47 protein-coding genes (1 of these 47 running past the window's edge) are annotated in these 57671 nt (G+C 35.9%); 37 read left to right on the top strand and 10 right to left on the bottom strand.

The window, feature by feature from the left end; translation table 11 throughout:
* From NQ185_RS00235 to NQ185_RS00200, 8 genes are all read left to right on the top strand, one after another.
* Nucleotides 1-2928: the 3' portion of an alpha-mannosidase gene (locus NQ185_RS00235; RefSeq protein ID WP_257579511.1), read on the top strand. It extends 195 nt beyond the left edge of the window; only the last 2928 of its 3123 coding nucleotides appear in the window; its start codon lies off the left edge, out of view; the stop codon is at nt 2926-2928.
* A 72-nt stretch (nt 2929-3000) separates the two neighbouring features.
* Complete coding sequence (locus NQ185_RS00230; RefSeq protein WP_257579510.1) at nt 3001-5292, top strand: glycoside hydrolase family 3 N-terminal domain-containing protein; 2292 nt, start codon at nt 3001-3003, stop codon at nt 5290-5292.
* A 504-nt stretch (nt 5293-5796) separates the two neighbouring features.
* Nucleotides 5797-6444 carry a YesL family protein gene (locus NQ185_RS00225; protein WP_257579509.1) on the top strand — a complete coding sequence of 216 codons (648 nt, stop codon included), beginning with the start codon at nt 5797-5799 and terminating at the stop codon, nt 6442-6444.
* A 295-nt stretch (nt 6445-6739) separates the two neighbouring features.
* Entirely contained in the window at nt 6740-7708 is a 969-nt protein-coding gene (locus NQ185_RS00220) for an ABC transporter permease (protein ID WP_257579508.1), read from the top strand.
* A gap of 14 nt (nt 7709-7722) precedes the next feature.
* Nucleotides 7723-8628: a carbohydrate ABC transporter permease gene (locus NQ185_RS00215; protein ID WP_257579507.1), complete on the top strand. Its 906-nt coding sequence runs from the start codon at nt 7723-7725 to the stop codon at nt 8626-8628.
* Nucleotides 8629-8719: 91 nt separating this feature from the next.
* The gene (locus NQ185_RS00210) at nt 8720-10330 is read left to right on the top strand and encodes an extracellular solute-binding protein (protein WP_257579506.1); all 1611 of its coding nucleotides are present in this window, start codon (nt 8720-8722) and stop codon (nt 10328-10330) included.
* 138 nt (nt 10331-10468) lie between these two features.
* Nucleotides 10469-13180, top strand: a complete 2712-nt coding sequence (locus NQ185_RS00205; RefSeq protein ID WP_257579505.1) for an alpha-mannosidase — start codon at nt 10469-10471, stop codon at nt 13178-13180.
* On the top strand, nt 13180-14493 hold the full coding sequence (locus NQ185_RS00200) for a glycoside hydrolase family 125 protein (protein WP_257579504.1): 1314 nt from the start codon (nt 13180-13182) through the stop codon (nt 14491-14493). Before NQ185_RS00205 ends, NQ185_RS00200 begins: the two co-directional genes overlap by 1 nt.
* Before the next feature lie 393 nt (nt 14494-14886).
* Here the strand turns inward: NQ185_RS00200 and NQ185_RS00195 are convergent, their stop codons facing one another.
* Both NQ185_RS00195 and NQ185_RS00190 read right to left on the bottom strand, forming a co-directional pair.
* Complete coding sequence (locus NQ185_RS00195) at nt 14887-16161, bottom strand: acetyl-CoA hydrolase/transferase family protein (protein WP_257579503.1); 1275 nt, start codon at nt 16159-16161, stop codon at nt 14887-14889.
* A 419-nt stretch (nt 16162-16580) separates the two neighbouring features.
* Complete coding sequence (locus tag NQ185_RS00190) at nt 16581-17045, bottom strand: low molecular weight protein-tyrosine-phosphatase (protein WP_257579502.1); 465 nt, start codon at nt 17043-17045, stop codon at nt 16581-16583.
* Nucleotides 17046-17439: 394 nt separating this feature from the next.
* Here NQ185_RS00190 and NQ185_RS00185 point away from each other — a divergent pair, with 394 nt between their 5' ends.
* Together NQ185_RS00185 and NQ185_RS00180 are read left to right on the top strand one after the other, a co-directional pair.
* Nucleotides 17440-18003, top strand: coding sequence for an RNA polymerase sigma factor (locus NQ185_RS00185; RefSeq protein ID WP_257579501.1), 564 nt, complete (start codon nt 17440-17442; stop codon nt 18001-18003).
* Complete coding sequence (locus NQ185_RS00180) at nt 17981-19528, top strand: anti-sigma factor family protein (RefSeq protein WP_257579500.1); 1548 nt, start codon at nt 17981-17983, stop codon at nt 19526-19528. The genes NQ185_RS00185 and NQ185_RS00180 overlap by 23 nt, the downstream gene beginning before the upstream one ends.
* A 72-nt stretch (nt 19529-19600) precedes the next feature.
* On the opposite strand, the gene NQ185_RS00175 is transcribed toward NQ185_RS00180, so the two are convergent.
* Nucleotides 19601-21193: a M2 family metallopeptidase gene (locus NQ185_RS00175; RefSeq protein ID WP_257579499.1), complete on the bottom strand. Its 1593-nt coding sequence runs from the start codon at nt 21191-21193 to the stop codon at nt 19601-19603.
* A 353-nt stretch (nt 21194-21546) separates the two neighbouring features.
* On the opposite strand from NQ185_RS00175, the gene NQ185_RS20295 reads away from it, so the two are divergent.
* The 8 genes from NQ185_RS20295 to NQ185_RS00135 all read left to right on the top strand — a co-directional run bounded on the left by NQ185_RS20295 (nt 21547) and on the right by NQ185_RS00135 (nt 25722).
* Nucleotides 21547-21621: a hypothetical protein gene (locus NQ185_RS20295; protein WP_373370764.1), complete on the top strand. Its 75-nt coding sequence runs from the start codon at nt 21547-21549 to the stop codon at nt 21619-21621.
* Between the two features lie 283 nt (nt 21622-21904).
* A complete protein-coding gene (locus tag NQ185_RS00165; RefSeq protein ID WP_257579498.1) occupies nt 21905-23179 on the top strand; it encodes a transposase in 1275 nt (424 codons plus the stop codon).
* Between the two features lie 154 nt (nt 23180-23333).
* A complete protein-coding gene (locus NQ185_RS00160; protein WP_257579497.1) occupies nt 23334-23633 on the top strand; it encodes a DUF4830 domain-containing protein in 300 nt (99 codons plus the stop codon).
* Between the two features lie 146 nt (nt 23634-23779).
* Nucleotides 23780-24493, top strand: a complete 714-nt coding sequence (locus NQ185_RS00155; RefSeq protein WP_257579496.1) for a hypothetical protein — start codon at nt 23780-23782, stop codon at nt 24491-24493.
* Between the two features lie 79 nt (nt 24494-24572).
* Nucleotides 24573-24806: a hypothetical protein gene (locus NQ185_RS00150; protein ID WP_257579495.1), complete on the top strand. Its 234-nt coding sequence runs from the start codon at nt 24573-24575 to the stop codon at nt 24804-24806.
* 135 nt (nt 24807-24941) lie between these two features.
* Nucleotides 24942-25142 carry a hypothetical protein gene (locus NQ185_RS00145; protein WP_306999689.1) on the top strand — a complete coding sequence of 67 codons (201 nt, stop codon included), beginning with the start codon at nt 24942-24944 and terminating at the stop codon, nt 25140-25142.
* The gene (locus NQ185_RS00140; protein WP_257579494.1) at nt 25132-25398 is read left to right on the top strand and encodes a zeta toxin family protein; all 267 of its coding nucleotides are present in this window, start codon (nt 25132-25134) and stop codon (nt 25396-25398) included. Before NQ185_RS00145 ends, NQ185_RS00140 begins: the two co-directional genes overlap by 11 nt.
* Before the next feature lie 21 nt (nt 25399-25419).
* Nucleotides 25420-25722 (top strand): hypothetical protein, encoded by a 303-nt coding sequence (locus NQ185_RS00135; protein ID WP_257579493.1) that lies wholly within the window; start codon nt 25420-25422, stop codon nt 25720-25722.
* 21 nt (nt 25723-25743) lie between these two features.
* On the opposite strand, the gene NQ185_RS00130 is transcribed toward NQ185_RS00135, so the two are convergent.
* The gene (locus tag NQ185_RS00130) at nt 25744-26100 is read right to left on the bottom strand and encodes a low molecular weight protein-tyrosine-phosphatase (protein WP_306999687.1); all 357 of its coding nucleotides are present in this window, start codon (nt 26098-26100) and stop codon (nt 25744-25746) included.
* A gap of 1382 nt (nt 26101-27482) precedes the next feature.
* On the opposite strand from NQ185_RS00130, the gene NQ185_RS00125 reads away from it, so the two are divergent.
* Together NQ185_RS00125 and NQ185_RS00120 are read left to right on the top strand one after the other, a co-directional pair.
* Nucleotides 27483-28937, top strand: coding sequence for an alpha/beta hydrolase-fold protein (locus NQ185_RS00125; protein ID WP_257579492.1), 1455 nt, complete (start codon nt 27483-27485; stop codon nt 28935-28937).
* Nucleotides 28938-29343: 406 nt separating this feature from the next.
* Nucleotides 29344-29553, top strand: a complete 210-nt coding sequence (locus NQ185_RS00120) for a hypothetical protein (protein WP_257579491.1) — start codon at nt 29344-29346, stop codon at nt 29551-29553.
* 631 nt (nt 29554-30184) lie between these two features.
* Here NQ185_RS00120 and NQ185_RS00115 read toward each other — a convergent pair.
* Nucleotides 30185-30391: a hypothetical protein gene (locus NQ185_RS00115; RefSeq protein ID WP_257579490.1), complete on the bottom strand. Its 207-nt coding sequence runs from the start codon at nt 30389-30391 to the stop codon at nt 30185-30187.
* 936 nt (nt 30392-31327) lie between these two features.
* Between NQ185_RS00115 and treP the strand changes: the two genes are divergently transcribed.
* The 10 genes from treP to NQ185_RS00065 all read left to right on the top strand — a co-directional run bounded on the left by treP (nt 31328) and on the right by NQ185_RS00065 (nt 45950).
* Nucleotides 31328-33292: a PTS system trehalose-specific EIIBC component gene (gene treP / locus NQ185_RS00110; RefSeq protein WP_257579489.1), complete on the top strand. Its 1965-nt coding sequence runs from the start codon at nt 31328-31330 to the stop codon at nt 33290-33292.
* Nucleotides 33285-34952: an alpha,alpha-phosphotrehalase gene (gene treC, locus NQ185_RS00105; protein WP_257579488.1), complete on the top strand. Its 1668-nt coding sequence runs from the start codon at nt 33285-33287 to the stop codon at nt 34950-34952. Before treP ends, treC begins: the two co-directional genes overlap by 8 nt.
* Before the next feature lie 805 nt (nt 34953-35757).
* Entirely contained in the window at nt 35758-37251 is a 1494-nt protein-coding gene (locus NQ185_RS00100; RefSeq protein ID WP_257579487.1) for a class I SAM-dependent DNA methyltransferase, read from the top strand.
* Nucleotides 37241-38470, top strand: coding sequence for a restriction endonuclease subunit S (locus tag NQ185_RS00095; RefSeq protein ID WP_257579486.1), 1230 nt, complete (start codon nt 37241-37243; stop codon nt 38468-38470). The genes NQ185_RS00100 and NQ185_RS00095 overlap by 11 nt, the downstream gene beginning before the upstream one ends.
* Nucleotides 38449-41460 (top strand): type I restriction endonuclease subunit R, encoded by a 3012-nt coding sequence (locus NQ185_RS00090; RefSeq protein WP_257579485.1) that lies wholly within the window; start codon nt 38449-38451, stop codon nt 41458-41460. Before NQ185_RS00095 ends, NQ185_RS00090 begins: the two co-directional genes overlap by 22 nt.
* Before the next feature lie 277 nt (nt 41461-41737).
* Entirely contained in the window at nt 41738-42349 is a 612-nt protein-coding gene (locus tag NQ185_RS00085) for a DUF4145 domain-containing protein (protein ID WP_257579484.1), read from the top strand.
* 365 nt (nt 42350-42714) lie between these two features.
* Nucleotides 42715-42837, top strand: coding sequence for a hypothetical protein (locus NQ185_RS00080; RefSeq protein WP_257579483.1), 123 nt, complete (start codon nt 42715-42717; stop codon nt 42835-42837).
* 216 nt (nt 42838-43053) lie between these two features.
* Nucleotides 43054-43398, top strand: a complete 345-nt coding sequence (locus NQ185_RS00075) for a hypothetical protein (RefSeq protein ID WP_257579482.1) — start codon at nt 43054-43056, stop codon at nt 43396-43398.
* A 654-nt stretch (nt 43399-44052) separates the two neighbouring features.
* Nucleotides 44053-45165, top strand: a complete 1113-nt coding sequence (locus tag NQ185_RS00070) for an AAA family ATPase (RefSeq protein ID WP_257579481.1) — start codon at nt 44053-44055, stop codon at nt 45163-45165.
* The gene (locus tag NQ185_RS00065) at nt 45165-45950 is read left to right on the top strand and encodes a DUF4435 domain-containing protein (protein WP_257579480.1); all 786 of its coding nucleotides are present in this window, start codon (nt 45165-45167) and stop codon (nt 45948-45950) included. The genes NQ185_RS00070 and NQ185_RS00065 overlap by 1 nt, the downstream gene beginning before the upstream one ends.
* A gap of 345 nt (nt 45951-46295) precedes the next feature.
* Here NQ185_RS00065 and NQ185_RS00060 read toward each other — a convergent pair whose 3' ends face one another.
* Nucleotides 46296-46436: a hypothetical protein gene (locus NQ185_RS00060; RefSeq protein WP_257579479.1), complete on the bottom strand. Its 141-nt coding sequence runs from the start codon at nt 46434-46436 to the stop codon at nt 46296-46298.
* Between the two features lie 189 nt (nt 46437-46625).
* Here NQ185_RS00060 and NQ185_RS00055 point away from each other — a divergent pair, with 189 nt between their 5' ends.
* The 6 genes from NQ185_RS00055 to NQ185_RS00030 all read left to right on the top strand — a co-directional run bounded on the left by NQ185_RS00055 (nt 46626) and on the right by NQ185_RS00030 (nt 53141).
* Nucleotides 46626-48731 carry a DUF8426 domain-containing protein gene (locus NQ185_RS00055; protein ID WP_257579478.1) on the top strand — a complete coding sequence of 702 codons (2106 nt, stop codon included), beginning with the start codon at nt 46626-46628 and terminating at the stop codon, nt 48729-48731.
* A complete protein-coding gene (locus NQ185_RS00050) occupies nt 48718-49764 on the top strand; it encodes a 5-methylcytosine restriction system specificity protein McrC (protein WP_257579477.1) in 1047 nt (348 codons plus the stop codon). The genes NQ185_RS00055 and NQ185_RS00050 overlap by 14 nt, the downstream gene beginning before the upstream one ends.
* Nucleotides 49765-50025: 261 nt before the next feature.
* Entirely contained in the window at nt 50026-51297 is a 1272-nt protein-coding gene (locus NQ185_RS00045) for a DEAD/DEAH box helicase (RefSeq protein WP_257579476.1), read from the top strand.
* A gap of 23 nt (nt 51298-51320) precedes the next feature.
* The gene (locus NQ185_RS00040; protein WP_257579475.1) at nt 51321-51926 is read left to right on the top strand and encodes a branched-chain amino acid aminotransferase; all 606 of its coding nucleotides are present in this window, start codon (nt 51321-51323) and stop codon (nt 51924-51926) included.
* Nucleotides 51927-51995: 69 nt separating this feature from the next.
* The gene (locus NQ185_RS00035) at nt 51996-52367 is read left to right on the top strand and encodes a nucleotide excision repair endonuclease (RefSeq protein WP_257579474.1); all 372 of its coding nucleotides are present in this window, start codon (nt 51996-51998) and stop codon (nt 52365-52367) included.
* A 258-nt stretch (nt 52368-52625) separates the two neighbouring features.
* On the top strand, nt 52626-53141 hold the full coding sequence (locus NQ185_RS00030) for a YkvA family protein (protein ID WP_306999684.1): 516 nt from the start codon (nt 52626-52628) through the stop codon (nt 53139-53141).
* Between the two features lie 162 nt (nt 53142-53303).
* Here the strand turns inward: NQ185_RS00030 and NQ185_RS00025 are convergent, their stop codons facing one another.
* Nucleotides 53304-54239: a VanW family protein gene (locus NQ185_RS00025; RefSeq protein ID WP_257579473.1), complete on the bottom strand. Its 936-nt coding sequence runs from the start codon at nt 54237-54239 to the stop codon at nt 53304-53306.
* A 374-nt stretch (nt 54240-54613) separates the two neighbouring features.
* Between NQ185_RS00025 and NQ185_RS00020 the strand changes: the two genes are divergently transcribed.
* Entirely contained in the window at nt 54614-55141 is a 528-nt protein-coding gene (locus NQ185_RS00020; protein WP_257579472.1) for a hypothetical protein, read from the top strand.
* Between the two features lie 484 nt (nt 55142-55625).
* Here NQ185_RS00020 and NQ185_RS00015 read toward each other — a convergent pair whose 3' ends face one another.
* The 3 genes from NQ185_RS00015 to istA all read right to left on the bottom strand — a co-directional run.
* Nucleotides 55626-55937, bottom strand: a complete 312-nt coding sequence (locus NQ185_RS00015) for a hypothetical protein (RefSeq protein ID WP_257579471.1) — start codon at nt 55935-55937, stop codon at nt 55626-55628.
* Entirely contained in the window at nt 55930-56706 is a 777-nt protein-coding gene (gene istB / locus NQ185_RS00010; RefSeq protein WP_257579470.1) for an IS21-like element helper ATPase IstB, read from the bottom strand. Before istB ends, NQ185_RS00015 begins: the two co-directional genes overlap by 8 nt.
* Nucleotides 56699-57671: IS21 family transposase (gene istA, locus NQ185_RS00005; RefSeq protein WP_257579469.1), on the bottom strand; the 973-nt coding region annotated here is incomplete at its 5' end. The genes istA and istB, both read right to left, overlap by 8 nt.

Below are 57671 nucleotides of genomic sequence, written 5' to 3'. Positions count from 1 at the left end.
ACGATTACAATACCGACTGAATGGAATGAAAGTGCAGTCGGTGTAGTCTTTCATGTAGGACAGCCCGAAATTAAAACAAACCATGAGGCTTTATTAACGCTGGACGGGGTGCCATATCATGGAATTGATAGAAACCGCAGTTTAGTTCCACTTCCGGATGATCATGGGAAGAAATCTAGTTATGATATTAAAATTGAATTATATAATCCAATAGCGCAAGTAGTGGATGGGTTAAACTTCCAAAATGAACCCGCAGAACACAGTCCGGCGCCACTTTCACTGCTGCAAAGTAATTTGGTCCGAATGAATAGGGCTGTAGAGGATTTGCTGTTTACAGTGAAAGTATATTTTGAAACAGCAATACTGCTCTCTGAAGGAGATTTAAAGAAAGATCAAATTATTAAAGCCTTAACCGAGCTTAGTAATAGATTTCTCAATGAAGATCCTAGTAAGTTAAAAGATCAGAAATGGGTTTCATTAATCGAATCGAATCTACTACATTCACTAAAAGATCTAGAAAATCATTCACAAGGAAAAATTCATATGGTTGGCCAATCACATATAGATTTAGCTTGGCTATGGCCTGCGAAGGAAGCGGTTCGGAAAACGAGTCGTACATTTTCAACGATGAGTACGTTGTTGGATCAATTTCCTAATTTTAAATATGCGCAAAGTCAGCCGCAGGCCTTTGATTTTGTTAAAACACATTATCCGGATCTATATGAAAGAATCAAAAAACATATCGTTTCAGGTAAATGGGAAATAGTTGGCGGCATGTGGGTAGAGCCAGATTTAAATATTCCATCTGGTGAATCACTTGTAAGACAACTTGTATACGGGATGAAATTTTATGAGGAAGAATTCGGTGTGAAACCTCGTATCGAATGGCTCCCCGATACATTTGGCTACTGTGCATCGTTGCCTCAGCTTCTTCAAAAAGCTGGTCTAGAATATTTCATGACGACAAAAATGAATTGGAATGATACGAACAAATTTCCTTATGATCTATTTAATTGGGTGGGGATTGATGGCACAACGATTCTTGCTTACTTAAATCATGGAGTGAACGAGTATACACACCCGAAAGAAATTAAAGACCATTGGGACAGCTATAAACAAAAGACAGTGCATCCTGAACAGATGCTCCTGTATGGACATGGCGATGGCGGCGGCGGTGTTACTAGAGAAATGGTTAAATACGTAGAACGTTCCGAAAGTTTACCGGGATTACCAAAAACAGAATTTAGTACAGCGCATGAATTCTTTGATGGGATTAAAAAGTCTAATGTTGAACATTTACCTTCTTGGCATGGTGATATGTATCTTGAGCTCCATCGTGGTACGTATACTACACATGCAAAAAATAAACGTTGGAACCGTAAAGCCGAAATCCTATATCGTGATGCTGAAATATGGAGAAGCTTTGCATCATGGGTGAACGAGCAACATCAATTTGATTCTTTGGAGACTGGTTGGAAATTACTGTTATTCAATCAGTTTCACGACATAATCCCTGGGACATCTATCCCGGAAGTGTATGTAAAATCAGAATCTGATTACAATGAAATCTTTAAGATCGGACATTCTGCCAAAAATCAGGCACTGGAATTATTAGAAAAACAAATTGATACAACCGGGGATGGGACGCCTATCGTAATCCTTAACAGTCTGTCATGGACAAGATCAGAAATTGTTACAATTAAGGGTGGTACGGATCTTGTTGATATGGGTGCTTTTGATGAGAACGGAAACCAGCTTAAGAGTGATGTGAAAATAAGCGATCAACAAGTAGAAATGTCTGTGTTTGTTCCAAACATTCCGGAAATGGGTTATTGCACAATTTGGTTAAGAAACAACCAACAAGCAAGTTCGCCAAAAGTAAATGATTTTAATGGTAACTGGGAGACAGAATATTACAAAGTAGAATGGAATGAAAATGGAGAAATCGTACGCTTATTTGATAAGAAAGCGAAACGAGAAGTAATCAAATCTGGTGAAGCCGGGAATCAACTCCAATTTTATCATGACCGTCCAACGTATTGGGATGCTTGGGATATCGATCCAAGATTTGAAGCCCAACCGGCTGAACAAGTGAAATTACAATCAGTTGAAGTCGTTCAAAAAGGGAAAACGAAAGATGTGCTTCGCTTTAAACGGTCTGTTTCACATTCCTTGATCGAGCAAGATGTCGTTTTCTATCATCATTCCCCTAGAATTGATTTTGTAACAAATGTCGATTGGAAAGAGGAACATAAGCTTTTGAAGGTGGCCTTCCCAGTTGATATTGTAACTGATAAAGCAACGTTTGAAATCCCATTTGGCACCGTCGACCGAGCAACGCACAATAATACAAGCTGGGAAACAGCGCAGTTTGAAGTATGCGGCCACCGCTTTGCTGATCTATCCGAAAGCAACTATGGTGTAAGTTTACTTAACGATAGCAAATACGGTTATGATGTGAAAGGCAATGTCCTAAGATTATCGTTATTACGTGCTCCTAAGTGGCCAGACCCGACCGCCGACATCGGTACACATCAATTTACGTATTCTTTATATCCACACCTCGGTAACTCACAGGCGGCGAACGTAACTAGAGAGGGATATGAACTTAACCATGAAGTAAGTGTCCTCAAGACCCGTGCACATAAAGGCACTTTGCCGAATCATCATAGTTTTATTAAAACAGATGCACAAGCAGTTGTAATCGATACGGTAAAACATGCCGAGGATCAATCAGGATTCATTTTTAGGTTATATGAATCTTCTGGAGGAAGAGAGCAAGTGAATCTTCAATTAGAGGAATCTATCGGAACAGTGGAAGAAACGAACCTATTAGAAGAATCCATCGCTAATATGAAGGTGGAAAATAATCAAATTAGTATTGATTGTAAACCATTTGAAGTAAAAACAGTTCGTGTAACCCTGTAATATATAACGATATACCAATTCAACTACTTGGTTGGATTGGTATTTTACCATCATGAAATGGATGTGTGATAAATGAAATATAAAGATAGTTCCTTGACCATTGAGGAGCGGGTAGAAGATCTATTGTCAAGAATGACACTAAAAGAAAAAGTTGGACAACTGAATCAAAAAATGTACGGATGGGATGCCTATAAAAAAACGGATAATGGCATTGAATTTACTGAAGCTTTTAAAGCCCAGGTTGCTTTTGGAGGCGGAATGGGTGCATTATATGGCCTATTTCGTTCAGACCCTTGGTCCGCTGTTACATATGAAAATGGTATTCCTACTCATGAAAACGCGCAAATTGCCAATAAGATTCAACGCTATATTATAGAAAATACGAGACTAGGTATTCCGGTATTATTATCGGAAGAATGTCCACATGGCCACCAGGCACTAGACGGTACGCTTATTCCTACAAATATAGGAGCAGGCAGTACTTGGAACCCAGAGTTGCTTGAAGAAGCATATTCTCATGTGGCAAAAGAAGTGCGATCAAGAGGTGCTCACTTAGGGTTAATCTCTACACTAGATATTTTACGTGATCCAAGATGGGGGAGATCTGAAGAATGTTACAGCGAAGATCCCTTCTTAGCAGCTAGAATGACAGAATCAGCAGTAAAAGGACTGCAAGGTGACGGGACGGAGCTAGATAAACAAAATAAAATTATTGCCGTACTTAAACATTTTGCAGCACAAGGGGATGGCGAAGGTGGACATAATGCCGGTCCCGCCAATATCGGGGAAAGGGAATTGCGTGAAATCCATCTGCCAGCTATGAAAGCGGGAGTTGAAGCAGGGGCTTTAGGATGTATGGCTGCTTATAATGAAATTGATGGAATTCCTTGTCATGCAAATTCTGAACTTTTAACGGACATACTCCGCGAAGAATGGGGATACGAAGGCATCGTTATGGCTGACGGTGTAGCGATTGATCGATTAAGAATGCTTGCCGGTGATTATGAAAGTGCTGCAGCGATGGCGCTTGAGGCTGGAGTTGATTTGAGTCTTTGGGATACGGCTTTTACAACTTTAGAAACAGCAGTTCAACAAGGGAAAACATCAGAGGCACTGATTGACCGTGCTGTTCGAAGAGTACTAAGACTGAAATTTACATTAGGCTTATTTGATCAACCATATACAGATGAAACACTTTCACTTCAAACAGTGGGAAATGCATCATTTCGTAACGTGAATTTACAAGTTGCTAGAGAATCAGCAGTATTGTTGAAAAATGCAGGGCATCTACTCCCGTTAAATAAGAAAACAAACATCGCGGTTATTGGCCCGAATGCAGATCAAATTTATAATCAATTAGGGGATTATACCGCAATACAAAGAGAGGGCAAAGGGGTTACCGTTCTTGAAGGCATTAAGCAAATCTCGGAAGGTGAAATCCTTTATGCAAAAGGTTGTTCAGTAAGAGGAGAATCAAAAGATGGTTTTGCTGAAGCGTTAGCCGCTGCCAAAGAAGCTGATGTAGTTGTAATGGTCCTCGGAGGAAGCAGTATGCGTAATTTCGATATCCAATTTGATTCCAATGGAGCTGCCATTATTTCAGGAAATCCAACAGACATGGACTGTGGGGAAGGTGTCGATTTAGCTGATTTACGACTAGGCGGCATGCAAGAAGAACTAGTAAAAACAATTGCTGCGACTGGAAAGCCAATCATTACTATTTTAATTCAAGGTCGTCAGCACGCTATTACTAATATTGTTGATGATTGTGATGCGATTATATGTGGATGGTATCCTGGTCAAGAAGGTGGACAAGCATTGGGGGAAATGATTTTTGGAGATGTCAACCCAAGTGGGAAGCTATCAGTTTCATTACCACGATCTTCCGCCCAACTTCCAGTCTATTACAATCAAAAAGATCAAGGCAGACAACTAGACTATATTGATGAAACGGCATCACCCTTATACCCATTCGGTTATGGACTTAGTTATACTGATTTCAAATACAGTAATTTGCGTTTGGAAAAAACTGAAATGGCTCTAGAGGAGATTAATAACGGGCAAGCTGTTGAAGTATCAGTTATAGTCAAAAACATTGGGTCACAAGCTGGTGCAGAAGTTGTCCAGTTATATATAAAGGATTTAGAAGCTAGTGTGACAAGAAGGGTTAAAGAATTAAAGGGATTTATAAAGATTTGGCTCGAGCCAGGTGAAGAAAAAAAGGTAAACTTTCACTTAAGTAAAGAAGAACTGGCTATTTGGAATAATAAAATGGACTTTATTGTTGAACCGGGGCAAATTAGGATAATGGCAGGGGGCAATTCCGTCGACACACTTGAAACAGTGTTGACTGTAAGTCAGTAAGATTAAAAAACTGAAATTCTCCATTTGATCGTGTTATATTTCAAATGGAGAATTTTTAATAGAAAGACTCTGTTATAACTGAAAGTCGATTTCACTATTTAGAAAAATAAACGGATAAATTCCGTTTAAATTGAGAAATACCCATATTTCATTAAAAATAAAGGAAGTTTTTCCGTTTATATCATCCAAATCTTTGAATTTTGTCTATTTTTGAGCAGTTAATCGGAATAACTCCGCTTATATCTGCTTCTTATGCTTCCTCTATTACATTAGCAGGAAAATCTCCGCCTATAAATTCTCACGCCCAACACGAGATTCAACAATTAATAAAAACAGTGTTAATAGTAAAAGAACTATTCAGCTAGTTTGAATAAATAACATTAATGCATTTTAAGGTGTATATAACTTGTTTGACAAACAAATAGTGTATTTTTATGATTAGTATAAAGAATTTGTAGTATTATATTCTTTCAATACTTAATGCACCAGAGAGGAAAAAACATAATGCATCATATTCACGGTATTTTTAGATGGTTATACGAGATAGGAAATGGACTGGCAAAAGCCATGTACCTACATTTATTATGGATTCTGTTTACTCTGCTGGGACTTGGGGTTTTAGGTTTGATTCCGGCAACGACTGCACTTTTTTCAATCGCGCATCAAACAATGGATAAAAAAAGGGAAGCCCCAATCTTCCAATCTTTTTTTAATATGTATAAGAAATCATTTATTAAATCCAATGTATTGGGATTGCTCCTTGTTGCAATTGGCGCGTTTTTAAGGTTTGATTTAACCATTTCTAAAGATATAATTCAATTTTACCCACTACACCTTTTTCTATTAATTATTATATTTTTGTATGGGCTTATTGCTTTATACTTTTTCCCTGTTTTTGTTCGTTATGAATTAAAAGGGTGGCAATATTTTAAGCAAGCATTCCTAATTTCGCTAGCCAGGCCATTCGAAACGCTCGCTCTTCTGATTTGTTTATTTCTTCTGTATATATTGTTAAGTTACCTCCCCGTTCTTTTCTTTTATTGTGGATCTTCTTTAATTGTCTTTCCAATTATGTGGTTCGCTTATCGAGCATTTCTTGCTGTGGAAGAAAGTAAGCAAATAAAATTGAAAACTAACCAGGAACATAGTTAAATATATCAAAAAAGAAGAAATTGCCTAAATAGCATAAGGCAATTTCTTCTTTTTTATTGCTAAGATTTTTATTCAATCCATTTAATTTACCTAGTATTATCAAGGTTTACCCGTAATGAATAAAAAACACATTGCATCAAAAATGACACATCGACACATTACACCATCGAACAATATACAAAAAGATATTTACATATAAGAGTTGTCATAGGAAAACGGTGGAAAAAACGACATATTGATAGAGGTTAATGAAAGAGATACGCTGAAAGCAGTTTCAAACGAAGGAGGGACATCGATGAAAGCGAATACTGAAACCGTTCTACTAAAAAGCAAGGGTGTAGATCTAACGAATCAAAGGAAAAAGACGAAAATTAAAAAGATATTACAAAACTGGGAACTATACATCTTTATTCTTCCTGCATTTTTATACTTTTTTATTTTCCACTATATTCCTATGTATGGGATTCAAATAGCGTTTAGAGACTATATTCCCACTTTAGGTTTTACTGGCAGTGAATGGGTTGGTCTTAAACATTTCCTAAGGTTTTTTGATTCATATTATTTTTGGGATCTATTAAAAAACACATTAGGGATAAGCGTTTATGAATTAATAGTTGGGTTTCCGCTGCCTATTATTTTAGCTTTATTATTAAATGAGGCTAAAGATGGGTTGTATAAAAGAACTGTGCAAACAGTTACATATGCACCACACTTCATTTCCGTAGTCGTTTTATCCGGAATGATCATTGCTTTCCTATCTCCAACAACTGGTATTTTAAACCATGCTCTTCAGTTTTTAGGATTTGAACCTATATCTTTTATGACAGATCCGAAATGGTTTAAAACTGTATATGTATTATCTGGCGTATGGCAAAGTACAGGTTGGGGAACGATTATTTATCTTGCCGCACTTTCTGGTGTTGATGCAGAGCAACATGAAGCAGCAATCATGGATGGTGCAACGCGTTTACAACGGCTTCGTCATATCAATATTCCTACGATCGTTCCGACGATGATCATCCTATTGATTATGAGTCTTGGGAATATTATGGCGTTAGGGTTTGAAAAGATATTACTATTGCAAAACCCATTGAACCTTGAATCGTCCAATGTTATTGCAACGTTTGTGTACCAAGCTGGTTTATTAGATGCGCAGTATAGTTTTGCTGCAGCTGTAGGACTATTTAATTCCGTCATAAATGCAATTTTGCTAGTTGTAGTGAATCAAATTGCTAGAAAAACTAGTGAAACGAGTCTATGGTAAGGAGATGAAAAATCATGGGTTCACATATACCTCAAACAAGAACAGACAAACTTTTTAACGTGTTTGTATACGTATGTATTACTTTTGCACTTTTGGTTGTTCTATACCCATTAATTTATATTATTAGTGCTTCAATCAGTAATCCATCATACGTAAACAGCGGTAAAATGTGGCTTTTCCCGAAAGATATTACTTGGGAAGGCTACAGGCTAATTTTTGATAATAAAGAAATATGGCAAGGGTATTTAATGACTTTCTTTTATACAGGATTGGGTACTTTCATCAACCTAGCTGTTACGATACCTGCCGCCTATGCTCTATCTAGAAAAGATTTTTATGGTAGAGGTTTATTTACCGGTATGTTCGTTCTCACAATGTTCTTTAGCGGCGGTTTGATTCCGACTTATCTAGTAGTTAAAAACTTAGGGATGATTAATTCGGTCTGGGCGATGGTATTACCAAATGCTGCAGCTGTATGGAACATTATTATTTCTCGCGTTTTCTTCCAATCTACAATACCAAAAGGATTAGAAGAAGCGGCAATTATCGATGGAGCTTCCAACTTTAAACTATTTACTAAGATTATTTTGCCGCTATCCGCACCAATCATCGCTGTAATGGCATTATTCTATGGTGTAGGTCACTGGAATGGATATTTTAATGCGTTAGTCTATCTTTCTGACCGTAAATTATATCCACTTCAATTAGTGTTAAGAGAAATTCTTGTTTTACAAGATATGTCTTCTAACAATACGAACATCACAGGCGAAATGGCACAGTTAATGCATAGTAAACAACAATTAGCCGCAATTATTAAATACGGGGTAATGATTGTTTCTACTTTACCAGTCATTATAATATATCCGTTTTTACAACGATACTTCGTTAAAGGAGTAATGATTGGTTCCTTAAAAGGCTAAGTATTTACAAATAATTTTAAGGGGGTGGTTACACTTAGAGGATCAATATCTTTTAACTAATCATATTCATTATTTTGAAAGGGGTAAAAAGATGAAAAAGACTACGAAGATCTTGTCAATATCAATTGCTGCGATGCTCTTACTAGGTGCTTGTAGCTCTGGAAAAAGTTCAGATGGTAATAATGGCGGAAAAGATTCCTCAGCAAACAAAGTAACCGTAAATAAAGAAGGTTTCCCAATCGTTGATGAAAAAATCACACTCTCTTTAATGGCACCGGGGACTGGTATGGCGGAATGGAAAGACATGCCAACTCTAAAAGAATATGCTGAAAAAACGAATATCGATTTTAAATACGATACTCCACCATTAAGCGACTTCCAAACGAAGTTAAACCTGGCATTTGCTAGTGGAGATGTTGCTGATATTATTTTCGCTGCAGGCTCTGACAATTTAACTTCTGGTATGGAAGTTAAATACGGCAAACAAGGGGTATTACTTCCTTTAGAAGATTTAATTGATGAATATGCTCCTAATTTCAAAGCGTTAATGGAAGCAAATCCTGAAATCAAAAAATCTATTACAACTACAGATGGTCATATATATGCATTGCCAGTCATTAACCAACATCCAACATCAGCTTGGCCAGCAGGTCCACTATGGTATAACGGTAAATGGCTTGACGCTCTAGGCGTTAAAGAAGTACCTAAAACTACAGATGAGCTATATGATTTATTAGTTCGCTTTAAAAATGAAGATCCAAACGGTAATGGCAAAGCAGATGAAATTCCATTACTTGACGTCAAAATGAACAGCAGCCGTACATGGTTCTTAGCTGCATTTGGAATGAAAAAATGGGGTATTGAAGAAGTTGACGGAAAAGTTAGATATGCACCAACCTCCGAAAATTACAAAGAATACTTAACATATATGAATAAGCTTTTTAAAGAAGAATTGTTAGATCCAGAGACTTTCTCTCAATCTGATGAACAGAAAAAAGCTAAAGGGCAAGAAAATAGACTTGGTTTATTCCCTGATTGGTTCTCCTTCTTTACGACTGGTGAAACCGAAGAAGTAGCAATGAATAACCCAATGTTCCAACCTTTAACAAGCTCTGTTTCACCTGAAATTGTTTTACCTGGAAATCCTGGAATTAGTAGAGGCGCTTTTGCCATTACATCAAATAATAAGTCACCAGAAGCATCTATTAGATGGGTTGATTATCTATACTCAAAAGAAGGTAGAGACTTCTTTGACCAAGGTCCTGAAGGATATCTATGGAAACAAGGCGAAAATGGTGAAAGAGAATACCTTGAAGTTCCAAAAGAATATGCAAGCAGTGAAGATTATCGCGGAACATTAACTCCTGCTTATGGTATTGCTGTACCAATGCTCGTTGATTTAGTTGAAGGTGCGCCAAGATCAGATTTTGATTTGTTCATTGAAAAAGAAACACAAGCAAAAATTGATCCTGTTGCAGAAACAGCATATCCATTAGTATATTTCTCTGATGAAGAACAAGAAAAAATCAATACAATTGAAGTAGATTTAAAATCCTATGTTGAACAAATGGAAGCTAAATTCATTACTGGTGTTGAACCATTATCAAACTGGGATAAATACGTAGACACCATCAATAAAATGAAGATTGATGAACTCGTTAAAATTTACCAAGAAGCTTATGATCGTTTTGCACAAAACTAATATTTAATGATCCAAAAATTGTAAGTATGACACGCATAAAATTTCAGCCACCGGTATTATTACGGTGGTTGTTTTTTACTAAAATAACATATAATTAGCGGGTTTTTTCATTGAGATAAAGAGAAAGGACAGAATACTATGGCAAAAACGACTGCACATATTATTTCTCATTCACATTGGGATCGTGAATGGTATCTTCCATTTGAGAAACATCGTTACTATTTAATAAAACTAATGGATGCATTACTAGAAAAATTGGAACATGATCCTGAATATAAAAGCTTTCATCTAGATGGACAAACAATCATAATAGATGACTATTTAGAAGTGAAACCAGAAAAATATGATCTGTTAAAGAAATATATTGAAGAAAAAAGAATTATTATCGGCCCTTGGTATATTTTGCAAGATGCATTTCTAACTAGCGCTGAAGCAAATGTACGTAATTTGCTCGTTGGCATGAAAGATGCAAAAAAATTCGGACCTTTTTCCAAGCTTGGTTATTTTCCAGATACATTCGGAATTTATGGACAGGCACCACAAATATTAAATCAAGCGGGAATAGAAGAAGCAGCATTTGGGAGAGGCGTAAAACCAACTGGATTTAATAATACGGTCAGCGACTCGGAAAATTTTGAATCTCCATATTCGGAATTAGAATGGCAATCACCCGATGGATCAAGTGTTTTAGGTGTTTTATTTGCGAATTGGTATTCAAACGGAAATGAGATTCCGGCTCTTCAAGATGAAGCGAAAAGATATTGGGAACAGAAGCTTGCAGATGCGAAAAAATATGCTTCCACCTCTCATTTGCTGTTTATGAATGGCTGTGATCATCAACCTTTGCAAAAAGACCTTCCTGAAGCACTAGAATTAGCAAATGAACTGTATCCTGATATTGAATTCAAGCATTCCAATTTTGAGGAATATATGGAGAAAGTAAGAAATAACCTTCCTCAAAAATTACAAATCGTTAAAGGCGAGTTGCGCAATCAACGTACAGATGGATGGTCTACACTTGTTAATACTGCATCAGCTCGAATTTATTTAAAACAAATGAATCATTCCGCGCAAATAAAGCTCGAACGTCTAGCAGAACCACTTGCTGCATTTGCTTTTATGAATGGAGAAGAGTACCCCGAGGACTATTTGAATTTCGCATGGAAGCAGCTTATGCAAAACCATCCGCATGACAGCATTTGTGGATGTTCTGTAGATGAAGTTCATGAAGAAATGGTCACCCGCTTTAAAAAGGTCGATCAAATAGCAGATATGCTAATTGAAGAACAAACGAATAAGCTAGCGGGGAAAATCGATACATCTGCACCTAGTGGATACGAAAAAGCAATTCCTCTCATCGTCATGAATACTTCGGGCTACAAACGCCGTACAGTAATCGAAAAAGTTGTTGATTTTGAAAAAGTCTATTTTGGGGAAATGCCTTTACAAGAAATACATGGACATTTAAAGGATAAATCCTTGCCAAAACTTTCGATCGTAAACGCAAATGGAGAAGAGATGTCAGCGACTATAGAAGATCTTGGTGCAGAATTTGGTTACGATTTGCCAGATAATAAGTTTAGGCAGCCTTTTTATACAAAAAAGGTAAAGGTAATTTTTTCAACAGATGAGCTCCCTGAATTTGGCTATGGCACATACTTTTTAGTAGAAAAAGAGTCCAAAGATTATTCCAACGAAATCGCCAAAGACAAAAATATTCTTGAAAATGATTATCTTCGTGTCACAGTTCATAATGATGGAAAGTATGACATTCTTTATAAACCGACAGGAAAAGAATATAGAGATATTGGCAGCTATGAAGATACAAGCGATATCGGAAATGAATATATGTTTAAAAAAGCGACAGGAGAAAAAGCGTATTCAACTAAGGGCTTGGAAGCTCAAGTGAATATAGTTGAAAATAATGACTCAAGAGGAGTCATTGAAATTGTTCATCAATTTGCTATTCCTGAAGCAGCTCATGTGGAGTTAGAAAATATTAAAGACAAACTTGTTTGGCATAAATTTCGTGAGGTAAAGCGTTCAGATGAATTAACAACAATTACACTAAAAACGACTCTAATGCTTAATCAACATGCAAAAGGCTTGGCCGTAAAGTTGGAGCTTGACAATACAGCTAGGGATCATCGTTTAAGAGTTGTATATCCAACTGGTTTCGAAACAGACCATCATTTAGCCGAAAGCGTTTTTGAAATTGTAAAAAGACCGAATAAACCGGAGATAGAATGGACGAATCCGAGCTTTGACCACCATCAACATTCTTTCGCCTCCTTGTCAGATGGGAAAAACGGTTTAACGGTGGCTACAAAAGGCTTACAGGAATATGAAATTGTTGAGGAAAACACAACTTTAGCGATTACAGTTTTAAGGGCAGTTTCTGAACTAGGAGACTGGGGATACTTCCCAACACCAGAGGCGCAATGCCAAGGAAAACAAACAGCAGAATGGTTTGTCATTCCCCATGAAGATGATGCCATTACAGCTAAAGCGTATGAAGCAGCCTATGATTTCCAAATCCCGGCAATATGTATTCAATCGTTGGAACATATTGGTGAATTACCTGCAAACGGATCATTTTTCGCATGGGAAAGCAATGGACTAGTTTTTTCAAGCATTAAAAAAGGGGAAACAAACGACAATCTATTTTTCCGTGTCTATAATCCTTCTAAGCTGAAAAAAACATTGACCGTTGACGCATTGACGAATGTAAATTATTTCGAGAGTAATATTATAGAAGAAAAATTAGCGGAGGCAGGCAATACATATCAAAATATTCCTGTAGATGCTTATAAAATCGTAACAGTAGGGATGGAAGGAGTAAAAGAATAATGACTATACCAGCATCACTGCAACATATTATTGAGCAAGTAAAAGTGGCTTTTCCTGGAGAAACGAAGTTACATGGGATGTTTTCACAATGCTTTGTTAATACGTATTCAACAACTTTACAGCCATTGGAAGATGGGACAACTTTCGTGATTACAGGAGATATTCCTGCCATGTGGCTTCGTGATTCCGCGGCGCAAGTTCGCCCTTATTTATTGGCGGCAAATGAAGATGAAGAGATTAAGAATATGCTAGTTGGAGTTGTAAATAGACAAATCCGGTTTATCCTACATGATCCATATGCGAATGCATTTAATAGTTCCGCGAGCGGTGAAAGATACCATGAAGATCAAACGGAGATGACCCCATGGCTTTGGGAACGCAAATATGAGGTTGATTCTTTATGCTACCCAATCCAACTTGCTTATTTGCTTTGGAAAACAACAGGTGAAACTACCCATTTAGGGGAAGAGTTTCAAGATGCAGTTAGAACAATCATAAAAGTATGGAGAACAGAACAAGACCATGAAAACAATTCACCATACCGTTTTGAACGTGAAACGAATTTACACACCGAAACATTAAAACGCGATGGAAAAGGTGGAAAGGTTGCACCAACAGGGATGACATGGAGCGGATTCCGTCCAAGTGATGATGCTTGCACGTATGGTTATCTTGTGCCGGCCAATATGTTTGCTTCAGTGGTCATGGGATATGCAGCTGAGATTAGTGAAAAAGTATTGAATGATTCTCAGTTAGCTGCGGAATGCAGGTCACTTGGTCAAGAAATCCGTCAAGGGATTGAAGAATACGGGACGATTGAACATCCGTTTTATGGAAAAATATATGCTTATGAAGTGGATGGAATGGGTGGCTATCTACTCATGGATGACGCAAACGTACCAAGCTTGCTTTCAGCACCATATCTCGGATACTGCGATTTTGACGATGAAATCTATCAAAATACAAGAAACTTTATTTTAAGTAGAAACAATCCATATTATTATGAAGGAAAAGCTGCAAGAGGAATCGGCAGCCCCCATACACCGGATCATTATATTTGGCATATCGCTCTTTCTATTCAGGGAATGACTAGTTTGAATGATAATGAAAAGGAAAGGATCTTGCATACACTTCTAAATACAGATGGGGGAACAGGATTCATGCATGAAGGATTCAACGCATCAAATCCAGAAGAATTCACTCGTGAATGGTTTGCATGGTCCAACACTATGTTTAGTGAGTTTGTGCTTAGCTATATTGGCAAAGCAGTTAAAGGCAGTCCTTTATATGAAAAAGTGAATATTAAAGAATAACTAAGTAAAATTGGAACGATGATTTTGAGGACACTTTTTACCTTGACTGTTGATTTCCGCTGCAGGTGTTCGCTTTCCGCGGGCGGTACGGGGAGCTTCCTCGGCGCCGGGGCGCCTGCGGGATCTCCCCAGTTCCGTATTCCCGCAGGAGTCTTACACCTTCCGCTACAATCAACATTGTTCCAAAATTATGTGTCTGCTTTTTAAGGAGAAAACTGATACATTTTTTCCTTACTTGTTAATGCTAAGGATTAATAGATAAATCCCTTTCCTCCTTTGCTTTAAAGGAAGGAAAGCCTTGAAGTCAACATTCAAACAACTTTTATAGCACCTCCCGGATAAAACTTGTTACCATTATAGGAGGTGCCCCTTCATTAATCTTCAATTAAATTTTCAGATAAGAAATCCCATTCTCTTAGCCTCAAAAGTTAATTCATCTCTAAATTTTGGATGGGCAATTTCTATAAGTAATTTTGTTCTTTCATAGATGCTTTTCCCTTTTAATTGGGTAATTCCATATTCCGTTACGACGTAATCAACGTCATTTTTGGAAGTGGTCACGACGGATCCTGGGGCGAGTATCGGCTGGATTCTTGAAATCGTGTCATTTTTAGCTGTTGAATAGAGGCAAATGAATCCTTTGCCGTTTTTTGCAAAGCGGACACCTGTTCCGAAATCTGCTTGTCTACCAGTTGAACTATAATATTTCCCCGCAACCGTTTCGGAAGCACATTGACCATAAAAGTCAACCTCGGTTGTCGCATTAATCGCAACCATATTATCTTCCTGGGCGATAATCCGTGGGTCATTGACTTTATCGACGGATAACATTTCGATACTGTGGTTATTTTCCATAAAATCATATAAACTTCTTGATCCTAGCGCAAAGGTAGCTACCATTTTTTCCTTATATGTCTTTTTTTCTGTACCTGTGATGACACCTTGTTGAACTAAATGATGAATCCCGTCCGTAAGCATTTCGGTATGGATGCCTAAATTTCGGTGATGACTTAATAGCCCAACAACGGCATTCGGAATCCCGCCAATTCCCACTTGTAAAGTAGAGCCATGATCAATTCTTTCTGCAATATATTCTGCAATTTTTTGGTCAATATCCCGCACTGGTATTTCAGGCAGCTCATGGAGGGGCTGATTGTGATGAATCAATGCTTCAACTTGCGAAATATGAATCTTGTTTTCTCCAACGCTTCGTGGTACATGTTCATTTACTTGAATAACAAAAGGTGCTTTACCAATAAAATGAGCCGTATAATCAGCTTCAGTCCCTAAAGAGAAAAAACCATTTTCATCCATTGGTGATGTTTGACAAACAATGACTGGATTTTTTGTTACTTCTTCTAAAAGTTGAGGCATTTGATGAAAGTGGTTGGGCATTAAATCACATTTTCCATTTGAAAATGCCTTTCTAGCAAATCCATTCATAAAGTAAGAGACATAGCGGATATTGGGAAACTCTCCTTGAATATATTGCCGATTTTTCATTTCCAAAATTTGATGAAGTCGTAAAAATGAAAAAGCACCGGGATTTTCGTCAATCAAATTTAAAATATAATCTGGTTCTCCATTTCCCATTGATACTATGACATCGTGATATTTAGATAGAAGAGATAATATTTCATTTTGATTTTTTTCTTTGATGTTTTTCATAGATGCAATCCTTTCATTATGCTAATTTCTATAAAATTACTATATATTTAACATGTATTTAGTCCGATAACGTGAATATACCAACTAATAGTACTAGGTGTCAATTTAAAGGAGATTAGTGTTATCGGTAGTTTAAATTGGTTCTCATAGCTTTAAATTAGGGGACGCTCAATACACTATGACCGCTGAGGAAATGGGTTATCAAAAGTATTTTGTCCAATGGAAAGAACAAGGATTGTTTAACTAAAGGAAGATTGTTGAAAATGAAAGTGTGGGACTGCGGCGGCGATTCTTAACTCAATGAATACAAGGACACCTAATTAATTCACTTTCTGTAATTTCCTAAGCTATATATTCACAGTCATTCGCTTGAGGTAGTCTTTTCAAACCGATCCAAAGCTTGTAAATCCACTTGCAAGTTATATGTTTTTTTCACTTCGTATTTTATTTAGTAATGCCCGGCAACCAGCTGAAACAAGACGAAAGGTTTCATCAAAATCACCTGTGTAAAATGGATCGGGAACGTCTTTCCTGTATTCGGTTAAATCGAGTAGCCTAATGATCTTTGGATGATTAGGCCTTTCGGTGATCCTGTAAATATTTTTAATATTGCTTTCATCCATACCAATAATATAATCGTACTTCCAAAAGTCTTCTTTCTCCAGTCTGCGTCCAATAAGCCCGTCGGAAGAGATATTGTATTTCTTTAGAATTTCAAGAGTTCCTTCGTGCGGAGGAAAACCGATTTGCCATAGACTGGTTGCAGCAGAATCAACTGCAATTTTATTTGTCAAATTTTCTTTTTTGACCAAGTAACGAAACAAAGCCTCAGCCATCGGTGAACGGCAAATATTCCCCAGGCACACAAATAAAATATTGATCATGACTACCCCTTTTTGTTAACCTTATTTTTTTCCAATTTAAAATCTTTGTTGTAATTAATATGTATTATAGTGGATTTGATAAACAGGCGAACTTACCTCCATATGCACCATTCGCCATGAACAGAGGCTTCTTAACATTTCTTTTTGTAATTACAACATATGTACACAACATCATATAAGTTAATCGAAGAGAAGCTAAGCTTTTAAACATAGCCCCCTGTCCTTCAGTATAGAAAAAACATCTATTTATAATAAGTAACCACAAACTACCGTTTTCAGTATCTTTTTAAAAAATTTCATCAATACATGAAATTTTTCTAATCCAATACTCGTTATAATAGATGAAGTACAAAAACGAGACATGCGCATGGTCGTTTGAGGTAGGAGGTTCACAATGCAAGAGGAATTTCAATGGATCCAGGAAGTGCTGGCAGGCAACAAACAAGCCTATACACACATTATTAATAAATATAAAAATCAGTTATATGCCACGATTTTGCGTATGACAAAAAATCCACACGATGCACAAGATTTAGTACAGGAAGCATTTATTAAAGTGTATTACCAACTTGAAAAATATAATGAAAGAGGATCCTTTTCTGGTTGGTTTTATAGTGTGGCCATTAATCATTGTATGGATGAATTTCGAAAGAAACGTTACAAACAGGTGGAAATGACCGAAAAAATAATGGGAAAGAACCCCAACCATCCTGAAGTTGTTTTTCTAAAAAGGGAGGAAAACAGACAGTTAGAGCAGCTATTGAGTACTCTTCCAGAAGATGAGCGAATGATCATCCTTTTACGATATGTCAATGAGTTGAGCTATGAAGAGATAAGTGAACTGGTAGATGTCCCTATTTCAACAGTTCGCAATAAACTTCATCGAGCTAAGAAAAAATTGAGAAATACAGTTAACTGTGAAGGAGGCTATTTTAATGAAATGTCCAACTGTAGATGAGCTTTCGAATTATTTAGATGATTTAGAATCTGGTCATGAATCCGTTAATATAGACAACCATCTAAAAAACTGCATCGAATGCAAGCGAGTTGTAAAAGCACTCATAGAAGAACAACAATTTATAAAAGAAACATTCAAAACACCAACATTATCGGATGATTTTGCCTCACTCGTTCTCGATCAGCTTGAGCCATATGAAAAGAAAACATCCCTACAAAAAGGAACTCGTCGGAAACGCACTGCACTCGCGGAATCTAAGGGCGGCCAGCAATCGGTCAAGCCTAAAAAGAATCGTATTTTAATCGCCGCTGCCTGCTTGTTGATTGCTCTTCCGACGACCGCTTTCGGTGCAGCAAAAGCCTATGATATGTTAGTCCAAAAACAAGGTTATGAAGTAAATATTTCAGTGTTAAATAAGATTTTCAATAAGAAAGACAGTTGGTATAAGATGAATGTCGGCTATCTACCAGATAATATGGAAGCAAACGATAGCTTGGCTATGAAATATTCCTTTAAAGATAACTATGCAAATGGTGGTTTTTCATTCATTCTTTGGAGATTAGGGAAAAATTCTGATTTTCAAACTTTGTATGCAAACAACTACGAAGAAAAGGAGATAAACGGCAGGAAGGCAGTGATTGTTACTAAAGATACTGGAAACAAAAATGTTGTGTTTGATAGACAGGTCTTTCTTTTATTCCAAGAAGAGGGGATCATGTTACAAAGTTATGTTGGGAATGATGTAACTGATCAACAAATGATGAAAGTCATGGAAGGCATTTCACTAGAATCAACAACGGAGGAAAAGGCAACATACACAGTGGATTATGACGGATCCCTCTTTAAGGAGGACAAACCAACAAAATCACGCGTGATTCCGTTGAAAAAAGACAGCAACCGATTATTTAGCGTAGGTCAAACGGTTCCAGTAACCATAAATGAGGTAGACAAACTTGAATATGTAATAGAAAAAGTTGAAATTTTTGATTCAATTAATGATTTTAAACAAGGGAACTTTAGTGATTTAGAAATACTAAGAGAAAATAAGGCTTTAGATCAGACAAATAAATTGGTACCGTACAACCGGGATGTATATAAAGTAGGAAATGGTAAAGATACTGTTGACGAATTAGTAGAATCGCCACTAGTTAATTTGAAGTTTGTCTACTTGACAACAACAGTGAAAAATACTGGTAAAAAGGCAACAGAAGAAATCTATATGCATCCGTCTTTACAAGTGCTTAAATCTGAAAAAAATGGATGGAACTATGCTGGAGAAGAGGGATTTGCTGTAGAAAGTATTATGACGGGCAAAGTTGATTATCTAGAACCCCATGGAAATGGAAAAAGCTTTTACAACATTGGCAGTATTCCGCCAGGAGAAACGATGAAGATTAATTTAGGCTTTTTTGTAGATGAGGATAAACTCGATTCAATCTTCCTTGATGCTTTCCATTACACTGGTTTCGGTAACACTGAAAACATGAATGCGAAAGATCGTTGGTGGATTGATATACGTCAATAGTAAAACGTGAAAAAATAGAAATAGGAAAGGATAGCCTAGACCATATAGTCATAGCTATCCTTTTTTTTACAATTATCTTTTCGCTTGAGTTTTGCAATAAACATCAACAAAGTGGGCTGGGTTTAATTTTTCGCCTGTTACACGGCTGATCTTTTCATTCCAGTTATAAAGTGCAGCTGGTTTGAAGAATTGATTGATAAGCATTTCCCCAGTTTCTTTTGTGAAAAAATCAGGAGAGATCTTCGTTTCAATATGACGAAGAAGCTGTGCTGCCATTAATTCTCCAAGCAGATAATTTTGGTAGTAAACAGGTGCGAGTGTAAAGTGAATTTTTGCGGCCCAATCGGGATTATCAGTTTCATCAGGAGGAGTGACGAGCTGAACTTCATTGACTGTTTTCCACCATAAAGCGTTTAAATCTTGATCGGGATTTTCGTACAGTTCTTTTTCGAAATATACAAAGGTAATGATCCATCTTCCTGCAATAAGCATTTGTAACTGCTGGTACTTTTCTAATTCAGGAGCAAGCTCATTTACTGTTTCTTCCTCAACTTGTAAGAAGCGCTTTAACCAACGAGGGTCTTTGCCCATTTTTCCAAATAGCATTGCGATTGATTCAGTTGTTAGGGTATGACTGTACGAACGTAATCCGAATGGAAGAATCGGGTCTACATATTTGAAATAAGCCGCATGGCCAAACTCATGTAAGTTCGTTTCCATCCAATATGAATCTTCCACTAAGTTACAAAGGACACGGACGTCACCTTCACGGTCAATATCCATGCAAAAGGCTGTTGGGTTTTTCTTTTCTCTAGGGAACAAATCGCTTTTTGCATATAGGTCATCAATTTCAATTCCCATTGAGTTGAATGTATCTGTCGTGATTTGGACAATATCTTTCCCTACGTAAAAAGGATCTAGATTGGTTGAATCAGATGGTGGTGCTTCTTGGAAAAAGGGATCGATATAATGCCATGGGCGTATATCCTCTCGATTAATTCCAAATCTAGCTGCTAAGCGTTCATCTAGTTCATTCTTCATTGAGCGGTAGGCCTCATCTGATTGAGCGATCAGTTCGTTGAAAATAGCGAATACCTCTTCACGGTCAAGTTCTTGAAGAGCAAAGCCCATTTGATGATGGTTATCATACCCGAGTAGTTTTGCAGCCTCGTTGCGCTTCTTCACAAGCTCAAGCAGGTCTTTTTCTACGACTTTACCAACCTCTTTACTTGCAAACCATACTTTTTTGCGTAATTCTTGGTCATCACTATTAACCAATATATCTCGAATATCATTGGCAGAATACTTCTTGCCATCCACTTCAGGAGAATATGTGTTGAATAATAAATTTAGTTCAGAAGAGCGTTTAGATAAATCAGCAATCATATCTTCAGGGAGTTGGTTGCCTTTCATGTCATTTAACAGAAGTTGAAGCTGGCGTTTTTCGATCTCTGTTATATTTTCCGTTTCTAAAAATTGTTTTGTTTTCTCGTATGTATCTTTTGAAGAGAATAAAAGATTGTATCTCGTTTCAGCTTCGCCTAATTTAGCAGCCCACTCTGGGTCCCCGGTTGTTTGTGCTATCCAGCTAGACTCTGCTGCATCTTTATATAATTCTTGCATTTGGTCATTGATATCTTTTAAGAATGTTTGTAGTGTTTCCATATGTATCAATACCTTTCTATATTTATGAAATAGCCGAGAATACTTGTGACTTTTGTCATAAGATGAATCGGCTTCGGATAGAGCGTGGCCAATGCCACGTTAACGATCCGACAAATACTATGCCAAATATGTGCAAAAAGGTAATAAAATATTACGATTATTCCTCCTAAAGACTTTAACATATGCTATCATATATTCAAATAGGGAACATGTGATCGCGTGAAGGGCTTAATAGGTGAAATGGATCCAGACCAAATGAGATATTGTTTTAAACCCAACTAATAATTTTAGTGAAACCGATTGCAATCATAATCATCTTCTTATCAATTGATCCCCAACATTCAATTCAAGCCATGATTAAAACGTTAAAAGTTGTATCTGCAAGATTGCTATTTAAAAAGTTTCCTAGCTTGAAAAAGAAAAAATGAAATGGCCATTTGTGGAATCCCAGTTACTTTTTCGTTAAACGCAATTGAACATCGGTACGTCAATATATTCGTATGCAACAAAAGAAATAGTGAAGGGAGTCGAACCTAGGTGTCTTTACCAACATACGTGGTGACTTTGCCTCTAAAAGTTGAAACATGGCAAGGGCACATCTTAGAAAAGCGCCTAAACATTGGGCGAAATATCTATAATGCCTGTTTAGGTGAAACGTGGCGCAGATATACATACATGATTCGCAATCCCCAATACTGGGAGGCGGTTCGTATGCCGAAAGGAAAGGAGCGCAATCAACTTCTTACTCAATTGAAAAACCAATACTGCGTTCGTAAATTTGACTTAAATAGGTACGTTCAAGGAATGGGACGTAAGTTCAAACGAAATATCGGTTCTCAAATGGCCCAGAATATCGCTGAACGTGCGTTTCGAGCAGTTGAAAAAATCATGTATGGAAAAGGAAGGAAAGTACGATTTTGTTCGGTTGGCCAATTTTTTTCATTAGAGGAAAAAACAAATAAGACAGGGTTTCGATACTTCTCCGAAAACAAATGCATAGAATGGTTAGGACTGATCATGCCTGTTATTCTTAAAGATTGTGACGAGTATGCACATATAGCCCTTCAAGGTAATATTAAATATTGCCGACTTGTTAAGAAAGTGATTCGTGGTAATAATCGATACTTCGTTCAATTTGTGCTGGAAGGTTTTCCGCCAAGGAAACGCAATCAGAACTATTCCAAAGATGAAAGCGCCCGCGTTGGATTGGATATTGGTATATCAACACTCGCCATTGCCTCTGAAAATGAAGTGAAATTATTTGAGTTGGCGGAAGGTTTATCGGTCGATGAACGTCAAAAAAGGATTCTGCAACGTACATTAGAGCGTAGGCGTAGAGCGAACAACCCAAACAAGTACAATACTGATGGTACAATCAATAAATCCAATCGAGAGAAATGGGTTCGAAGTGAAAATTATAAAAAAACACGAAAAGAATTAGCGGAAATGAGCAGAAAGATAGCTGATAAGAGAAAACTTGCTCACAATATATTAGCAAACTATATTCTTACGTTAGGTTTAGACATCCGAGTTGAAACAATGAATTTCAAAGGGCTCCAAGCGAAAGCAAAGAAGACGGAGATGAATAAGAAGACTCGACGATTCAAACGTAAAAAACGTTTTGGAAAGTCATTAGCAAATCGTGCACCCTCGATGCTTCTTACGATTATCGACAACAAACTAAAGTATCTCGGCTTATCCCTGAAAAGAATTGACACCGCTAGAGTAAAAGCCAGCCAATTCGAACACTTTACGCAAACGTATATAAAGAAAAAACTTTCAAAACGTTGGAACCACTTTGAACAAGGTGATGTTCAACGGGATTTGTATAGTGCCTTCCTAATCAAGAATACAAAAGATAATCTACGTGAAATAGATGTTAGACGGGCTAATAAAACATGGGACAACTTCTTTGAAAAACATGAACAAGAAATAGAACGAATAAAACAGATGACACGTAAACAATTAGGCAGTATTGGCTTGTGAAATTCAATACAAAAGGGTTTTGAACCGAGCCCACAGGGCGGTAATGGCAGCAATAGTTGCCTTGCCCATGAAAGTCTAAGGGAAATAGCTGAGTGGCTGATGTCAGCCGAAAACGTGTTTTCGGTCATTCAGACGAAAGCTGAATAAAAGTACCTTGGAACCTCGTGACTTTAGTCATGAGAGGTTCAGAAATGCAGAAACTCCAAACGAAGTTCTAAGTGGTTTTGAAGCAAACGGTATTACATTTTTAAATGACTATATAGGTAAAGAGGTTACGCAATACACATATGAATTAAAGGAAAAAGATATTGAAGGAAAACGTTTGAAAGCAATCCTATATGAAGAAAAAGAAAAGATCATTGGGGGCTATGGCGTGCTACCTAGTTGGACACCAGGTTTATTTAATTTAGATGATAAACAAAGTCTAATTAATGAAAGAAATATTAAACATTAAAAAAATTCATTAAGTTAAATTTAAATGTTCCTATTCGATCATTGGAATGTAGTACGAATGTGTAAGAAAATATTTTCATGTATGTATCAGGTGTATGGGCTCACAATCTATATTATTTCAAAATAATTCTTATAGGGGAAAAAGTTATGAAGAGAAAAATAAGCATAGGACTTTTATTAATTATATTCATAATTGTTCTTTCATTCTATACTTTTAAATATTTATCAAATACTAATAATCCAAATTTACTTTCGAATTTAGAAGGAACAATTTATTTTATTGAAAGAATTGATGGCACGCTAACTTTATTTAAGTCAGATGCCGCGCTGAAAAATAAAACCCTTCTATACAGCCATAAAGGGAAGGGGAAGGACAGTCTCGGGGGTTATAATGATAATATTTGGGGCTTCCATTATGATCAAACGAATAAAACGATTTCCTTTATTGCGATGGATAATGGTTCTTGGAGTTTGTTTTCCTTAAAAGAAGGGGAAGAAAAGCCGACCTTACTCCAAAAAGACGTTATGGAAATAAGTACAGATTATATCCAGGATCAATCTGAAAATGTATCCGTTATTTCAAGGAAGGGTTCGCTCTATTTGTTGGAAGATGGAAAAGAAAAAACAATAAAGAAATTTTATGGCATATATGATAGTAAATTCACTGGGTACCGGCCAATTGGGTTATCACCGGATGGAAAATACCTTATTTATTTTTCGATGGAACACGCAACGCCAATCGGTGCTATTTTTGAAGGCTTGGTTAAAGATTCTGTTGGAAACATGTATATCATGGACTTATCAACATTGGAGAGTACCAAATATGTAAATGCATATCAAATACAATGGATTATGGACTAGGTTTGTTCGCGAATGGAATATACTAAAAAGGCTGCACCCATAACCTAGGGCTACTCAAAAAGAGTTAGGGGGTATTTCTATGTTGTTTTTTAAAGGAAATTCAAAAAATGTATGGATGAACATAGATAAACCAACAAAGAAATGTACAATTCACACAAACTGTTCTTATCTTGATAAAAAGTCAGAAACAAAATATAAAGGAATATTAGAGTTAAAGAGAGATGGTGGATGGTTAAAATTTGATTCCAAAAATGAAGCGAAAAAGTATCATCTAAACAATTGTGGTACATATAGCTTGATAGAACATTGCTAATTCTTGTGGTTAATTTTGGAAAATATCACATAAAATAATAATCTTTTTTTTCAATTCATCGATTATCCAGCAGACGAATGATATATGCCTTCTGCAATTATCTACTATAATTTCTAGTAAGGTGGTGTTTATCATATGTTGGAAGAACAAAGCAATGTACCAAAAAGAAAATTTGCTTGGGCTGACAAATGGGTGAAGATGACTGGCGAACGGGCAAGAATTGATGCAAAAGTGAATAATACGTATATCATGTACGAAAAGAATGGAAAACTTGTTAAAGAATTCCCAAATGGCGATGTAGTACCTTTAACAGATGAGGATCATCATGAAACATAAGCACAATCCTATCCTCTATGTGTTCGCAGGAAATAATGGAAGTGGAAAAAGCACAATCCGGAACTTACTCATTGACAAAATCGGTGTTGAAATTAATATTGATCCAGATGCGATATCAAGAAGAATAGATCCGATAAATCCGGAATCGAAGAGGGTAACGGCAGGAAAAGAAGTAATAAAATCAGTAAGTAGATACATTGAAGAAGGCAGAGATTTTTCTATTGAGACAACACTTGCTGGCGGAAATGCTATTTGACAAATAGAAAAAGCAAAAAAGATGGGTTATGAAATCACTATGTTTTATGTAGCTCTTAGTAATGTAACACAAAACATTAAGCGAGTTGCCATGAGGGTGAAAAAAGGTGGCCATAATATTCAGACAGAGGATATCCTCAGAAGAAATAAAACCTCTTTTGATCATTTATACCAATTTGCACATATGATTAATAACCTTGTGATAGTCGATAACAGTCAAGATGATGGGGAAATTATACTTGAAATTAATAATGGAATGATCACATTCGAGGCTAAAAGTTTACCCGAATGGGTACTTCCTGTTAAAGAACAATTTAAATTTTAGATAGGCAGAAATTACATTCACTTACGTATAATTAGAAAACGCACACCTGACAGTAGAGGGTTCGGTTGATGGAAAGAAAATTGAATTCAGGCACCTCTTTCTATTGCTTTCATCCATTCCAATAATATAATCGTACTTCCAAAAGTCTTCTTTCTTCAGTCTGCGTCCAATAAGCCCGTTGGAAGAGATATTGTATTTCTTTAGAATTTCAAGAGTTCCTTCGTGCGGAGGGAAGCCGATTTGCCATAGACTGGTTGCAGCTGAATCAACTTCGATTTTCTTTGTAAAATTTTCATTTTTAACTAAGTAACGAAACAAGGCTTCAGCCATTGGTGAACGGCAAATATTCCCCAGGCACACTAACAAAATGTTGATCATGACTACCTATTTTTAATAATCATATTTTTCCATTTTAATATTCTTTGTTGCAATGAATTATGTATTTATAAAATAATGGAGTGGATAAAACACCATGATTAGAACAAAATCAGCTCTGTATACATCCATCCGTAATGAAAATTTTCTACTTTCCATTTCTTTTTGTAATAACAACATATGTACAAAACAGAAATATTGGACGACTTTATATTTAAATTGATAAATAAAAAATAATTAGTTGCAGTGGTTGTGGATTGGGGCGAAGCAGTCCAATCACAAAAACAAGTATAGAGTATATAATTTGATGAATAATTGACTATTAATCTATCTATAATTTTTGGAGATGAGAGCGCTCGCTGATAAACAACAATCCTTTGAAAATTTGCCTTTGGCATATTGGACAAAGTTAATATGATAATAGTAGTTACCACTAAACCCCTTGTTTTAGTGGTATTTTTATGTAAAGAATAATAGACGCGAAGATTACCGTAATCTACCTTTTTCAGTATCTTTTCAAAAACAATAAATGAAATTATTCCATCGATTACTCGTTAAAATAGAAGCAGTAGAAAAACGTGACATACGCATGGTCGTTTGAGGAAGGGGGTCGTAATGCAAGAGGAATTTCAATGGATTCAAGAAGTGCTAAATGGGAACAAGCAAGCCTATTCATACATTATTAATAAACATAAAAATCAGGCGCGAACGAGGAGGTTCTGACCCCATAGCCTCAGCAATGCCGTAAAAATGTTAGACATAAACTGATAGGCCTTCTTGTCAAAGTAGATGGATGCTTGTCCCTTAATATTAGATAACTTATAGTTCTACAAGTCTCTCTTTTCTACATGGATAAACGTGTCGATAAGTTTTCATTTACAAACTTTCTACCATTATTCATAATAATCATTGGATTCTGTTAAATATAAAAATTAACATCTGGTAGCACGTCTTTTTATAACCTCACTGAGAAAAGGAGGCATTTCTCATCAGTTTTATACAAAAGTAATAGTATTACACTTGGAGAATAATTTATGAATATACAAAAAAACTATTTCATAATCTTACATTAACATTGATGTGAAATATCAAATAAGATGGCCTCAATACGAAAAAGTAGAAAAGATTTCATAACGGTGCATTATTTCCAATAGAGTGCACTGTTTTTAGCGTTAATTAGTGACTATCGTAGTGCAGCTTATTAGTAAAATGGTCATCATGATATTTCAAAAATAAATTGCCAGCATGTCTAGCTATCTATGTTCGTATAAAACAAGATAGTTAGCAATTTAACAGGGAATGGAGGGGAGAAGGTTCTATTGTGTTCTTTCAAGTACTTGTAAAGTATTTGAAAGAAAAGAATAATTGTGAAGGAGCGTATGATAATGGCAAACTTATCTCTAGACTTTAAAAAAACTATTTCCATTAGAATCATGGCGGTTTTGATACTAGTTTTAGCGATGTTTTTGGGCTTATCCATGACTGCGGTCGCTGACGAGGAACTGGTCGAGGGGCCGACTGTTATGAAGGATCCTGATTCGCCGACTGGCTACACCGTACGGTTTGTTTACAAAAATGAAGACGCTGCCAGCGTGACGTTCGTCGGTGACATGCTATTGAGGAATTGGGCTGATCCTACTGATACGAAAGTATACACGCCATACGAGTATAAGCCCGGTTTGATGCGCGGCGGCGGTGCGTTTGAGGCAGCAATGGAAAAGCGTGACGGCGGCTATTGGGTCATGGAAGTACCGCTAGCAGCTGGAGCTAATCAATACTGGTTCTATGTGGACGGTAACAGAAACTACTGGGTGCCGGATCCTGCTAATTCGCCTAAATTCGCTCCAGATGGACTTACAGGAAATGCCAGACGTGCTTTTAATGCGGTGTATGTACCGTATGATCCAGAAAAACAGGACGAAATCATGGGAGCACGTGAGATTGAAAACCCTAGAACTGACGAAAAAACAGGTACATGGGATTATGTAGAAATACCAACTCAAATCAATGGCAAGACACGTTATCTAGGCGTCTATCTACCATATGGATATGATGAAGACCGAGAAGAGCCATATAAAACGATTTACATGCAACATGGCAGCGGCCAGGATGCTTCTGACTGGATGAACATCGGCAGCGTACCAAACATAATGGATAACCTACTCGCAGATGGCCTTACAGAACCAGCTATTGTTGTTACAACGGACTCTACGTACCTTGGAAATGCTCAACAAGGATATCCAAACTTGTTCAATATCATCCTGCCGTTTATTGAAGACACCTATAATGTTTCGGAGAATGCTGCTGATCGTTCATTTGCCGGTCTGTCGATGGGTGGGGCTATCACAGCAAATATCATAAACTATGATGCTACGAAGTTCGGATACTATGGTGTATGGAGCGGCGGCGTGAGAGTAAGTCTCGATGCGGAGAATCTTGGGGTTCCATATATTCTATTTGGCGGAGGGCAATATGACTTTGGGTTGCCAAATCCGAACCAAGTAGCCGCATTTGACGATACTGACGCGAATTATAAGAATCTAGTAGTTGCCGGTGGTCATGATTTTAATACCTGGAACCAGTTATTCACGATGTATGCCAGAGACTATTTATGGAAGCCGGAAGTGTTTATTATTGACAATGTTCAAAGACTTCTTGACGGGTATCTTGCTGACGGATCGATAAGTAATGCTGGAATATATAACAGTTTAAAGACCAAAATCAAGAAAGGAAATTTCACTCCATTTATAAATGAAGTAAAAGCTCAAAGTGGTAAACACATAAGCAGTGAGGCAGCATCTACACTACTTGAGCTTGCAGATAGGGTCAGTTCAAAATAATAGAATGTATGATGAAATAGCTGGATGACATTGTATTACCAATGTCATCCTCTAGTTCTTCTTTATTAAACAATTAGGTGCAGATACCGCGGATTTGTCGAAATTCGCTCTCACATCATCATAGATAATACTAGGTTAACTTTACCGCGGTGATTATTACGGGCAAATAGGACAATATTATGAGGAAACTGGTAAGGAAGAGATCATCCATCTTCTATATATAGAAGATGGTTCTTTTTCGCAGTTTAATCAACAAGAGGATAGCTGAGGCAAGTGCCTCAGCTTTTTATTAATGCTTTTTAAACCAAAGGCTCTGCTTGCGTGAAAACAGAAATTGTAGAGTTGTAACAAAATAATCTCCAAACGTTATAACAACTTTTTAAAAAAACTTCAAAATGGCAAAGGTATGGATGAACAACAATGTGAAAGAATCTATCAGGAATTATACGATATTATCGAAGAGATTTACTCGTGGGAGGAAATTCCAAAAGTTTTAGTAAATATGTTTATTGATTTTCGTGAATTAGATTTGTTTGGCGGTCAATATCAAGATGAGCTCAAACAACATAAAGGGGCAAATAAAATTTATGAAGCGTATGTACGTATTTTAGTTTAATTTTTGGTTGAACCAGTTAGAGATGAGAAACATAACAGTTTGATATACAAATAGTTATATATGTGACCAGCGACACAAAAGTACAAGGATGAAGGCCTGAACCCCAGTGTATGCCCCAATATTATTACGTTTTTTTATATTAAAACGACCTCGATAAACTTAAGCCTGATGTTGAAGAATTTAAAAAAGAAATTTCATTACTTGAGAGTATGAAAGATTACTTGAAAGCTGGAAGGTTAAGAACGGAAGACTGTTTAACATTAATCGAGGATAGAATCACGTTTACGTATTCCTAAATAAATAGGGATAAAAATTTAAATCAATCACTAGGTCAACAGAAACGCTCATCCTTGTTAGGAGAATTACCATCTGGATATCGTTCAGCAGAAAAATATATAAACTGTGATTGCGTTTATGGAGTAGCACAAATAATGGCAATTATACTTAATACAAGCAATATGAACCATTGTAATTGTTAATAGTTGCAAAGAATGTGTTGTTAAATGTACAACTGCGTGCTGAGCAAAAATGACATTTGTATAGGTTGATGATGGATGAGCTAGAATAATAGAAGAGCTAACTGATATCTATTAAAATATCAAATCAAAGAAAGTATGATTCATATCCTTTTTTATAGTGTTACAATTCTTGTCCAGGGAACTATGCTTCCAGGCGCAATATTATACGTGCCCATGTTTACTGGATCTGTTACCATCTGACCAGTTTCAATATTATATACAACTTCAAAGCGACCATCTGATGATATAAACTTCACATTATAAGCAGGATCATAATCGTTTACTACATAGCGGTGGTATCTGCACTGAATAGTTGCCATTTTTCATATGCAAAAAGCTCAATCATTTCTTCTAATTAACCAGGCGCCTTTCCGTATTTATTCAATTCATTGCGGAAATAATGGAGCTCTTCTGTGATGTATGGAAGTTGTTTAACATATTGATCAAATGTATCAAAAAACAAATTAAAATGCTTATGTTCATACAAAAGCTCTTGATTATCCATCAAATCGTGCATATACGTGTGAGAATAGCATGTGATGCTATTGCTTTGGAATCATCCAATACATACTATTTTCTATGCTGTGACCGAATTTTATCGTATTGCTTTAAGAATTCAATAAAGTATTTTTCTGATAAAAAGTTAGTTTATAAGTCTACTTGAACAGAGGGATAAATTATGTTCATTTGCAGACGAGAGTATCCATACGTCGAAATTGATAACACGACAAGAAGGATAATCACAATCATTATTGGCGGCTGAAATTTGATTGTTCTCCGAATATCCAATTTCTCTTCTTCCTCCATGTTGGCATCTCGTTTATCTTCTTTTTCTTCCTGAAATTTTCAAGAGATTTGTCTAATATAAGTACCAAGAAAATGTACTATTAAAATTAGCCAAAAAATAGGAAATGCAAGTTTTACACAAGAATTATATTGAAAGCTAAAAAAAGTATATTGAAAATAAACTGCGATACAAAAAGCAATAAAAAGCTTATACGAACTGTAAAACAGTCCGTTAAACATATGGAACAAAAATGTCATTGGGCAACGAAAAAGAGTATATCAATATGCAAATTCTATAAATACACCAGGTGAAGATATATATCCAAGAATTCGGCAAATGTTGCCATTTTTCCATCCATTTGTATATTATGTTTTGACCCATGGCTTTCTGGGAAACATACAGTAATATGTTTTTTGATTTGAATAGCTATTTAGACAAGTACGGATTTACATGAAAGGGGTCACATTGCATGGCAAGTAATGGAGAAGCCAATCAGATTTTAATCTATGCTCCCGTAAGTGGTAATGTGGTGGCTTTAGAAGATGTTCCAGATCCGACATTTTCTCAAAAAATGATGGGGGATGGCATTGCGATTGATCCTACGGATGGGAAGGTGGTCGCTCCATTTGATGGAGAGGTCCTTCATATTTTTCCAACTAAGCACGCCATTGGGCTTCTAAGCCATTCGGGACTTGAATTATTGATTCATATTGGTTTAGAGACAGTTTCTCTAAATGGAGAGGGTTTTGAAACACATGTCAAGTCAGGGGATCGGGTAAAAGCAGGAGACAAATTAGTCACTTTTGACTTGGATTTTATTAAGGAAAAAGCGAAAAGTCATGTCACTCCGATTATTGTTACAAACGGAGACCAGTTCGAGGAATTACATAAAACGAATGAGAAAGATGTTATTGCATTAGACTCGATTCTTTTGGGAACAGCGCCAAAGGGAAAGGCCGAGCCTAAAAAAAATGAACAAATGACAACATCCACAAATGGGGTCCAGTATGGTAAAGAGGCAGAAGAAATTGTTGCTGCAGTCGGCGGCGTAGAGAATATAAATGCAGCCACCCATTGTGTCACCCGTCTGCGTTTTGCGCTAAAAGATGAAGATAAGGTTAACAAAGCAGCCCTAGATGATATGGGAATCGTAAAAGGAACGTTTTCGGCAAATGGCCAATATCAAATTGTAATTGGCCAAGGTACTGTTGATAGGGTTTATAAAGCAATGGTTCAAGAGACGGGTGTTGCCGAAGCATCGAAAGAGGATGTTAAAGCAGCGGGCGGAGAAAAACTAAACCCACTGCAAAAAGCAATAAAAGTATTGGCGGATATTTTTATTCCGATTTTACCGGCCATTGTAACTGCTGGTTTATTAATGGGTATTAATAATATATTAGCGAATCCGGGAATCTTTGGCAAAGGCGCACCTGCACTTATCGAGACATACCCACAATGGGCTGGTATTGCAGATATGATTAATATCATTGCGAATACAGCCTTCACATTCTTACCTGCATTAATTGGTTGGTCAGCTGTTAAGAGGTTTGGGGGCCATGAATTACTTGGTGTTGTCCTTGGCTTAATTCTTGTCCATCCAGACTTAATGAATGCATGGGGATATGGCTCAGCAGCTGCGGAAGGTAAAATCCCTACTTGGAATATCTTTGGGCTCGAAATAAATAAGGTTGGGTATCAAGGACAAGTACTTCCAGTACTATTTGCTTCATGGGTTCTGGCTAAAATAGAAATCTTCCTTAGGAAACGAGTCATTGATTCACTTCAATTATTGGTGGTTGCACCAGTTGCGTTATTGGTAACGGGCTTTTTGGCATTTGTTTTAATCGGTCCTGTTACATTTACAATCGGAAATTGGATTACAGAAGGATTGGTATACGTCTTTGATGCAGTGCCAGTTATAGGAGGACTAGCATATGGTGCATTATATGCTCCACTCGTCATAACCGGTATGCATCATACGTTTTTGGCGGTAGATCTGCAACTAATCGGTAGTACGGGAACGACCTTCTTGTGGCCCATTGTTGCTTTATCTAACATTGCCCAAGGTGCAGCTGTATTTGCCATGATGCTAGTTGCAAAAGATGAAAAGTTAAAAGGGTTGGCAGGAACATCTGGAATTTCTGCCTGGCTTGGAATTACGGAGCCTGCAATGTTTGGTGTTAACTTGCGGTATCGATATCCATTTTTTGCAGCAATCACTGGCACAGCGATTGCTGGAGCTTTTATCACATTCCAAGGAGTAAAAGCAACTTCAATTGGTGTTGGAGGCATTCCTGCGATATTATCGATTTTGCCGTCTAATTGGGTATCGTTTTTAATTGGCATGCTTATCGTCATTGTCTTTCCGTTTATCGTTACGTATTTTATTGCAAAACGGAGGTTATCACTACCTGGGAGTGAAGGTAATGAGTGAAGCTTGGTGGAAAAAGGCAACAGTGTATCAAATTTATCCAAAAAGTTTTAATGACACAACCGGAAATGGTATTGGTGATATACAGGGAATTATCCAAAAGCTAGATTATCTCAAAAAGCTAGGCGTCGACGTGATTTGGTTAACACCTATTTATCGATCACCGCAAAAAGATAATGGGTATGATATTAGCGATTATTACTCCATTGAACCAATGTATGGGACAATGGCTGATTTCGAGCAATTATTGGAAGAAACCCATAAACGCGGTATGAAGTTAATTATGGACTTAGTCATTAATCATACATCGACAGAACATGAATGGTTCAAACAAGCATCCTTATCCAAAACAAATATGTACCGAGATTTTTATATATGGAAGGATTCTGTTGATGGAAGTGAGCCTACAAACTGGGAATCAAAATTTGGAGGTTCCGCATGGCAATATGATGAGAAAACGGGTCAATATTATTTGCATTTATTTGATGTAACCCAGGCAGATCTTAACTGGGAAAACCAAGAGGTTAGAGAGAAATTAGTTAAGATGATTCGCTTCTGGGCAGAAAAAGGAATTGATGGGTTTCGCCTTGATGTGATCAATTTGATCTCAAAGGATCAGCATTTCCCAAATGATCATACCGGTGATGGCAGAAGGTTCTATACCGATGGTCCTCGAGTCCATGAATATTTACATGAAATTAACCAAGCCGTTTTTGCGCCTTATAAAATGATGACTGTTGGGGAAATGTCTTCGACGACAATAGAAAATTGCATCCTTTATACAAAACCGGAACGAAAAGAATTGGATATGACCTTTCAATTTCATCATCTAAAGGTAGATTATCCGAATGGGGATAAATGGACAAAGGCACAATTTGATTTTATTAAATTAAAAAAAATCCTCTCCGATTGGCAGGTTGGTATGCATAGAGGCGCGGGATGGAATGCACTGTTTTGGTGCAATCATGATCAGCCACGTGCTGTATCTCGATTTGGCGATGATCAAACATATCATAAGGAATCAGCAAAAATGCTTGCAACCACAATCCATATGATGCAGGGAACCCCATATATTTACCAAGGTGAAGAAATCGGGATGACAAACCCTGATTTTACCTCGATTACTCAATACCGTGATGTGGAATCTTTGAATACATATGAGATTCTAAAGCAAAATGGAAAATCAGAGCAAGAAATAATCGCCACTCTCAGGCAAAAATCACGTGACAATGCCAGAACACCTATGCAGTGGTCGGCTGCTGCAAATGCTGGATTTACAACAGGTGTACCGTGGATTGAACTAGCCCGAAATTACAATGAAATTAACGTTGAAAAAGCAATGAATGACCCCAATTCGATCTTCAGTCATTATCAAAAGCTAATTGAGCTACGTAAAACGTATGACATCATAGCGTATGGGGACTATCATCTGCATCTAGCAAATGACCCTCAAATCTTTGCCTATACACGAGAATGGAAAAATGAAAAACTAATCGTAGTAAATAACTTTTATGCAAGAGAAGTTTCGATTGAAATCCCAGTAGATAGAGCAGAAAACCCACAAATTTTAATATCGAATTATACAGATACATCAAAGAGATTGCACAAAATTACGTTGAGACCTTATGAGTCAATCGTGTATTGGGATAAGGGGGAGGTTTAATAGAGGGTTATCATCAGAAAATAAACGTGATTTCAATACGAAAAGACACTTATAAATGTTGATAAAACAATGTTTATAGGTGTTTTTTTGTGCTGGAAAATGAATGGAAGAGGTGGGAGTTGTTATTTTATATAAGGAATTTCTTGTTTGTTTATTCTTAATAATCAATTTCTCCATAATCACCAATATTGTAATTGTTTGATTGCTTTAATGATTAAGAAGTAGTTAAAATTTATGATTGGCAATCCAAACTGATTACCAAGTTAAGCCTTATAAAACAAAAAGGAGTTCATTTTTGTTATCAAAGGTGTCCATTTCGACCATTCGACTTATATATAAAAGAGGAGGGCGATGAATAATTCCGGCTATTTACATTATTCATCTGTCCAAAATTCAGGCGGAATAAAAGTGAATATACTGTTAATTGGACAAACCCATTTACTGCGTTAGATACAATAAGGACAAAATGGATGAATCACGATAAATTCTGAAAAAGTTCGTGAGTTTAAAAAAATGATCCATATCGAACCAATCGAAGAGCACTATGATCCATTCAACTATTCAAATTGACCCGTCCATGGGTGCAATTTGACCAAAGCAATACCAGAGATTAACTACAGAGACTACTCAGAGATAAATAAATATTACTTTTTCCGGTACCATCCACTAGTAGAAAAAAATATACACTTTGAGTACGAAAAGTCAGCTAGTAATTTTATGGAGAACTAATTGGATATCTTTTAAATATTTTTATTTGGTATAATAGAACTAAATGCAAAATATGGCTTTTGAAGGAGATAGAGATATGGCGGTAATAGGTTTTGAGGAAAAATTATGGTCCGCAGCGGATAAATTGCGTAACAATATGGATGCTGCTGAATATAAACATGTTGTGTTAGGTTTAATCTTTTTAAAATATGTTTCTGATACATTTCAAGAAAAATGGAAAGAGTTAATGGATATCGATCCTGATTTTGCGGAGGATCGTGATGCGTATACCGCGGATGGGGTGTTTTGGGTACCGGAAATAGCTCGTTGGGGATATATTGCTGATCATGCAAAACTTCCTGAAATCGGTCAAATTGTCGATAGAGCTTTAGATAATATAGAAAAAGAGAATCCTACTTTAAAAGGAGTATTACCCAAAAATTATTCACGCCCTGAATTGGATAAGCGTATTTTAGGGGAAGTCATTGACTTATTCTCCAATATTGATGTAGGTGGAAGCTTAGCTCGAGAAAAAGATGTGTTGGGTCGAGTCTACGAATATTTTCTTGGAAAGTTTGCTGAAAATGAAGGAAAAGGCGGTGGGGAGTTCTATACTCCAAAAAGCGTTGTTACTTTGATGGTTGAAATGATCCAACCGTATAAAGGATATGTTTATGACCCTGCTTGTGGTAGTGGTGGTATGTTCGTTCAATCATTAAAATTCGTGCAAGAACATAGTGGAAATACGTTTGATATTTCCATCTATGGACAAGAATCAAACCCAACTACTTGGAAACTAGCCAAAATGAATCTAGCTATTCGTGGAATAGAAAGTAATCTAGGTAGTAAAAATGCGGATACATTCCATGACGACTTACATCCGTCATTAAAAGCAGATTTCGTGTTGGCGAACCCGCCATTCAACGATAGTGACTGGGGACAGCCACAGCTTGTAGAAGATCCACGTTGGAAATTTGGAACTCCACCAGCTGGAAATGCGAACTATGCATGGCTATCTCATATGATTGATAAACTAGGTCAAAACGGAAAAGCAGCAATTGTATTGGCAAATGGTTCATTATCTACAAATACTTCTAATGAAGGCGAAATCCGCAAAAACATCATCAATGCTGACTTAGTAGATGCAATTGTAGCCTTGCCGGATAAATTGTTCTATACAACAGGTATACCCGTTTCAATATGGATTTTAAACCGTAATAAAAAACATCCTGGACAAACCCTATTTATAGATGGGCGAAAACTCGGATCCATGGTCAACCGCCGTTTACGTGAATTAACATTGGAAGATATTCTTAATATGGCCGGCACGTACATTAACTGGCAGAACGAAGAAAACTACGAAGATATCCAAGGATACTGTAAAGCTGCGCGTCTAGAGGAAATTCGTGAACATGATTACATCTTAACCCCAGGAAGATATGTTGGAATTGAGGAAGAAGTAGAAGATGGGGAACTATTTGAGGAGAAAATGGAGCGGTTGACGAAAACCCTTGCCGAGCAATTTAAACAGTCACTGGAGCTTGATGAGGAGATCAGGGAGCAACTTGGGGTGATTGGCTATGAGTTATAGTGAGTGGAAGTTTGTGAAACTTGAAGATATTTCTGTTTATGTAACAGAAAAGATAAATACATCAGAAATAACTGAAGACAGTTACATTTCTACAGAAAATATGATCCCTGAAAAAGGTGGAATCACTAAAGCTTCTTCATTGCCAACTACTAAAAATGTAAATAAAAGTAGAGCGGGAGATATATTAATATCCAATATACGGCCGTATTTTAAAAAAATTTGGTACAGTAAATTTACTTATGGAGTATCAAATGATGTCCTTATTATTCGTCCGAAAAGTAGTGAAGTCGATAGTAGGTACTTATATTATTTTCTGTCTCAAAATAAATTTTTTGATTTTATGGTTGGAACTTCAAAAGGGACAAAAATGCCTAGAGGTGATAAAAATGCAATTATGAAGTATCAATTTAAATTGCCCCCAATCCATGAACAACAACAAATCGTAAATCTCTTTATTTCCTTAGATCATAAGATTCAACTTAACAACGGAATCAACAATACAATAGAAGAAATTACACAATCCATTTTTAAGAGCTGGTTTGTTAACTTTGAATTTCCAAATGAAAATGGCGAACCATATAAATCGAGTTATGGAAAGTTTGTGGAAAGTGATTTGGGGCTAATACCTGATGGCTGGGAAATCAAATTATTTAAAGATATTAGTAATAACTTTGATTCTCAAAGAGTTCCTTTGTCAAAAATGGAACGGGAGAAAAGAGAAAAGGTATATCGATATTATGGTGCTGCATCACTTATGGACTACGTTGATGATTATATTTTTGACGGTACTTATGTTTTAATGGGCGAAGACGGAACTGTAGTTACTAAAAATGGGTTTCCTATTTTACAGTATGTTTGGGGTAAATTTTGGGTTAATAATCATGCACATGTATTGCAAGGAAGATATCCTTTTTCCACTGAATATTTATATCTTTTGTTAAAGAATACAAATGTTAATAGTATTGTTACGGGCGCTGTCCAACCCAAAATTAATCAGAAAAACTTAAACAATATAAGAATTTTAATTCCAAACGACAAATTATTATGTTCATTTAACAAGCTAGTTCTACCTTTATTTTCAAAGAAAAAAATAGTAGAAGAGCAAAATAATGAATTGGTCCAAATCCGGGAAACCCTTCTCCCAAAACTAATGTCAGGAGAAATCCGCATTCCTGATGCAGAACAGGAGGTCGAAAGATGTTTACAGAAGGTCAATTAGAGAAAGTGGTAATTGAATATTTCCAAGAACTTGGCTATGACTACTTGCCTGCAAATCAGTTAGTACGGGATGAGAGGGAAGTTTTGTTATTGGATCGTCTACAAGCCGCCTTGGTTAAACTTAACCAAGGTGTGGCTTTGGATGTCATCCATCAGGTGATTCGGCAGTTGCGCCATTTTGATACGAATGATGTTTTTGCAAATAATAAAGTTTTTCATAAATATTTAACAGAATCTGTTGAGATTCCCGAGTTTGTAAATGGAGAAACAATCTATCATCGTGTGCGTTTGGTTGATTGGGATGAACCCAAATATAATGAATTTCTTGTGGTGAATCAATTAGAACTAATCGAAAAAGATTCAAAGAAAATCCCTGATGTTGTTTTATATATCAATGGATTGCCACTTATGGTGATGGAATTAAAAAGCACATCACGCGAAGAAGTGGATATTGAAGATGCTTACAAACAACTTAGAAACTACATGAATGTTCATATCCCTTCCTTGTTTTACTACAATGCCTTCCTCATGATTTCTGATGGAGTCCGAGCTCAAGCCGGAACGATTACGGCATCACTAGACCGTTTTTCCGCTTGGAAAAAAATCAATGCCGAAGATAAAGTAATCGAAAACCGCCAGCTTGATACGTTAATGTATGGTTTATTTGATCGAGAACGCATACTTGATGTCATTATAAATTTTACCTTATATTCAAACGAAGCTAAAATTATGGCGGCTTATCATCAGTATTATGGGATGAAAAAAGCAATTGCGTCTACAATCCAAGCTGTTCATGGAGATGGTAGAGCTGGGGTTATCTGGCATACTCAAGGCAGTGGGAAAAGCTACTCTATGACCTTTTTAGCAGGAAATTTAATTAAAAGCGAAACCTTAAAAAATCCGACTATCGTAGTGATTACAGACAGAAATGACCTAGATGGCCAATTGTTTGGAACGTTTTCTAGTGCAAGTGAATTTTTACGTCAAACTCCACTACAAGCGGAAAGTAGAAGCCATATCAAAGATTTACTAGAAAACCGGAAAACTGGCGGAATTATTTTTTCCACCATCCAAAAATTTGAAGAAGAAACAGGACTCTTATCAGAACGAAAAAATGTCATCGTCATGGTGGATGAAGCACACCGGACTCAGTATGGGGTAGATGCTAAGTATGACCTTGAAACAGGCGGGCTAAAATTCGGATACGCTAAATACTTACGTGAAGCTCTTCCGAATGCAACATTTATAGCATTTACAGGTACTCCGATTGAAACGACAGATAAATCTACAACGGGCTTATTTGGGGATCTAATTGATGTTTACGATATGACGCAAGCGGTTGAAGATGGTGCGACAGTTAAAATTTATTATGAATCTCGCCTTGCCAAGGTAAAGCTTGATGAATCAAAAATGAGTGAGATTGATAGAGAGTACTGGAACATGCAAGTAAATGAAGGTGTCGAGGGCTATACAGTTGAACAAAGCCAGAAACAATTGAGCCGCATGGAACAAATTATTGGCGACAAAGACCGTATAAAACAAGTTGCGGCGGATATTGTGCAGCACTATGAAGATCGTAAAAATCTTGTGGCTGGTAAGGCGATGATTGTTGCCTATTCAAGAAAGACAGCCTTTGCGATGTATCAAGAATTGATTGAACAACGTCCTGATTGGAAAGATCGGATTAAGATTGTCATGACTGCAAACAATCAAGATCCTGAGGATTTGGCGAAATTAGTAGGAAATAAACAAACGAGAAAAGAGCGGGAGAAGGAATTTAAAGATATTACGGCCCCTTTTAAAATCGTAATAGTAGTAGACATGTGGCTAACAGGTTTTGATGTGCCGGCCCTTGATACAATGTATGTGGACAAACCGATGAAGGCACATAACTTAATGCAAGCGATTGCTCGTGTCAATCGTGTGTTTCCTGGAAAAACGGGCGGTTTAATTGTTGATTATATTGGATTAAAACGGAATCTTATGGAAGCATTACAAACATATACGAAACGTGACCAAGATAAAGTACAGGAAAATGAGCAAGCACGTGTTATTGCTTTAAATATTTTAGAAGTATTAAAGAATATGTACCATACATTTGATTACAATGGATTTTTTACTGAAAGCGATAAGAAACGCTATGAAGCTATCCGGGATGGGGCGGAGTTTGCTCAATCTACAGAAAAACTCAAGTCTATGTTTATGACAGAAACGAAGAAACTGAAAGACGTGTACAAAATATCTACTGGCATACTCACATCTGCTCAAAAAGAAGAAATCTCTTATTTTATTGCAGTTCGATCTTTTATTATGAAATCAGAGCGACCAGGTATTCCTGACTTAAAGGAAATTAATGAACGGATTTCTAAGATGTTAGAGGATGCGATTTTAGAGGATGGGGTCATGGTTCTGACAGAAGCAACATCTTCTGAAAGCTTCGACCTATTAAATGAAGAGAATATTGAAAAGCTAAGGGCCATCCCGCAAAAAAATATTGCTACGACCATTTTAATGCGGGTGATGCAAGAAAAACTGAAAGATGTAAAGAAAACCAATATGGTCGTAAGCCAAAGCTTCTCAAAACGATTTGAAGTCATCATTGAAAGATACCATAACCGAAATGATCATCTTGATGTTTATGAGGTCTTTGAAGAACTCATTAAATTTAAAGATGAACTAGAAGCCGCCATTCAGGAAGGAAAACATCTTGGACTTTCCTACGAGGAAAAAGCTTTCTTTGATGTATTAGGTGCTGACCCGGACATTAAAAAGTTAATGGAAGATGAAATTTTAATTGCCATTGCCAAAGACTTAACGAAGACCGTTCAAGAGCATCGTACACATGACTGGGATAAGAAGGAACAAGCCCAAGCAAGAATGCGCCTTTTTATTAAGAAAGTTTTACGGAAACATGGATATCCACCAAACAAGGAACCAAAAGCGGTTGAAGATGTGTTGGAACAAGCTAAGTTGCAGGCGGCGAATATGTAAGAATTTAGGATGATTATTTTCCAAAATTATAAAAGATTTCTGGCCGTTCATTTGATTGCCAATAAAACGTAGAATGACGGAAGTAAAGATAGTAGGACAATCAAGATTTATTTTTGTTTTAAAGTTTGAGTCCTTACTTCCTTTGGACAAATTGACTTTTCTTTAAACTCACTTTGTAGGAAGTGTTTTTAAAGGATATATAGGAAACTGTAGTTTAGTAGATGAAAAATTACCATAAAGTTATTAACGAACAACGAGTGAGAAAGGTAGAATAAAAATGGATTTTGGTGGATTACTACATTGGAACACTAAATACGATAATAGCCATATGACAAGTACCAGAAGTTACACATGTGGCTATTGCGGGACCCATGTTTCTTCAGAAAAAGGGTTGAGGTTAGCTCAATATAAAGATGGTAGTGGAGATATAACTGGTAAAGGTATTTATTTATGTCCCAATTGTAAAGGACCAACTTTTTTCGATCTGTATGACGTACAACATCCTGGTTATTTAATAGGTCAAAAAATAAATCACATTCCAGAAAATGTTGATTCACTATATGAAGAAGCAAGGAATTCTTTTTCAGTAAATGCTTTTACCGGAGTAGTTCTACTTTGTAGAAAATTATTAATGAACATCGCAGTTTCTTACGGAGCCGTGGAAGGAAAATCCTTTGCTTCATATGTTCAATTTTTATTTGATGAAGGTTATGTTTCAAAAAGTAGCAAGCAATGGGTTGACCATATACGTAAGGAGGGGAACTCGGCTACACACGAAATAGAGATAAAAACTAAAGATGAAGCTGAGCTAATATTATTGTTTACAGAGATGATTCTAAAAAGTAACTATGAATATCCCGCTAGTATTCCAATAAAGAATGAAAACTAATTATTATTTTTGGAAGAACAAATTAATATTCTTTTTACTAATAAAAGAAACTTATTGCTTTTTTTAATTAAATTTGCAAATAACCGCGTTTTTGAGAAATTGCTATTGAAAAATACTTTTAAAGGTAAGGTTCTCTAAAAAGGGAGCCTTTAATCCTAGGGCAATAAAACGGATTAAATGTCCAAAGTGGTATTTTCGCTGTCATTGCCCGATAACTTGCTGAATATTTAATAAAATAAATATTAAAAGTATGGTAAAATATTACTATAGGTAAAGTATAAAATGTCAGTTAAAGAAGCAGAAATAATTTATTGAAAGCGTTTAAATGCACTTAAAAATGCTACTTTGAAGTGGGGGGATTGTATTTGAAATTATTTAAGGAAAATAGCTCGATAAATACGATGAACGAACTATTAATTGCACATATTCCTAATTATAGTTTAATAGGAGATCTGGAAGAAGAACGGAATCAACCGCATTTTCATTAACTTATGCCAAAAGACGCTCACATGATTTAACTTACTATCGTTTCCTGAAAGAATAATTGGCGGGATGATAAAGGCACCATATATTGAAATGAACGAATATAATTTTACAAATATCAAACAGGTATTATAAAGATATGACCCATGAAAGAATTAATAATAGGGGTGAGAGGCATTGAGGAATGATTATATGACGATAGATTCGTTTAAAAGGTCAGAATGCTTCAAAAGTTTAAAAGGGAGTTTCAGGAGTTAACGTTATTCCCTTTTGAACAGCTTGAAAAAGAGAACATTGGGTTTAAAATTCATACAGGTGAATCAAATCATCGTTTTGTATTATGGGCTAATAAGGACTTCGAAAGAAATCGTTACCGAGATTTTCTAACTATTTTTACAAGAAAGACCGGGCTACTTCTAAGGCCGAAGTTTTGTGGCATAGGCTGGAAATCAGATGAGGCTCTTAAATGCCGAAAAAAGATAAATCACCATATTCAAATAGATGAAGAGTTTTTAGGATCTATTAAAAAGGCATATATCAGTATCAGTGAAAAGGATTCTTTTTAATAGTAATAGGGTACCTGGTCCCAAAACAATTTCGAATTGTTCCAGTGCCTGGCACCTCTTATAAAGTTCATGTCAAAGGTTGTAACAAAAAGAACTTCCGAGGTTTTTAATCATAAGTCTTTCATTAGATTGGCAATGGTCCGCTAAAGTGGAGTAATTAGTGCATACTGGTGGGGCAGGCACCTTTTTCAAAGATACTAGTGAATATCTGGTTGGAACTCTAAACTGAAAATCATTTCTATAATGAGTCAATAGGGGATCCCGCATATCAAAATAATATAAGGGTGGAATGTGCCGAATGATCTAAGGGCGTTGTTGCCGTTGTAGAAGATGTATGTGCCAGAATGATTTATCCCCAAAGAAGTTATTGGATTTAAGAAGAGTACCAGAAGCGGTTAAAACTTATCGTTTCTCCACTATTCTATTTCGTGAAGAATCTATTGATGTAATGATGGAAGTTATTAATAGGATAAATGGTGGCGGTTAGGATCTCTTTTTTATGATGATTTTGGTAGCAAAAAATATGGTATCCCGCTTGAAAATCGTACTCGAAGTGGCTTATCCGGAGAGTTACTTTGAATGTACAATAAGAAAGAGGAATTTGACTTAACTAATCTTTGACCAAAATAACGTAGATCCAAAGGAGATAAAAAAGTGATTAAAAAGTTTGAAGTTAAAAATTTAAATCAGAAATTGTCATTTACAATAAACTTTAACAATGATTTGAACATTCTTACAGGTAAAAATGGGACTGGTAAAACTTCATTGCTAAAATTATTATGGTATCTATTAAGTGGTAAAGTAGATACAGCAATTTCAGAACTATATTTTGATTATGCACAGCTGGAAACAAATACATTTAAATTAGAAGTTAATCCAGAAACTTATATAAAATTCACCTATAAAGATGATGAGGATAATTGGGTTGAAACGGAAATTGATCCATTAGATAATAATTTTGAAAGCTTCCCGCTTTCTAGGAAGAGGGAATATTTTGAATCTAGGAAAGAAAAACTTTATCAAGTAAGTAAATTTGAAAAATCTGTGTTTTTCCCTACTTTTAGAAGAATAGAGGGGGGATTTGCAAGTTCAATTGATATATTTCCTAGGTATAGAAGAACTTTTGAAGAAGAATTAGATGAGGTTATGTCTAAATTTTCTAGAACATTATCAGATGAAAATCATTTGTTTATTACGTCAATTTCTACAAATGATATCAAAGAACTTTTAACCGAAAAGTATACTAAAATATCTGATTTTAACAATTTACTTCATAGCCAAATGAATAAGTATATTACTGAAGAAATTACTAGATTTGATAATAACTTTGTCGAAAATGCATCCCAAGTCCTTAATAATATTAAACAGAAAGTGATTGAAGTTGAGAATAAAAAGAAAGAACGTTTTAGAAACTTTGAAATGCTTTCAAACATTGTTGGGACAATATTTGAAGATAAAGGAATTAAGTTAAGTGATTCAATTACTTTGGGTGACACAGCAAAAGCGTTGTCATCAAATTTGTTATCAGCAGGTGAAAAACAAATGCTAAGCTTTTTATGTTACAATTTATTTTTTGATAATAGCTCGATATTTATAGATGAACCTGAAATTAGTCTACACGTAGATTGGCAAAGGATGTTTATGAACTTTTTGTTCTCTCAGGAAACAAATAATCAATATATAATTACAACTCACTCACCATTTATCCTTTCTAAATACTCTGATAAAGAAATCCTACTATCAAATGATAGGGGTGGGGATTTTTAATGCCGTTACCTAATTTAGATGTAGATGAAATAATTACTGTAATTAATAGATCAAGTCTTCCAACAATATTAGTTGAGGGAAAGTATGATGCTATAGTGTATAGATGGATTGAAGCAGAGTTATTTGATATAAATGCTAACATTATCGAGTGTGGGGGAAGAAAAAGTTTAATTAGTGTATTCGAAAGAAGAGCTGAAATTACTAACAATGCCAATGTAGTTTTCTTAGCTGATAAAGACATGTGGTTATATACAGGTGTCCCAGAAGAATACAACGATATAATTTTTACTTCTGGTTATAGTATAGAAAATGATCTAATTCATGGATCAATTAATAGAATAATAAAGTTATTTAACCCAGGTGAAATAACACTATTGGAAGATATTTTTAAGGTAATAATCCCATGGTACTCTATAGAGGTATGCAAATATATAAATGGAGAAGAATTTAAATTGAATTATTCAATTCAAAACTTATTAGATAAATCAGAAGTTAAAATAAGGGAAGGTCTCTTAGATGATAATACTGAAAGATACTCAAATTATAATGAAGTATTTAATTTTATTGAGGAAGAAAGGCTATTACATATAAGAGGAAAAAATGTTTTAGATATACTTTCCTATTTATTACAGTCACCTAAAAGAAAAGTTAATTATTCTAAAGACAGCATTGTTGATATTATTTTGAGGCTCCATTCTGAAAGTAATCAAAACTTATTAAGGGTTATAGAGTTAATTTTAGCTCGATTTACTAAAAAAGATGTAAAGATACATAGCACTGTATAAAGAAATAAATGACCTGCAAAATACTAACTAAATATGGGTCACGGGCACTTCGGAAAATAATAGAAAATGAACCTATAGTTTTATAGGGTGGAGGACATAATTTGATCCCCACCCTTTTTTCTTATTTTGTTTTACCCTACAAACCGGAACGGTGAACCGTACCATAACTAAAAGAGTATATTCTAAATTTCTACCTCTAGATAGAAGATATGCACCTGGGCTTACATTTTTTTTTCCCTTTCATATTTAAATTAAGTTCACCAAAGACCCTGCGTTGCGAAGAATACGTTCCTTCTCCAAATGTAATACTTTTTGCTTAATGGATTCCTCTGCTTCCTCTTTTTTTTATGCAAGTGATGCAACATCGGATTCTCTCGTGTATAAATCAAATAAGTTAGCCTTTTCTTCCAAAACGTCAAGCATGGTGACATCGATGCTATCCTCCGTTAATAATCGATACATGAACACGTTTCTAGATTGCCCCATTTGATAGGACCGGCTAAAGACTCGCCCCTACGTTCCATCAATATCTCCTTTAAGAAAAGTTATATAAGCAGCTCCACCGAAATGATTTCTTCAAGCATATTATCATCCAACCAAAATGGAAGTAAAAATATTTTTAAAGTAATACAGTGTTATAATTTGAGGTAATAGATTTTTTATTGGAGGTACGCTATGAATGATGTTATGAATACTCAAAAAGAAAAGTATAAAGCATGGGTTACGGAAAATTTAGGTGAAAAAACAGGTATCTGGTACACGCCATATCTTGAGAAACTTGGACATCTGATAGAAAAGTTTGGATTAGGTAGCGGCTATAAGGAAAATTTCTTTGATTATCAATCATATTCGGAATATAAAAATGTCTATCAACAAATGACGAAACAAATTGATGAGGATATTGAGAGATTAGTAACTGGTAAAGGTACACCCCGGTATCCAGAAGAGTTTGGTACGACTAGAATTCAATTTAGAAAAAAATATGCGGAAGATGAATTTAACCGCGGTGTTAGAAGTAAGCCTGATAATTTAGGTGGGATACCTGACTGGGGCGTTTTAATGCGATCCTATTTAATATTTTTATATTATGATGAAAATCCTACTTTAATTTATCCTAAAAAAGAGAAGAAAATTGCGAATCAGGAAGATGAAATTGATAATAGCATTAATTACTGGGTAATATCACCAGGTGAATATTCAAGATTATGGGATCAGTTTCACACGGAAAATATGATTGCGCTTGGTTGGGACTATTTAGGAGATTTAAAAAACTACGATTCAAAAGAAGCCGTGGAACGAAAAATAACTGAGCAAAGGGCGGATGGGGTGCGCCCTATTAATGACACAAAGGCTGTGTGGGATTTCTATCATGAAATTCAAATAGGAGATGTTGTATATGTGAAGGAAGGAATTAAGAAAATCCTCGCACGTGGAGTTGTTACGGGGGATTACTACTACGATGATGAAGCATTAGAGTATAAGCATAGAAGAAAAGTAGATTGGCTTCAAGTTGGAAAGTGGGAACTGCGTCAGACTGTTGCCCAAAAAACGTTAACATGTCTAAATCCATATCCAAATTTTATTAAAGAAATTGATCAAGTAATGAATGAAGATTTTATTGACCCCAAAATTGCTGAAGTAAATGAATTTCGAAATTGGTTATCCAACCAAGTTACTGATACAGGGGTTAGCTTGAATGATAAAACTGTTACGTCAAAAGTAAATGCGTTAAAGGATATAGAGCACTATTTTAATGCTCCAATTTTTGGTGAAACAGATATCGAGCAACTAAAACGGTTGAAAGATGTCGTTGTATCAGATGAATCCTACAAAAAATATAAAGGCGTTTCGGGAAGTTCCATTGACTACTACATTCGTTTTATTGAATCCAAGCCTACTGTACAAGAAAATGAATCCTTTACAATGGATGAATTTCTTTCGGATGTTTTTATCGAGAAAAAGGAGCTTGTACGTCTAATTTCTCTACTTGAAAATAAGAAAAATCTTATTTTGAAAGGTGCACCAGGAGTAGGTAAAACGTATATTGCCAAACGTTTAGCGTATGTAATGATGGGAGAAAAAGATGAAACGCGTATCCATATGGTTCAGTTCCACCAAAGCTATAGCTATGAGGACTTCATTGAGGGCTTCCGTCCAAAAGCTGAGGGAGATGGGTTTGAGCTGAAACAAGGTCCATTTGTGAAGTTTGCTAGAAAAGCAGCACGGGATCCAGAACGGGACTACTTCTTTATTATTGATGAAATTAATCGTGGGAATATGAGTAAAATATTTGGGGAATTAATGATGCTTATCGAAGCGGATAAGCGAGGCGAGCAAATTAACCTTCTCTATTCTAATGATAAGTTTTCAGTGCCATCGAATGTATACATTATTGGGATGATGAATACTGCAGATAGAAGTTTAGCCTTATTAGACTACGCACTCAGAAGGAGATTTTCGTTTTTTGAAATTAAACCGGCATTCCAAAATGAAACATTTACTTCGTATGTAAACGAATTAAATAATCCAGAAACTTTAAATCGTATCATTAATGAAATTAAAAGCTTAAATAATCAAATTGTTGAAGAACTAGGGACAGGCTTTCAAATTGGACATAGCTATTTTGTAGGTGAAGCTTACAAAGTAAATGCTGCAAGTCGTGTGGAGGAAGTAATCGAATATGAAATTATTCCACAGCTATTTGAGTATTGGTTTGATGATGAACAGAAGGCAAATGATTGGGCCAAACGACTAAGAGGTTGTTACGATGGAGAGGAATAATAATATTCCAATTCGCAATATATATTATATGCTTTCCTACGCATACCAAACATTAAGTCTTTCCGAGTATAAGCAAATCGGGACAGAAAAGTTTGAGAACGTCAAAGAGCTCTACGCAGAAATATTATCGATTGGTATACCCGTTTTGATCCGCGGAGGACTAAGTAAAGATTATATAAGTGTTGAAGAGACCTCCAATGTGATAAAGGGGAAAATTGATATCAATTCTACGATAAAGAAAAATTCTTTGGTAGATAAGAAAGTAGCAGTGGTTTATGATGAGTTCTCTGAAAATATATTGTTGAATCAAATTATTAAAGCGACACTCGTTTACCTATCGCGATCAAATAAAATAAGTCGAAAATTGCGTAGAGTGTTTTACGGTTTGTTGCCTTATTTTACAGAGGTATCAGATGTAGAGCTAGATTTGAAGCTATGGGAAAACGTTAGATATAACCGCCAAAACATTCGCTATCAATTTATTGTAGACGTGTGCAGATATCTTTATGAGCAGTTATTATTTGATGAGAGCTCTACATCTCAAATGATAAAAGAGGTTCAAGACGAACAAAGATTATCATCTTTATATGAAAGGTTCATCTACGCATTTTTCAAACGTGAAACGAAATATAATGTATCCCATCCTCAAATTCAGTGGAGTGTTGATGATGAATTCACAGATGCATTACCGATTATGCAAACAGACCTTGTACTTCAAAAAGATAAAAAAATATTGATTGTGGATGCGAAATTTTATTCTGAGAGTATGGTATCAAGGTTTGAAGGTGGGGCTGCAAAACAAAAGTCCGGTAACCTTTATCAAATATTTACATATATAAATAATTGGAAAAAGGGAAGAGATGAAACAGTTGCAGGTATGTTGCTTTATGCGAAAACAACCGCATTAAATCAACCCAACCATATTTATCACATTAAAGGTAATCAAATTTTTGTTGTATCTCTTGATTTACAACAAGATTTTGGCGGCATAAAGGAAAATTTATTAGCATATGCCAATCAATTTTTTGCATAGTTTTAAATGCGCTTTATCTATACCCTCGAATCATTATTCGTGGGTTTTTTCTATTGTTATTTTGTCGGGTATAAAGGCAATTGTTCCATTACTCAAAGTTTTTTGCATCTGGTCAGGCCCTTTTTTCAAAAAAGAACCACATCCATTGAAATACAAAATAATATTCCGAATCACTCTGTAAATACTAACCAATATGCTATAGTTAATAAGCCTTTGTACAAATACAACGGCATTCATATAAGAAAAGAGACGTGATTAGCCTTGCTTGACTTCTTACAACTTGGTATTCGAAAAGAAATTAACTATACATTAAAGTCATTAGGAATTGTAGCTCCTACTTCCATCCAAGAACGGACGATCCCATCCGTACTGGAGGGGAAGGATGTTATTGCAAAAGCACAAACGGGAACAGGAAAAACGTTGGCTTTTGTTCTTCCCATTCTTGAAAAAATAGATGTGCACAAGTCGGATGTTCAAGCACTTATTTTAACTCCTACAAGAGAATTGGCTCAGCAAATTTCAAAAGAAATTAAGAGAATGTTGGAGAATGTAGAAGGCATTAATGTGTTAACTGTCTATGGTGGACAAGATGTCCAGCATCAATTGAAAAAGTTGAAAGGTGCGCAACATATTGTCGTTGCAACTCCTGGTCGCTTATTAGATCATATTCGCCGTGGAACCATAGAACTTTCTACGGTTAAAATGTTTGTGTTAGATGAAGCGGATCAAATGCTACTGATGGGTTTTCTTCCAGAGGTAGATGAAATCATACAAGAAGCACTTTCTTCCCCACAAACAATGCTATTCTCTGCAACAATGCCAAATGAAATTATAACTCTTGCCAAAAAATATTTGGTGGAGCCAGAATTCATTGAAGTGAAAGCAAAAAAGGTAACGGTGGAAGAGGTTAAACAAGTTGTGATTGAAACAACTGATCGTAGAAAACAAGCAACATTATTCCACTTAATCGACGAACATCGACCATTCTTAGCGATTATATTTTGTCGTACAAAAATTCGTGCCAGCAAGCTTCATGAAGCGCTAATTGCCAACGGGTACAATTCAGACGAATTGCACGGAGATTTATCACAATCCAAGCGGGAAAAAGCGATGAAACGATTCCGTGATGCGAAAACTCAAGTACTAGTAGCAACAGACGTTGCGGCAAGGGGACTTGATGTAGAAGGGGTGACACATGTCTACAACTATGATATTCCACATGATGTGGAAAGCTATATTCACCGGATTGGACGAACTGGCCGTGCAGGTGGCGATGGAGTTGCCTTTACGTTAGTGGCTCCTAAGGATTTAGAATTCCTACGAATCATTGAAAAAGGGATTCATCAAAGATTGGAAATACAAGTGATTAAAGGAGTCAGTATCCCTGATCGCGAGGATTATGAGAGAGTAGGCAGCAAGCAACAATCTGGTAAACGCTCGGATGGTCGTAAAAAATCTGCAACACCTTCTTCTGGCAGGAAACCTAGCGGATCAAAAGCCAATACAACAAGAGGTAGAAAACGTCCGCGTTAAAGTATTGATAGGAGGAGATACCTATGTTAAAACAAATGCAACAATACATTTCATCACAATTGAATCAAGGGAAAACGCTGGAGGTATATTCAGAGGAAAAAGCGTATATCGAGAAACATGAACTAATTCCAAATGACTTGACTTTAGTAGAAAAAGATCCTACTACACGTTTTCAAGATGCTTACATAGAGAGATGTGATAAAGAAACAGAAGAAACGCTTGCTGAAGAATCATTCGATTTTCTAGAACAGCCAATTGACTACCTGCAAAAACATAAGAATGAATTTCTATACTTAGACTCGAACTGGTTGGAACTAATCGGCGTTGATGCTATTACCTTTGAAGTCAATGATGTATTTGGAACATATGACGTCATGGTCGGATTGAAGCTGCAGAAAAAGTTTGAGACATCTATTAAAGAAAACTTAAGTAAAGAATTACATGGAGATGATGCAAGATTTGAATTAATGTTTAATCAAAATGATGGCTTATGGGATATAAATTTCGCCTTGAATCATGTGGATGGGTTCCAAGAGGAGATGTCATTAGAGGAAGCATATCGGTTCATTTATCGATTTTTATTTACATTAGTAGAGAGAATTGAAGATAGAAGTCGGGACGGGAATTAACTGTAAAATCGCATTTCTTACTCACATATGGTAGCATTAATCTCTATACAAAAAGGGACGTGAACAAACATGATAAAAATTAGCATACCAACTCCAGATATTACGATTACACAACGGAAACAAAATCCGAAAGAAAATGAACCAGAAATCAAGGATATTTATGGATTTATTGATTTTCACAAAATACCACGAGACAAAGGCGGCATTTTCTTATTCTTTAATAAAAAGGATGAGCTTCTTTTTGTTGGAAAAGCCCGGAAACTACGTCAAAGAATTAAAAAACACTTTGAAGACACTGTTTCACCTATTAAAAAGCATAGAGACGAAGTATATAAAATCGATATTTGTTTAGTAGAAGATCCAATGGAACGAGAAATATATGAAACGTATATCATTAATAAGCTCCAGTCCAAATATAACGTGGAGAAAGTATTTTATTAATAAGGTTGCTTTCGTAAAAACAATTGCTTGTATATACCTTTTGATTGCAGCTAACTTTCAAGTATTTTAAAGGTATTTGGTGAGAAAAAGGTGCCTGACCCCCTGTACGGTTACACATTACATACTGAGGGGACAGGCGCTTTATTTCAACAATTTTAACTTAGTTATTGTAATACTAGAGTTTTAAATTAAATGATGGTAATTGGATAATTATGGTGTAAAGTGTATTTGTAATTTAGTAATCCTTGGGGTGATTTCATGTTAAAAAATTTATTTAAGAAGAAAACAGATCTAGACGAATTATCCTCCTCTAATATTAATGAAGTCGATAAAATTGAAATTGAAGAAGAACTAGTTTCTGACTTAATAGATGAGGCAGAAAAACTGAATGCTGAAGATATAAACCAACATGAAGAGCATTTCTCAGAGGAAAAGTTCTGGACTAAGATTCAAAAAATTTCTAAAAGGGCTGGAACTTCTGTAGTCTACGCCGTTCTATTACTTTATTACGCACTTCAAAAGCCAGAAGTACCATTAAAAATTAAAGCAACAATTGTTGGGGCTTTAGGTTTCTTTATTTTACCACTAGATATTATACCTGACTTTGCAGTTGGTGTAGGATATGTTGATGACTTAAGTGTTGTAATATTCGCTTTAGTTCAAGTAGCTTTATACGTGGATGACAATATTAAAACGCTAGCCAAAAATAAACTAAAAGATTTATTTGGCGAGAGTGTAGATACAAATGAGATTGATAATAAATTAGGTAGATAATGATATTATAAGTCTGTTTACAAATCTTTAGGAAACAGACTTTATTTTCCTGCAATTGTGGTAAGAATTTTAACGTTTTATTGGAGTCGAAAAATATTAAACCAATTCACCCTAATAGTCCCAATTGTTAGTGCCTGACACCCAATGCGGTAACGCATTACCTCATCGGGGATCAGGCACCTTTTTTTCTAATCCAAGAGATGCTTCTTCCGGCAGCTTATCCGAAGCACTAGGAATTTTTCGTGGCTCATTATTAATGGCATCTGACGAATACACCAAAATTCTAACAGTTCCACCGTAAACATTTGATCGAATCAATATAGGCTGGTTGTATTTGTTCGTAAAGCGGAAGTCGGGTCCATACCAGCTAACAGTAGCGTCTCTTCCTGAAGGTACATAGCCAACCCGTTTGCTATGGGAATATCGTTCTGTAATCGTCAACCCCGCTTTATCTACTGCATTGTACAGTGTTGAAGAAATTTGGCATATTCCACCACCAATGTCCTCCGACAATTCACCTTTTACGATAACTGGTGCCCGCTTATAGCCCTTTTCCCTCGTTCGTTTTCCGACCACTTTATTAAAGGAAAAAGTCTCACCAGGAAAAACAACGTGATTATTGATTGCTTCACTTGCAAGTACAATATTATGAGAACGCTCTTTGTTATTTGAATTAAAATAGGTAGCATAATGTCCAATTTGATTTACTCTTATTTGTGAGAGCAGTTCACTATCCACGTTTGGATATATTGTATGCATAGGTGCTTCTACGAAAGAGGAGCCTTTATTGAAAAAATATGTATAAAACAAACCCGTGAACGCCTCATGGTCCAGTTTATACCCTACTTTTTCAGCAACAATATTCCCGTTTTTATCCAGAGAAGCGTTTGTTGGCGGTTGATAGATGGTCTTATCTAGTTTTTTAATAAATTCATTGTAGTTTTCTTGATCAATAAGCGGAATATCTATTAATGGGTTTGAAAAATAAACGCGATTGACATTCGCAACTGTTTTTCCTTTATGACTAACGACTAAATTGTCAGGAAGATTGTTTTGACTTCCTATCAATAATAATACTGACAACCAGATGAATTTCATAACATAGCCTACCTCCCAAAGTTAGTATGGGTATAGGGATACCTTTTCATGTGTAGACACTTTAATTCCCTAAGTTCATTAATAAGGGGAGGGGTTGGTTTGCTCATATGCAAGGAAAATGCTTTTTTACCCGACTTATTAGATCGTGAAGCAAAATAAAATTACAACTTTCATTGGTGGGCATAAATAGACTGATCGGTTTTTACCGTTCAGTCTATTTTTTATCAATAAAGTATACCCTATTAATGTCGCCTATCCTAATTCAACATTTAATTCTTTTCTAAATTTCTCCATAAGTCTTAATGAAAAGATATCGCCCGCTTGGATTTTTTAAATTGGTATTGGATATATTATCATTTGAGGTGAAATTGCTTATGATAACAAAAAGGCATCTGTTTTTTAATTTAATTATATTAACAATTCCTTGGCTATCGTTGTTATTGATGGGGAAGCGAAGCATAAAACGTTATTCCATAGCAAGCGTCCTTATTGTTTTCTTTGAAAGCTTAAATCATTTGTATGGACACAAACGTAAGTGGTGGAAATTTTACGATAAGAAAAAATCATTTATAAGGGATGAACTTCCTTTTAGTATTGGACCTTATATGCCTTTATCCATGTGGTTGCTAAAATATTCTTACGGAAACTTTAAAAAATATGTGTTGCTTAATATCATAAGTGATGGACTCTTTGCATTCCTTTTTATAAATATTCTAAAAAAGATTAAAATCATCCGGCTAAATCGGTTAAATCATCTTCAGTTTTTTATATATTTACACTATAAATCGTATTTATTATATGGATTACAGTATTTGTACGAGAAAATAAAAAGACCGTGGTTGGCTTTACAATTTCATCAATTAACTCTAAAATTCCATCAATTTAAATCCATTTTCCTCTAATCCCGGCTTAAATTTTCTATGCGATTATCACATATATATTTTTGTTATTTTTTTGCGACTAGGAGACTGGTCGCTTTTATTGATTAGTTTTCCCATCTTAACCGCTGTATTAAGGGCAGCAAATGGTTCCTCTTCCTAAAAGGTAATCGTATAAACAGTTTTGTCCTTCTGTCATTCCACTTTTGTTTCCGGATGTTTCTTAAAACAAAAGTATAGCTGCCCGCACCCCCGGCGAAATAATGTATTACGTGCTAGGAATCAGGCATTTTTTTCCGAATGTAATATATCCGTAATCAATGGTTTCTTTTTTGTTGTGACATATTCGTTATAATAAAAGAATCTAATAAATATTATACTGATTTATTTCAGGGTATAAATGTCAATGAAATTATGTACATATTTGACTGTTTTAGAATGTACATTTTTGTTTTTTCGGGGCAAGACTTATTGAGTATAGTGTTTGCCCCGAATTTGAGGTGAAGAGCTAAAATGGTAAAATATCTAATCGTTGCTCAAGCGTATTTATTTCATCCATTAGCTTGTATTTTTCACGTTTCAAATCTTCTATTTCCTCCAATAATCTTGCGATTTTTGTTTTATCATCAATTCCGTCTTCATATGCTGTCCCTTGATAACTCCACCATTCACTAAAATCATACATGTCCCAATCTGTAAGTTCCCCGTCGTTGCTAAGCCCACCTGTTTTATCAATCCATTCCTGTACGTCACTCCTTTGACATTTCACTTCATGAGAATGAAAAAACTCAGTTATTTCCTCCACTGTGTACCTACCCATTCTGTCTATCTCCTTTTTCGTTCATTTCTTTTTCAAAGTGATTTTTAAGTCGGTAGGAATCCCCTATAATATTAACAACTGTTGCGTGATGAAGGACTCGGTCAAGGATAGCGTTAGCCAACTTGGGATCCTGAAATATATCCCCCCATGTTTTAAAATTGGCGTTTGTCGTTAGAATGGTACTTTTCTTTTCATATCTCATGTCGATTAGCTGGAAAAACAACTTGGCATCTTCAGCGTCAATTGGTAAATAGCCAATTTCATCAATGAGAAGAAGCCTATACTTGGCATAATGTTTTAATCTAGTTTCCAGCCTATTTTCAAGTTTGGCCTTTTTCAAATTCATGATTAAGTCATTACATTTTATAAAATAAGTACTCGTCCTTTTCTTGGCGGCTGCGATTCCAATGGCGGTTGCCAAATGAGTTTTTCCTACACCACTTGGTCCTAAGAAAACGATGTTTTCTTGTGATTCAATAAATCTTAATGTGGTGAAATCCAATATCTGTTGCTTATTAATGGAAGGTTGAAAACTAAAATCAAAGTCTTTTACCTCTTTAAAGTGGGGGAAAGCCCCAACTTTCACCATCGCTTTCACCATGTTAATTTCTTTCATATCAATCTCATAGTCAGTAAGTTTTATCATTGTATCCACAAAGGAAAGTTGATTATTGGTCATGAAATCAATGGTCTCACCAAGATGGGTAATCATCTGCTTTAACTTCAAATACTCTAGATTATGTACAAGTTTTGCATAACTACTATTCATTTTTATACACCTCATTAATTGCCTCAAGATTTTTCTTAGCCAGTTCTTCAATATTTGTCGTAGGAGGAAGCCCCCTAGCCAACGTTTCTACATAATGTTCTTGTTTATAATTGATTTTTAATGGGCTAATGGAATGTTGGACAATCAAATCCGTGCTATAATAAACCAAGATATGGTTATCGTATACTTGTAAACCTACGGTTTTTCCTATGTATCCAGCGGGAACTGAATACTGATTGGACTTGTAGGTGATCATATTGGAAGTATTTACTTTCACAAGTATATGATCGATTTTATAGGAATCTCTTATTCTTACATTTGGTAGTGGGGATAAGAGACTTTTTTCTTTTTTAAAGGCCAATATCGGTACTTTCCCTGTTCCCTGATGGAAGCTATGATTAATTCGATTACATAGATTTTGTACGAATTGATGGAGTTTTTCATAATCAAATTTTCCTTGGTAAGCATGAATTTCATCAATGATCTTCATGGGTGCTTCTACCTTGGCTTTTGTATTTGGTCTTCCGGCTATACAAGGCTTTACTCCAAACCCCATATCTTTTGAAAATTGATAAAAGCGTTCATTTACCTTTCCTTTTGAAAATTCAGTTCTAGGCTCCTCCATAACCGTTTTCATATTATCTGTTACAATCGTTTTAGGTACTCCTCCAAATACTTCAAAACTCTCTATAAGAAAAGATAATAATACACTTTGTGATTTAGAGAGAGATAAATGAAACGTTCGAAATCTAGAATAGGAAAGTAAAAGCACACAAATATTCACATAAATTATTTCCCCATCTTTCGTGATGTATCGAATATTTTCTTTCCAGTCCAATTGGGCTTGTTCAGCAGGAGGTGTTTCAAAGCGAATGACCTCGGTATTGGATTTCTTTCGTTTTCCAGAATCAAAATACCTCTGGAATTCCGGTTTGCTTGATATGTAGGTCCTAAAAGTAGATGCA

Source organism: Lederbergia panacisoli (assembly GCF_024626525.1).
Lineage (GTDB): Bacteria > Bacillota > Bacilli > Bacillales > Bacillaceae_C > Lederbergia > Lederbergia panacisoli.
Note: the sequence above shows the minus strand (reverse complement) of the source record. Positions and strands in the feature narration are given on the sequence as shown.

Bases quoted from the DNA above. Each gene is read 5' to 3' on its own strand.
- NQ185_RS00065 (WP_257579480.1), top strand. From the start codon at position 45,165: ATGCCGTTACCTAATTTAGATGTAGATGAAATAATTACTGTAATTAAT.
- NQ185_RS00155 (WP_257579496.1), top strand. From the start codon at position 23,780: ATGAAGAGAAAAATAAGCATAGGACTTTTATTAATTATATTCATAATT.
- NQ185_RS00185 (WP_257579501.1), top strand. From the start codon at position 17,440: ATGCAAGAGGAATTTCAATGGATCCAGGAAGTGCTGGCAGGCAACAAA.
- NQ185_RS00230 (WP_257579510.1), top strand. From the start codon at position 3,001: ATGAAATATAAAGATAGTTCCTTGACCATTGAGGAGCGGGTAGAAGAT.
- NQ185_RS00095 (WP_257579486.1), top strand. From the start codon at position 37,241: ATGAGTTATAGTGAGTGGAAGTTTGTGAAACTTGAAGATATTTCTGTT.
- NQ185_RS00100 (WP_257579487.1), top strand. From the start codon at position 35,758: ATGGCGGTAATAGGTTTTGAGGAAAAATTATGGTCCGCAGCGGATAAA.
- NQ185_RS00030 (WP_306999684.1), top strand. From the start codon at position 52,626: ATGTTAAAAAATTTATTTAAGAAGAAAACAGATCTAGACGAATTATCC.
- NQ185_RS00115 (WP_257579490.1), bottom strand. From the start codon at position 30,391: ATGGCAACTATTCAGTGCAGATACCACCGCTATGTAGTAAACGATTAT.
- NQ185_RS00015 (WP_257579471.1), bottom strand. From the start codon at position 55,937: ATGGGTAGGTACACAGTGGAGGAAATAACTGAGTTTTTTCATTCTCAT.
- NQ185_RS00020 (WP_257579472.1), top strand. From the start codon at position 54,614: ATGATAACAAAAAGGCATCTGTTTTTTAATTTAATTATATTAACAATT.
- NQ185_RS00175 (WP_257579499.1), bottom strand. From the start codon at position 21,193: ATGGAAACACTACAAACATTCTTAAAAGATATCAATGACCAAATGCAA.
- NQ185_RS00165 (WP_257579498.1), top strand. From the start codon at position 21,905: ATGCCGAAAGGAAAGGAGCGCAATCAACTTCTTACTCAATTGAAAAAC.
- NQ185_RS00210 (WP_257579506.1), top strand. From the start codon at position 8,720: ATGAAAAAGACTACGAAGATCTTGTCAATATCAATTGCTGCGATGCTC.
- NQ185_RS00055 (WP_257579478.1), top strand. From the start codon at position 46,626: ATGAATGATGTTATGAATACTCAAAAAGAAAAGTATAAAGCATGGGTT.
- NQ185_RS00135 (WP_257579493.1), top strand. From the start codon at position 25,420: ATGGGTTATGAAATCACTATGTTTTATGTAGCTCTTAGTAATGTAACA.
- NQ185_RS00150 (WP_257579495.1), top strand. From the start codon at position 24,573: ATGTTGTTTTTTAAAGGAAATTCAAAAAATGTATGGATGAACATAGAT.
- NQ185_RS00200 (WP_257579504.1), top strand. From the start codon at position 13,180: ATGACTATACCAGCATCACTGCAACATATTATTGAGCAAGTAAAAGTG.
- NQ185_RS00180 (WP_257579500.1), top strand. From the start codon at position 17,981: ATGAAATGTCCAACTGTAGATGAGCTTTCGAATTATTTAGATGATTTA.
- NQ185_RS00190 (WP_257579502.1), bottom strand. From the start codon at position 17,045: ATGATCAATATTTTATTTGTGTGCCTGGGGAATATTTGCCGTTCACCG.
- NQ185_RS00025 (WP_257579473.1), bottom strand. From the start codon at position 54,239: ATGAAATTCATCTGGTTGTCAGTATTATTATTGATAGGAAGTCAAAAC.
- treP (WP_257579489.1), top strand. From the start codon at position 31,328: ATGGCAAGTAATGGAGAAGCCAATCAGATTTTAATCTATGCTCCCGTA.
- NQ185_RS00205 (WP_257579505.1), top strand. From the start codon at position 10,469: ATGGCAAAAACGACTGCACATATTATTTCTCATTCACATTGGGATCGT.
- NQ185_RS00125 (WP_257579492.1), top strand. From the start codon at position 27,483: ATGGCAAACTTATCTCTAGACTTTAAAAAAACTATTTCCATTAGAATC.
- istB (WP_257579470.1), bottom strand. From the start codon at position 56,706: ATGAATAGTAGTTATGCAAAACTTGTACATAATCTAGAGTATTTGAAG.
- NQ185_RS00035 (WP_257579474.1), top strand. From the start codon at position 51,996: ATGATAAAAATTAGCATACCAACTCCAGATATTACGATTACACAACGG.
- NQ185_RS00225 (WP_257579509.1), top strand. From the start codon at position 5,797: ATGCATCATATTCACGGTATTTTTAGATGGTTATACGAGATAGGAAAT.
- treC (WP_257579488.1), top strand. From the start codon at position 33,285: ATGAGTGAAGCTTGGTGGAAAAAGGCAACAGTGTATCAAATTTATCCA.
- NQ185_RS00140 (WP_257579494.1), top strand. From the start codon at position 25,132: ATGAAACATAAGCACAATCCTATCCTCTATGTGTTCGCAGGAAATAAT.
- NQ185_RS00040 (WP_257579475.1), top strand. From the start codon at position 51,321: ATGTTAAAACAAATGCAACAATACATTTCATCACAATTGAATCAAGGG.
- NQ185_RS00215 (WP_257579507.1), top strand. From the start codon at position 7,723: ATGGGTTCACATATACCTCAAACAAGAACAGACAAACTTTTTAACGTG.
- NQ185_RS00120 (WP_257579491.1), top strand. From the start codon at position 29,344: ATGGATGAACAACAATGTGAAAGAATCTATCAGGAATTATACGATATT.
- NQ185_RS00130 (WP_306999687.1), bottom strand. From the start codon at position 26,100: ATGATCAACATTTTGTTAGTGTGCCTGGGGAATATTTGCCGTTCACCA.
- NQ185_RS00195 (WP_257579503.1), bottom strand. From the start codon at position 16,161: ATGAAAAACATCAAAGAAAAAAATCAAAATGAAATATTATCTCTTCTA.
- NQ185_RS00060 (WP_257579479.1), bottom strand. From the start codon at position 46,436: ATGGGGCAATCTAGAAACGTGTTCATGTATCGATTATTAACGGAGGAT.
- NQ185_RS00090 (WP_257579485.1), top strand. From the start codon at position 38,449: ATGTTTACAGAAGGTCAATTAGAGAAAGTGGTAATTGAATATTTCCAA.
- NQ185_RS00220 (WP_257579508.1), top strand. From the start codon at position 6,740: ATGAAAGCGAATACTGAAACCGTTCTACTAAAAAGCAAGGGTGTAGAT.
- NQ185_RS00050 (WP_257579477.1), top strand. From the start codon at position 48,718: ATGGAGAGGAATAATAATATTCCAATTCGCAATATATATTATATGCTT.
- NQ185_RS00085 (WP_257579484.1), top strand. From the start codon at position 41,738: ATGGATTTTGGTGGATTACTACATTGGAACACTAAATACGATAATAGC.
- NQ185_RS00145 (WP_306999689.1), top strand. From the start codon at position 24,942: ATGTTGGAAGAACAAAGCAATGTACCAAAAAGAAAATTTGCTTGGGCT.
- NQ185_RS00075 (WP_257579482.1), top strand. From the start codon at position 43,054: ATGCTTCAAAAGTTTAAAAGGGAGTTTCAGGAGTTAACGTTATTCCCT.